This window comes from Campylobacter sp. CFSAN093229 (assembly GCF_011068225.1).
Lineage (GTDB): Bacteria > Campylobacterota > Campylobacteria > Campylobacterales > Campylobacteraceae > Campylobacter_D > Campylobacter_D jejuni.
Window position 1 is genome coordinate 288,358 of sequence record NZ_JAAMXB010000005.1, and the last position, 46,287, is coordinate 334,644.

48 protein-coding genes, 1 tRNA gene and 1 pseudogene (1 of these 50 only partly in view) are annotated in these 46,287 nt (G+C 29.7%); 34 read left to right on the top strand and 16 right to left on the bottom strand.

The features are described from left to right. The 13 genes in view from flgR to FBE93_RS03550 are tightly spaced (at most 51 nt apart) and all read left to right on the top strand, a layout consistent with a single transcriptional unit that may run on beyond the window. Nucleotides 1–419: the end of a fla regulon two-component system response regulator gene (flgR, locus tag FBE93_RS03490; RefSeq protein WP_002932854.1), read on the top strand. Its footprint begins 883 nt before the window's first position; the window shows 419 of its 1,302 coding nt (coding positions 884–1,302); the start codon falls outside the window, past its left edge; it ends in the stop codon at nt 417–419. Then, nucleotides 419–1,450: an aspartate-semialdehyde dehydrogenase gene (locus tag FBE93_RS03495; protein ID WP_002932856.1), complete on the top strand. Its 1,032-nt coding sequence runs from the start codon at nt 419–421 to the stop codon at nt 1,448–1,450. The genes flgR and FBE93_RS03495 overlap by 1 nt, the downstream gene beginning before the upstream one ends. 8 nt (nt 1,451–1,458) lie before the next feature. Beyond that, nucleotides 1,459–1,965 (top strand): YqhA family protein, encoded by a 507-nt coding sequence (locus FBE93_RS03500; protein ID WP_002852919.1) that lies wholly within the window; start codon nt 1,459–1,461, stop codon nt 1,963–1,965. Between the two features lie 51 nt (nt 1,966–2,016). Continuing rightward, on the top strand, nt 2,017–2,208 hold the full coding sequence (locus tag FBE93_RS03505) for a mini-MOMP protein (protein ID WP_002853004.1): 192 nt from the start codon (nt 2,017–2,019) through the stop codon (nt 2,206–2,208). An 8-nt stretch (nt 2,209–2,216) separates the two neighbouring features. Next, nucleotides 2,217–2,651: a cytochrome c gene (locus FBE93_RS03510; RefSeq protein ID WP_165434181.1), complete on the top strand. Its 435-nt coding sequence runs from the start codon at nt 2,217–2,219 to the stop codon at nt 2,649–2,651. Nucleotides 2,652–2,681: 30 nt separating this feature from the next. Then, entirely contained in the window at nt 2,682–3,797 is a 1,116-nt protein-coding gene (locus FBE93_RS03515) for an ABC transporter substrate-binding protein (RefSeq protein WP_002932861.1), read from the top strand. Nucleotides 3,798–3,818: 21 nt separating this feature from the next. After that, nucleotides 3,819–4,928, top strand: a complete 1,110-nt coding sequence (locus tag FBE93_RS03520; RefSeq protein WP_002932863.1) for an ABC transporter substrate-binding protein — start codon at nt 3,819–3,821, stop codon at nt 4,926–4,928. An 18-nt stretch (nt 4,929–4,946) separates the two neighbouring features. Beyond that, complete coding sequence (locus tag FBE93_RS03525; protein ID WP_002852952.1) at nt 4,947–5,843, top strand: branched-chain amino acid ABC transporter permease; 897 nt, start codon at nt 4,947–4,949, stop codon at nt 5,841–5,843. Beyond that, nucleotides 5,843–6,895: a branched-chain amino acid ABC transporter permease gene (locus FBE93_RS03530; RefSeq protein WP_002893210.1), complete on the top strand. Its 1,053-nt coding sequence runs from the start codon at nt 5,843–5,845 to the stop codon at nt 6,893–6,895. The genes FBE93_RS03525 and FBE93_RS03530 overlap by 1 nt, the downstream gene beginning before the upstream one ends. After that, entirely contained in the window at nt 6,892–7,662 is a 771-nt protein-coding gene (locus FBE93_RS03535) for an ABC transporter ATP-binding protein (protein ID WP_002893211.1), read from the top strand. The genes FBE93_RS03530 and FBE93_RS03535 overlap by 4 nt, the downstream gene beginning before the upstream one ends. Further along, entirely contained in the window at nt 7,649–8,344 is a 696-nt protein-coding gene (locus FBE93_RS03540) for an ABC transporter ATP-binding protein (protein ID WP_002932864.1), read from the top strand. Before FBE93_RS03535 ends, FBE93_RS03540 begins: the two co-directional genes overlap by 14 nt. Nucleotides 8,345–8,361: 17 nt before the next feature. Further along, nucleotides 8,362–11,607: a cytochrome c biogenesis protein CcsA gene (gene ccsA, locus FBE93_RS03545; RefSeq protein WP_165434182.1), complete on the top strand. Its 3,246-nt coding sequence runs from the start codon at nt 8,362–8,364 to the stop codon at nt 11,605–11,607. A gap of 15 nt (nt 11,608–11,622) precedes the next feature. Beyond that, a complete protein-coding gene (locus FBE93_RS03550; RefSeq protein WP_072225878.1) occupies nt 11,623–12,072 on the top strand; it encodes a hypothetical protein in 450 nt (149 codons plus the stop codon). A gap of 2 nt (nt 12,073–12,074) precedes the next feature. On the opposite strand, the gene FBE93_RS03555 is transcribed toward FBE93_RS03550, so the two are convergent. The 3 genes from FBE93_RS03555 to tgt all read right to left on the bottom strand — a co-directional run bounded on the left by FBE93_RS03555 (nt 12,075) and on the right by tgt (nt 14,094). Beyond that, nucleotides 12,075–12,151, bottom strand: a tRNA-Arg gene (locus FBE93_RS03555). A gap of 52 nt (nt 12,152–12,203) precedes the next feature. Then, a complete protein-coding gene (locus FBE93_RS03560; protein WP_002880601.1) occupies nt 12,204–12,971 on the bottom strand; it encodes a magnesium transporter CorA family protein in 768 nt (255 codons plus the stop codon). A gap of 1 nt (nt 12,972) precedes the next feature. After that, the gene (gene tgt, locus FBE93_RS03565) at nt 12,973–14,094 is read right to left on the bottom strand and encodes a tRNA guanosine(34) transglycosylase Tgt (RefSeq protein ID WP_002932873.1); all 1,122 of its coding nucleotides are present in this window, start codon (nt 14,092–14,094) and stop codon (nt 12,973–12,975) included. A gap of 29 nt (nt 14,095–14,123) precedes the next feature. Between tgt and FBE93_RS03570 the strand changes: the two genes are divergently transcribed. The 5 genes from FBE93_RS03570 to FBE93_RS03590 are packed head-to-tail and all read left to right on the top strand — an operon-like array spanning nt 14,124 to nt 21,060. After that, entirely contained in the window at nt 14,124–15,524 is a 1,401-nt protein-coding gene (locus tag FBE93_RS03570; RefSeq protein WP_002856550.1) for a COG3400 family protein, read from the top strand. A 45-nt stretch (nt 15,525–15,569) separates the two neighbouring features. Beyond that, nucleotides 15,570–16,625, top strand: coding sequence for a 3-dehydroquinate synthase (gene aroB, locus FBE93_RS03575; RefSeq protein WP_165434183.1), 1,056 nt, complete (start codon nt 15,570–15,572; stop codon nt 16,623–16,625). After that, complete coding sequence (locus FBE93_RS03580; RefSeq protein ID WP_002865744.1) at nt 16,622–18,193, top strand: mechanosensitive ion channel domain-containing protein; 1,572 nt, start codon at nt 16,622–16,624, stop codon at nt 18,191–18,193. The genes aroB and FBE93_RS03580 overlap by 4 nt, the downstream gene beginning before the upstream one ends. Next, entirely contained in the window at nt 18,190–19,440 is a 1,251-nt protein-coding gene (gene mtaB, locus FBE93_RS03585) for a tRNA (N(6)-L-threonylcarbamoyladenosine(37)-C(2))-methylthiotransferase MtaB (protein ID WP_002932875.1), read from the top strand. Before FBE93_RS03580 ends, mtaB begins: the two co-directional genes overlap by 4 nt. Before the next feature lie 3 nt (nt 19,441–19,443). After that, the gene (locus FBE93_RS03590; RefSeq protein WP_002932876.1) at nt 19,444–21,060 is read left to right on the top strand and encodes an ATP-dependent metallopeptidase FtsH/Yme1/Tma family protein; all 1,617 of its coding nucleotides are present in this window, start codon (nt 19,444–19,446) and stop codon (nt 21,058–21,060) included. Between the two features lie 7 nt (nt 21,061–21,067). On the opposite strand, the gene FBE93_RS03595 is transcribed toward FBE93_RS03590, so the two are convergent. Further along, nucleotides 21,068–21,484: a PepSY-like domain-containing protein gene (locus FBE93_RS03595; protein WP_002932882.1), complete on the bottom strand. Its 417-nt coding sequence runs from the start codon at nt 21,482–21,484 to the stop codon at nt 21,068–21,070. 97 nt (nt 21,485–21,581) lie between these two features. On the opposite strand from FBE93_RS03595, the gene FBE93_RS03600 reads away from it, so the two are divergent. Further along, nucleotides 21,582–22,100, top strand: a complete 519-nt coding sequence (locus FBE93_RS03600) for a rhomboid family intramembrane serine protease (RefSeq protein ID WP_002853517.1) — start codon at nt 21,582–21,584, stop codon at nt 22,098–22,100. Then, nucleotides 22,097–22,609: a histidine phosphatase family protein gene (locus tag FBE93_RS03605; RefSeq protein WP_002853673.1), complete on the top strand. Its 513-nt coding sequence runs from the start codon at nt 22,097–22,099 to the stop codon at nt 22,607–22,609. Before FBE93_RS03600 ends, FBE93_RS03605 begins: the two co-directional genes overlap by 4 nt. Nucleotides 22,610–22,623: 14 nt before the next feature. Here FBE93_RS03605 and rpoD read toward each other — a convergent pair whose 3' ends face one another. Both rpoD and FBE93_RS03615 read right to left on the bottom strand, forming a co-directional pair. After that, nucleotides 22,624–24,492, bottom strand: coding sequence for an RNA polymerase sigma factor RpoD (gene rpoD / locus FBE93_RS03610; RefSeq protein ID WP_002932883.1), 1,869 nt, complete (start codon nt 24,490–24,492; stop codon nt 22,624–22,626). Nucleotides 24,493–24,571: 79 nt separating this feature from the next. Further along, nucleotides 24,572–25,453, bottom strand: coding sequence for a LysR family transcriptional regulator (locus FBE93_RS03615; protein WP_002932884.1), 882 nt, complete (start codon nt 25,451–25,453; stop codon nt 24,572–24,574). A 113-nt stretch (nt 25,454–25,566) separates the two neighbouring features. Here FBE93_RS03615 and FBE93_RS03620 point away from each other — a divergent pair, with 113 nt between their 5' ends. Both FBE93_RS03620 and FBE93_RS03625 read left to right on the top strand, forming a co-directional pair. Continuing rightward, nucleotides 25,567–26,664, top strand: a complete 1,098-nt coding sequence (locus FBE93_RS03620) for a YeiH family protein (RefSeq protein WP_165434184.1) — start codon at nt 25,567–25,569, stop codon at nt 26,662–26,664. Between the two features lie 89 nt (nt 26,665–26,753). Further along, nucleotides 26,754–27,326 carry a hypothetical protein gene (locus FBE93_RS03625; protein WP_002853850.1) on the top strand — a complete coding sequence of 191 codons (573 nt, stop codon included), beginning with the start codon at nt 26,754–26,756 and terminating at the stop codon, nt 27,324–27,326. Nucleotides 27,327–27,341: 15 nt separating this feature from the next. Here FBE93_RS03625 and rsmG read toward each other — a convergent pair whose 3' ends face one another. Both rsmG and ribA read right to left on the bottom strand, forming a co-directional pair. After that, on the bottom strand, nt 27,342–27,908 hold the full coding sequence (gene rsmG, locus FBE93_RS03630) for a 16S rRNA (guanine(527)-N(7))-methyltransferase RsmG (protein WP_002855974.1): 567 nt from the start codon (nt 27,906–27,908) through the stop codon (nt 27,342–27,344). Further along, complete coding sequence (gene ribA, locus FBE93_RS03635) at nt 27,909–28,469, bottom strand: GTP cyclohydrolase II (protein ID WP_002855920.1); 561 nt, start codon at nt 28,467–28,469, stop codon at nt 27,909–27,911. It abuts the gene before it with no gap. A 57-nt stretch (nt 28,470–28,526) separates the two neighbouring features. Between ribA and hemB the strand changes: the two genes are divergently transcribed. From hemB to FBE93_RS03665, 6 genes are read left to right on the top strand one after another with little or no spacing between them, the layout of a single operon-like run. Then, on the top strand, nt 28,527–29,510 hold the full coding sequence (hemB, locus tag FBE93_RS03640) for a porphobilinogen synthase (RefSeq protein WP_002934347.1): 984 nt from the start codon (nt 28,527–28,529) through the stop codon (nt 29,508–29,510). Beyond that, nucleotides 29,507–30,427, top strand: coding sequence for an ornithine carbamoyltransferase (argF, locus tag FBE93_RS03645; protein WP_002934346.1), 921 nt, complete (start codon nt 29,507–29,509; stop codon nt 30,425–30,427). The genes hemB and argF overlap by 4 nt, the downstream gene beginning before the upstream one ends. Further along, the gene (locus FBE93_RS03650) at nt 30,424–30,915 is read left to right on the top strand and encodes a DUF2603 domain-containing protein (RefSeq protein ID WP_002853412.1); all 492 of its coding nucleotides are present in this window, start codon (nt 30,424–30,426) and stop codon (nt 30,913–30,915) included. Before argF ends, FBE93_RS03650 begins: the two co-directional genes overlap by 4 nt. After that, nucleotides 30,902–32,257: an oxygen-independent coproporphyrinogen III oxidase gene (gene hemN / locus FBE93_RS03655; RefSeq protein ID WP_002934345.1), complete on the top strand. Its 1,356-nt coding sequence runs from the start codon at nt 30,902–30,904 to the stop codon at nt 32,255–32,257. The genes FBE93_RS03650 and hemN overlap by 14 nt, the downstream gene beginning before the upstream one ends. A 1-nt stretch (nt 32,258) precedes the next feature. Beyond that, nucleotides 32,259–33,524, top strand: a complete 1,266-nt coding sequence (locus FBE93_RS03660; protein WP_086032363.1) for a (Fe-S)-binding protein — start codon at nt 32,259–32,261, stop codon at nt 33,522–33,524. After that, on the top strand, nt 33,521–34,282 hold the full coding sequence (locus tag FBE93_RS03665) for a DUF5416 family protein (protein ID WP_072225872.1): 762 nt from the start codon (nt 33,521–33,523) through the stop codon (nt 34,280–34,282). Before FBE93_RS03660 ends, FBE93_RS03665 begins: the two co-directional genes overlap by 4 nt. A 2-nt stretch (nt 34,283–34,284) precedes the next feature. On the opposite strand, the gene FBE93_RS03670 is transcribed toward FBE93_RS03665, so the two are convergent. Continuing rightward, the gene (locus FBE93_RS03670) at nt 34,285–34,491 is read right to left on the bottom strand and encodes a membrane protein (RefSeq protein WP_002853356.1); all 207 of its coding nucleotides are present in this window, start codon (nt 34,489–34,491) and stop codon (nt 34,285–34,287) included. A 233-nt stretch (nt 34,492–34,724) separates the two neighbouring features. Between FBE93_RS03670 and FBE93_RS03680 the strand changes: the two genes are divergently transcribed. Continuing rightward, entirely contained in the window at nt 34,725–35,945 is a 1,221-nt protein-coding gene (locus tag FBE93_RS03680; RefSeq protein ID WP_165434185.1) for an MFS transporter, read from the top strand. 1 nt (nt 35,946) lies between these two features. Beyond that, a complete protein-coding gene (locus FBE93_RS03685; protein WP_144674068.1) occupies nt 35,947–37,098 on the top strand; it encodes a M20 aminoacylase family protein in 1,152 nt (383 codons plus the stop codon). A 3-nt stretch (nt 37,099–37,101) separates the two neighbouring features. Here FBE93_RS03685 and FBE93_RS03690 read toward each other — a convergent pair whose 3' ends face one another. Both FBE93_RS03690 and jlpA read right to left on the bottom strand, forming a co-directional pair. Beyond that, complete coding sequence (locus FBE93_RS03690; RefSeq protein WP_165434186.1) at nt 37,102–37,842, bottom strand: YaaA family protein; 741 nt, start codon at nt 37,840–37,842, stop codon at nt 37,102–37,104. Between the two features lie 90 nt (nt 37,843–37,932). Further along, nucleotides 37,933–39,051, bottom strand: a complete 1,119-nt coding sequence (gene jlpA / locus FBE93_RS03695) for a lipoprotein adhesin JlpA (RefSeq protein ID WP_002934339.1) — start codon at nt 39,049–39,051, stop codon at nt 37,933–37,935. Between the two features lie 219 nt (nt 39,052–39,270). Here jlpA and FBE93_RS03700 point away from each other — a divergent pair, with 219 nt between their 5' ends. Together FBE93_RS03700 and FBE93_RS03705 are read left to right on the top strand one after the other, a co-directional pair. Beyond that, a complete protein-coding gene (locus FBE93_RS03700; RefSeq protein WP_002853956.1) occupies nt 39,271–40,110 on the top strand; it encodes a cysteine ABC transporter substrate-binding protein in 840 nt (279 codons plus the stop codon). A 41-nt stretch (nt 40,111–40,151) separates the two neighbouring features. After that, nucleotides 40,152–41,399, top strand: coding sequence for an MFS transporter (locus FBE93_RS03705; RefSeq protein WP_002855823.1), 1,248 nt, complete (start codon nt 40,152–40,154; stop codon nt 41,397–41,399). Here FBE93_RS03705 and FBE93_RS03710 read toward each other — a convergent pair. Next, entirely contained in the window at nt 41,382–42,650 is a 1,269-nt protein-coding gene (locus FBE93_RS03710; RefSeq protein ID WP_165434187.1) for a M20/M25/M40 family metallo-hydrolase, read from the bottom strand. The genes FBE93_RS03705 and FBE93_RS03710 overlap by 18 nt on opposite strands. 67 nt (nt 42,651–42,717) lie before the next feature. Here FBE93_RS03710 and FBE93_RS03715 point away from each other — a divergent pair, with 67 nt between their 5' ends. Beyond that, nucleotides 42,718–43,245: a thermonuclease family protein gene (locus FBE93_RS03715; RefSeq protein ID WP_002934335.1), complete on the top strand. Its 528-nt coding sequence runs from the start codon at nt 42,718–42,720 to the stop codon at nt 43,243–43,245. Nucleotides 43,246–43,253: 8 nt separating this feature from the next. Next, nucleotides 43,254–43,427 carry a hypothetical protein gene (locus FBE93_RS03720; protein WP_002934333.1) on the top strand — a complete coding sequence of 58 codons (174 nt, stop codon included), beginning with the start codon at nt 43,254–43,256 and terminating at the stop codon, nt 43,425–43,427. On the opposite strand, the gene FBE93_RS03725 is transcribed toward FBE93_RS03720, so the two are convergent. The 4 genes and pseudogenes from FBE93_RS03725 to FBE93_RS08570 all read right to left on the bottom strand — a co-directional run bounded on the left by FBE93_RS03725 (nt 43,428) and on the right by FBE93_RS08570 (nt 46,245). Then, entirely contained in the window at nt 43,428–44,006 is a 579-nt protein-coding gene (locus FBE93_RS03725; protein ID WP_002854139.1) for a hypothetical protein, read from the bottom strand. A 72-nt stretch (nt 44,007–44,078) separates the two neighbouring features. Continuing rightward, nucleotides 44,079–44,969, bottom strand: coding sequence for a tRNA 5-methoxyuridine(34)/uridine 5-oxyacetic acid(34) synthase CmoB (gene cmoB / locus FBE93_RS03730; protein WP_072225874.1), 891 nt, complete (start codon nt 44,967–44,969; stop codon nt 44,079–44,081). Between the two features lie 73 nt (nt 44,970–45,042). Beyond that, on the bottom strand, nt 45,043–45,648 hold the full coding sequence (locus FBE93_RS03735; protein WP_010790742.1) for a bacteriohemerythrin: 606 nt from the start codon (nt 45,646–45,648) through the stop codon (nt 45,043–45,045). A gap of 9 nt (nt 45,649–45,657) precedes the next feature. Beyond that, nucleotides 45,658–46,245 (bottom strand): annotated as a pseudogene (locus FBE93_RS08570) (hemerythrin family protein). Nucleotides 46,246–46,287 lie beyond the last annotated feature (42 nt).

Consider the following 46,287-nt stretch of genomic DNA (forward strand, 5'->3'; position numbering starts at 1 on the left):
ATCGTTTAAACACTGTTCCTATTAATATTCCGCCTTTAAGAGAGCGTAAAGAAGAAATTTTAGGTATAGCTCAAAAGGTTTTAGAAGATACTTGTAAAGAATATGATTTTAAGGAAAAACAGCTCAGCCAAGAAGCTAAAAATGCTTTACTTGAATATGATTTTCCTGGTAATATTAGAGAATTAATATCCGTTGTACAAAGAGCTTGTATTTTAAGTGAAAATGATGAAATTTCAAGTGAAGATTTGTTCTTAGAAGCTAGAAGTATAAAAAAAGATGTAAAGAATTTAGAGAAAGAATTGATTTGTGAAGTTCTTTTAAGTGTAGATTATGACAAGGATCAAGCTTCTCAAATTTTAGGTATGGATATAAAAATTTTAAATGAAAAAATTAAAAAATATCAAATAAAGGATAAGTAATGTCAAAAAAACAAAAAATAGCTATTGTGGGTGCTACTGGTGCGGTTGGGGAAGAGCTTTTAAATGTTTTAGATGAACTTGATTTCCCAGTGGAAAGTATTTTACCTTTAGCAAGTGTAAAAAGTGTAGGTAGTGAAGTAGAATTTAAAGGCAAAGCTTATAAAGTCAAAGAACTTACTGAAAATGTATTTAAAGAAAATCCTATTGATATTGCTTTTTTTAGCGCAGGTGGAAGTGTGAGTGAAAAATATGCTAAATTTGCAGTAGAATCGAGTGCTGTTGTTATTGATAATACAAGTCATTTTAGAATGGAAAAAGATGTTCCTTTGGTGGTTCCTGAATGCAATCCTGAGGATATTAAAGATTGGAAAAAAACAGGGATTATTGCTAATCCAAATTGTTCTACCATACAAATGGTGCAAGTTTTAAAACCTTTAAATGATGCATTTAATTTAAAGCGTGTTGATGTAAGTACCTATCAGGCTGCAAGTGGAGCAGGAAAAGAAGGAATGCAAGAATTGGTTGAAGCCATGCAAAGTTTTTTTGCTTTTAAACTTGATGAGTTTAAATCTCAAACTTTTCCTTATACTTTGGCACTTAATCTTATTCCACAAATTGATGTTTTTATGGATAATGATTACACCAAAGAAGAACTTAAAATGGTTAATGAAACTCAAAAAATTTTACATAAAAATTTAGAAGTTTCAGCAACTTGTGTAAGAGTGCCTGTTTTAAGAAGTCATAGCGAAGCCATTACTATGCATTTTGAAAAAGAAATAGATGTAAAAAAAGCTAAAGAAATTTTAGAAAAAGCACCAAGTGTTGTTGTCATAGATGATCCTAAAAATAAAAAATACCCTATGCCTTTAATGACTAGCGATACTAATGAAACTTATGTAGGAAGAATTCGTGCTGATGTGTATGATAAAAAAATACTCCATCTTTGGTGTGTGGCAGATCAAATTCGTGTAGGTGCTGCAACAAACGCTGTGCGTATTGCGCAAAAATGGTTAGAATTAAAAAATAAATAAGGAAAAAAATGTTAGAGAAAATATTTGAATCTTTACTTGTTAGAAGTCGTATTGTTACAATTTTACCCGTAATTTTTGGTTTAATTGGAGCTTTTGTATTGTTTTTTATTGCAAGTTATGATGTTTTAAAAGTTATATTTTATACTTATAATTATTTTTTTGATGCAGGTTCTAATGTGGATTTGCATGAGGATGTGGTGGCTTTAATTATAGGAGCTGTTGATCTTTATCTTATGGCTTTAGTTTTGTTTATTTTTTCTTTTGGAGTTTATGAGCTTTTTATCAGCGAAATAGAAGAATTTAAACAAACAAAACAAAGCAAGGTTTTAGAGGTGCATAGCTTAGATCAATTAAAAGACAAGCTTGCAAAAGTTATCATTATGGTCTTAGTGGTAAATTTCTTTCAAAGGGTTTTGCAGATGAAATTTGCTACTCCTGTGGATATGGCTTTTCTTGCTGGATCGATTTTAGCTCTTTGTGTAGGACTTTATTTTTTACATAAAGGTGGTCATTAACAAGGATTATCTTTTTTTGATATAATCGTTTTTTGTGTTTAAAGAATAAAAATGAAAAAAATATTTTTAATTGGTATGATTTTAAATCATTTTGTTTTTGCAGCTCCTTTAGATGAAGTCTTTAAAGATATAGAAGTTTCAGGGACTGTTCGTTATCGCTATGATATTAAAAAAGAAAAAAAATACAACAAAAAAACACATAGATATCAAAATAAAACACAAACGGAAATTACAATAAAATAAGGAAAATCATGATTATACGATGGTTGTTTATTAGTTCAATATTTGTTGTTGCGCTTTTTGGTATTAATTTGAAATCATTTTTTACTTATACCTTTGATGCAAATAAGCAATATGATATGGAAAAAGCGAAGGCTTTGTATTTTCAAAATAAATGCAATACTTGCCATGGAGATAATGCTGAAAAGAGTGTTATAGGATCTAGAATTTTAAAAGATATGTCTCCTGAGGATATTAAAGGAGCTTTGATAGGTTATACTCTTGATAGTAGTAGTTCTACAATAGCTTCTCAAATGGCTTTTTATACTAGAAATTTAAGCCACGAGGATATAGATAATATTATTGCTTATATTAAAGGTGGAAATTTTGCGCTTGATTTGCAAGTAAAAGATCTTCTTGAAGAAGAACCTGCGCAAAAAACAAAACATAATATATTTCTAAAATAAAATGTAAAAACTATAATTAAAAGGAATGCTATGAAAAAACTAACTTTAACTTTAAGTGTTTTAACTATGGTAAATTGCTTATATGCTAAGGATATTAATATAGGAGTAGTTTTACCTTTAACTGGAACTGTGGCAGCTTATGGGCAAGATGTTTTTAACGGAATTGAACTGGCTAATAAGCTACAGCCAAAACTTTCAAATGGAGATGTTATTAAACTTATCACAATAGATACAAAAGGAGATAAGCTTGAAACTTCAAACGGAGTTAATCGTTTAATAGCAACAGATAAAGTCCTTGGGATTATTGGTGAAGCTACAACTCCAAATACCATTCAAGCTATTTCTATAGCAGAAGAGAAAAAAATTCCCCTAATAGCTCCAGTGGCATCTGGAGATAAATTGCTAGATAAAAAGAAATATGCAAGTAGAGTTTGTTTTAAAGATAGTTTTCAAGGAGATAAATTTGCCACTTATGTATCTAAGGATTTAGGACTTAAAAATGCTGTTATCATCATAGATCAAAGCAATGTTTATTCTTTAGGTTTGGCAAGAGCTTTTGAAAATTCTTTTAAGAATAATGGTGGGAAAATTATAAAAAAACTTGTTATTAATTCAGGAGATAAAGATTTTAGAGCTGTGGTTTCGCAACTTAAGAGTTTAAATCCTGATTTTGTTTATATGCCTATTTATCATCCTGAAGCTGCTTTAATTGCGAGACAAGCAAGACAAATTGGTTTTGATAAACTTTTAGCAGCAGGAGATGGTGTTAATAATCAAACTTTTATAGATCTTGGCGGAAGTGCTGTCAATGGAGTAATTTTCACTGATAGTTTTGATTATAACAATCCATCTACACAATTAGGAAAAGATTTTGTTGCAGCTTATGAGAAAGTTAAAGGAACAAAAGAACTTCCAGCATTTTCGGCTATGGGGGCTGATGCGTATTTTGTAATGTTGAATGCTATGAATGCTTGCGTTGATAATCTTAGCAGCGAATGTATTAATAGTAAAATTCATCAAACTAAAGATTTTCAAGCTGTTGGTGGTGTGATTAGCATAGATGAAAGCGGTAATGCTATTCGTTCTGTTGTGATTAAAAAAATTCAAAATCAAAAACAAAATTATAAAACAATTATAAATCCATAATTACTAAAATAAAGGTAGAGAATGAAAAAAAGTTTAATTTTAGCAAGTATTCTAAGTTTAAGTTTAAGTGCTGCGGAAGTCAAAATAGGAGTTGTTTTACCACTTAGCGGAGCTACTGCAGCATATGGACAAAGTGCACTAGAAGGGATTAAACTTGCAAATTCAATGCAATCAACTTTAAGTAATGGAGATAAGGTTTCTCTTGCTATTATTGATACTAAAGGTGATAAATTAGAATCTTCGAGTGGAGCAAATCGCTTAGTTTCTCAAGATAAAGTTATAGGTCTTATAGGGGAAATGGTTACTGCTAATACATTGCAAGTTATGCGCGTAGCAGAAGATAATAAAATTCCATTGATCGCTCCTGCTGCAACTGGTGATAGATTGCTTGATAAAAAAATATATTCTTCTCGAGTATGTTTTATGGATAGTTTTCAAGGTTCATCTTTAGCAAAATATGTTTTTTCAAAACTTAATTACAAAAGTGCTGTTATTGTAGTAGATCAAAGCACTGACTATTCCTTAGGTTTAGCAAAAGCTTTTGAAAAACAGTATAAGTCTAATGGTGGTCAAATTCTTAGAATTTTAAGAGTTAATTCAGGTGATAAAGATTTTAGAGCTATTGTAGCTCAAGTTAAAAGTTTAAATCCAGAATTTATTTTTTTACCGCTTTATTATAGTGAAGCTTCTTTATTTGCAAGACAATCAAAACTCGCAGGTTTAAATATTCCTATGGGTTCTGCAGATGGAGTTGCTGATCAAACTTTTATTAGTTTAGCTGGAGATGCAAGCGAGGGTTATATTTTCACAGATAGTTTTGATGCTAATAATCCAACTACAAAATTAAGCAAAGAATTTATCAGTGTTTATGAAAAAGCTAAAGGAACAAAAGAAGTTCCAAATTTTTCAGCTATGGGTGCTGATGCGTATTTTGTAATGCTAAATGCTATGAATGCTTGTGTTGAAAAACTTACTAGTAAGTGTGTCAATGAAAAAATTCACCAAACTAAAAATTATCAAGGTGTTTCTGGTGTTATCAGTATTGATCAAACAGGAAATGCAACTCGTTCTGTAGTGGTTAAAGAAATTAAAAATCAAAAGCAAAATTATAAAGATATTATCAATCCTTAAAGGAAAAATAGAAAGATTATGGATTCTACTTTATTTTTACAACAACTTGTTAATGGACTTAGTTTGGGCAGTATGTATGCCCTTATTGCTGTTGGCTATACTATGGTTTATGGCGTGTTAAGACTTATTAATTTTGCTCACGGCGATATTATGATGGTTGGTGCTTATGCAGCTCTTTTTTGCATGACTAATCTAAATGTTCCTTTTCTAGGAGCTTTATCTTTGGCAATGATTTTTGCTGCCTGTGTTGGAATAGCTACAGATAGAATCGCCTATAAACCTTTAAGACAGGCTCCTAGAATTTCATTGTTGATTACAGCAATTGGTATTAGTTTTTTCTTGCAAAATCTTTTTAATATGCTTTTTACTTCAACACCTAGAACTTTTACACCGCCAAGTTATTTTGAGGAAAGTGTTAATTTTGGTGGAGTGATAACAACTTATGGTTCTTTAATGGTTCCTGCTCTTACATTTGTTATTTTAATAGCAGTGTTATGGATTTTGTATAAAAGTAAATATGGTATAGCTATTCGTGCTTTGGCATTTGATATACAAACAGTAAATTTAATGGGTATAGATGCAAATCGTATTATTGCTATAGTTTTTGCCCTAGGTTCAGCTTTGGCAGCAGTTGGGGGTGTTTTTTGGGCTGCAAATTATTACTCTGTTGAACCTACTATGGGAACTTTAATAGGTTTAAAAGCTTTTGCTGCTGCAGTTTTAGGAGGTATAGGTTCTGTAGTAGGTGCAGTTTTGGGTGGACTTATTATAGGATTTACTGAAGTTGTTGTTGTGGCTTTTTTTCCAGATTTATCAGGCTTTAAAGATGCATTTGCTTTTATTTTTTTGGTGTTTATATTGTTATTTAGGCCTACGGGAATTTTAGGTATAAATTTTGAAAAGAGTAGGTTTTAATGATGGTTAAAATTAAGGTTTCACATTTAATCTTTTTAATTGCTTCAATTATTTTTATTTTCATTTCTCCTTATATTTTTGGGGACTATGGATTAAACATTGTTAATCAAATTGCTATTTTTATTATTTTGGCTGTGAGTTACAACCTTATTAATGGTGTAACTGGACAATTTTCACTAGAACCCAATGGATTTGTTGCGATTGGAGCTTATGCGGCTGCTTTAGTTCTTTTGAGTGCTGATGCGAAAAATGATCAGTTTTTTTTAGATGGTCCTAGTTCTTTTATTTTAGCCATCCATTCAAATTCCTTTATTCTAGCTTTAATTGTAGCTGGAATTTGTTCATCTTTACTTGCCCTGATTTTGGCTTTTGCTGTATTTCGCGTGAGAGGGGATTATTTGGCTATTGTAACTTTAGGCTTCGGAATAATTATTAAAATAGCTGCTATTAATTTTCCTTCTATTACTAATGGCTCAAGAGGACTGGTAGATATTCCACAATTTTCCACGATCTATTGGACAGGTGGTATTGCTATTGTAGCGGTTATTTTAATTTTAAATATAGTTTATTCTAAATATGGTCGTGCAATGAAGGCTATAAGAGATGATGAAGATGCTGCAAGCGCTATGGGAATAAATACTTTTTGGATAAAAACTTTAGCTTTTAGCACTTCAGCATTTTTAGAAGGTGTAGGTGGCGGACTTTTAGCTTGTCTATTGACTACCGTATCTCCAACTCAATTTGATTTTTTACTTACTTTTCAGCTTTTGATTATTATTGTTTTAGGTGGACTTGGTTCTACTACAGGTGCTATTATAGGTGCGATATTGGTTATTGGTGGAAGCGAGTGGCTTAGATTTTTAGATGAGTTAAATATAAAAATAGATTCTTTAAATCTTGATATCCAATCAACGCCAGGGCTTAGAATGGTTGTTTTTTCTATTGTTCTGATTTTAGTAATGCTTTTTGCAAGAAAAGGCATAATGGGTTATTATGAGTTGAGTGATGTGATTAGAGGGATTAAAAAGCGTTTTAAAAGGAGTGAAAAATGATTTTGGAATTAAAACAAATTTCAAAAAGTTTTGGTAGTGTTAAGGCTATTAATGAAACTTCTTTTAAAATCAATGAGGGTGAAATTTTTGCTTTAATTGGACCTAATGGGGCTGGTAAAACAACTCTTTTTAATATTATAACAGGTAACTATAAACCTAGTTCAGGTTCGGTTGAATTTCTAGGAGAAAGAATTGACCACTTAAAACCTCATAAGATTGTGCATTTAGGAATAGCTAGAACATTTCAAAATATTAGGCTTTTTTCAAGCATGAATGTGCTTGAAAATGTTCTTATTGGTTTTAATAAACAAATGAAATATAATATTTTTGAAGCCTTTTTGCATTTAGGGCGTTTTGGAAAAATAGAACAAGTATTTAAAGAGAAGGCTTATGCAATATTAGAAGAACTTGGTATTGCAGAATTTGCCAATGAAAAGGCTACTAGCTTAAGTTATGGACAACAAAGAAAAGTTGAGATTGCAAGAGCAATGGCTACTCAGCCAAGATTATTATTGCTTGATGAGCCAGCCGCTGGGATGAATAGCTCTGAGAGCGATGAACTTGCTGAGCTCATTTTTAAATTACGAAAAGATTATAAAATTAGCGTTTTGCTTATAGAGCATGATATGAAATTTGTAAATAAATTGTGCGATCGCGTATTGGTACTTGATTATGGAAAAACAATTTTTGAAGGTAAACTTTGCGATGCTGTAAATCATAAAGAAGTAATTGCTGCGTATTTAGGGGATTTTGATGCTAATAGTTAAAGATTTGCATGTTTATTATGGATTAATTGAAGCTGTTAAAGGGATTGATTTTAAAGTGGAAACAGGCCATATTGTTTCTCTTATAGGTTCAAATGGAGCAGGTAAAACTTCAACTTTAAATGCGCTTTTAAACTCAGTTAAAAGAACTGGTGAGGTTAATTTCTTAGGTTATGATACTAAAAGGCATTTAACTCATACTTTAGTTCAAAAAGGTATAGCTTTAGTTCCTGAAGGAAGGCGTGTTTTTATTAATTTAAGCGTAGAGGAAAATTTAAAAATAGGTACTTTTAATAATGCTGAAAATTATGAGCATTTAAGAGAGCAAATGTATAAACTTTTTCCAAGACTTGCAAGTAAAAAGCATGCTTTAGCTGGAACATTGAGTGGAGGGGAAGCGCAAATGCTTGCGATTTCAAGGGCTTTAATGAGCGAACCAAAACTTTTGATGTTGGATGAGCCTTCTTTGGGACTTGCTCCAAAGATTGTGGGTGAAGTTTTTGATATTATTGTGCGTTTAAAAGAAGAGGGTATAACTATTCTTTTGGTAGAGCAAAATGCTTATTCTGCATTAAAAATAAGTGATTATGCTTATGTTTTGGAAAATGGTCGCATTGTAATGGAAAACGAGGCTAAAAATTTAATAGGTGATGATGAGATTAGAAAGAAATATTTAGGGCTTTAAAATTTAAAGGAAAAAGAATGAAAAATATAATAAAAAGCATAGGGGATTTAAGAGTTTCGGTTGTATTGTTTTTGCTTTTTGCGCTTTTTTGTGCTTTGGCAACTTTTATTGAAAGTGCTTATGGAACTCCTACGGCTTGGGCAATGGTTTATGATACTTTTTGGTTTGAATATATACAACTTTTACTTGGTATTAATTTACTATGCGGGATGTTTCGTTATAAAATGTTTGGGCTTAAAAAATTGCCTTTAATGATTTTTCATATTTCTTTTTTATTTATTTTAGTGGGTTCTGCAATGACAAGATATGCTGGTTTTGAAGGTATTTTACCTATTAGAGAGCATACTCAAAATTCACTTATAGAAAGTTCTAAGACTTCTTTGCGCATTTCTGCTATAAAAGATGGAGAACGCTATAGTGCGGTTAATGATCGTTATATAGGAAATTTGCCTTTTGCTAATTCTTTTAAACTAAAACTTAATTTAGGTGATGATCAAGCTGTATTAAAATATAAAGATTTAATCTTAAATGCTCATTATACTTATAAAGAAAATAATAATTCTGATCCTTTATTGGTTTTAATGCTTTCTCAAAAAGGATCTCAAGGTGTTGATGTTAAATTTGAAAAAGGTGAAGTTAAGAATATAGAAGGGGTTAACTTTGCTTTTATGAATGATAATGTTAAAGCACCTTTTGTAAAAATTGACGAAAATTTAACTTTAAGTTCAAGTGAAAACTTACATTTTCTAAGTATGCTAGATGGACAAAATTTAGACCTTAAAATTGGAGAAAAGGCAAATGCTAAGGAAAGAAGGCTTTATGAAATCAATGATATTAGTTTTGTAGTTAAAGCTGCTTCTTTGCATGCGCAAGAAGCTTTAGAAGGTTCCAATAGACCTCAAGATGAAAGTTTTTGGTTATGGTTTAAATCTGCTTGGTTAGAAGTGGGTAGAACTATGTTGATTTCTACTTTTGGCGAGCCTCAAAATTGGAAAAATTCTTTATTATTGCATTTTAAAGATTTTACCTTAAGTAATGAGAATAAAAACTTAGAATTAACTGGCTCTAATGCTTTAAAATTAGAATTAAGCTATAAAAATGAAAGTAAAGAATTTTATATTTTTGAATATAATAAACCTATTATGATAGAACTTGCGGGTCAAAAATTCTTTATTTCTTGGGCGCTTTCTTATGAACAATTGCCTTTTGATATTTATTTGAGAGATTTTGTATTAGATCGTTATCCAGGTTCTATGTCTCCAGCTTCTTATGCAAGTGAAATTACCGTAAAAAATAATAATGAAAATTTTGATTATAGAATTTTTATGAATAATGTTTTAGATTATGATGGCTATAGATTTTATCAAAGTTCTTATGATCAAGATGAAAAAGGGACTGTTTTATCTGTAAATAAAGATCCAGGTAAAATACCAACTTATATAGGTTATTTTTTGCTTTGTCTTGGAATGTTTATGAATTTTTTAAATCCACATTCTAGATTTAGAACTTTGGCAAGATTAATTAATAAAGACACTTTAAAACATGCAAGTGTGATTATTTTTATTTTATTGCTATCTTTTGGTTCTGAAAAGACTTTTGCTCAAGATTTAAATTCGACCTTACCTGTGGTAAATACTAATCATGCTAAAGCTCTTGCTACTTTAATAGTTCAAAAATCAGCAGATGGAAGAATGGTGCCTTTTGATACGCTATCAAGAGAAATTTTAGAAAAAATTCATCAAAGTGATAGCTATAAGGGTCAAAATTCTAACGCTGTTATGCTTTCCATGCTCGTTGATGTAGATAAATGGCAAATGGAACCTTTTATTTTAATGCCACAAAATCAAGCAGTTCGTGATGCTATTGCAAATATTTTAGAAATTCCTAGCGCTAAATATATTTCTTATAAAGATTTCTTTGATGAGAATAACCGATATAAACTTCAAAAATATGTTGAAAATGCAAATCGTAAAAACCCAAATGCAAGAGGAGTTTTTGATAAGGAAATTATAAAACTAGATGAAAGAGCTAATGTTGTAAATTTAGTTTTTAGTGGTGAATTATTTAAATTTATTCCTGTTCAAAATAATCCAAATAATGTTTGGCTTGCACCTTTTTCTGCTGTAACTACTCTTAAGGGGGATGAAGGGCATATTGTTTTGGCTTTAATACAGAATTATTTTAGTGCCGTGGAAAATGCTTTTAAAGATGGTAATTGGACTAGAGCTGATGAAGGTTTGAAATTTATCAAAGAATATCAAGAAAAAATAGGATATAAAGTCATGCCTAGTAAAACCAAGGTTGAAATGGAAATTTTTTCTAATAAGGCTGAAATTTTCGTTAAACTCGCTCCTGTATATTTAATTGCGGGTTTTTTACTTTTGATTCTTGTTTTTTCTAAAATGGTTGTACCGAATTTAAAAATCTCTTTTATATTTAAAGTGGTATATGTTTTAAATGTTTTAGCTTTTGTAATTCATACAGTAGGTCTTGGACTTCGTGCTTATTTATCAGGTCATGCTCCGTGGAGTAATGGCTATGAAAGTATGGTGTATATAGCTTGGGCATTGTCTTTGTCTGGTATATTTTTCTCTAGAAAAAGTCCTATAGCCTTGTCATTAACTTCTATTTTATCCGGTGTTGTATTAATGGTTGCACATTTAAGCGAAATGAATCCGCAAATTACAAATCTTGTTCCTGTGCTCAATTCTTATTGGCTTAGTATTCATGTATCTGTTATTACTGCTAGTTATGGATTTTTAGGACTTTGTGCCTTACTTGGTATCTTTACACTGTTCTTAATGTGTTTTCTTAAGAAAGATGGAAAATATAATCTTAATATTTTGAGAAATATTACAGAGGCTACAAGAATTAATGAAATGGCAATGATTTTTGGACTTTGTTTGCTTACTGTAGGAAATTTTTTAGGTGCAATTTGGGCAAATGAAAGTTGGGGGAGATATTGGAGTTGGGATTCTAAGGAAACTTGGGCTTTAGTTAGCATTTTGGTTTATGCAGCAATTTTGCATCTTAGAATGATTCCAAAATATTGTAATCAATTTGTGTTTGCTTTATGGAGTATGTTTGCTTATTGGGTTATTATTATGACTTATTTTGGAGTAAATTACTTTTTAACAGGACTTCATTCTTACGCTGCAGGCGAAGCGGCTCAAATTCCTAATTATGTTTATTGGGGATTTGCGTTGATGGTGGTTTTAGCTCTTTTTGCAAGAAGGAAGCGAAATTTTGTAGGCAAACTGTAAATGAGCCATATTTTTTTGGTTATTTTTTGTGCTGCTTTAGCGCTTTTATTGTTTTTAGGCATGATTGCTTATCTTATTACAAGTGATGGCAAAAAAACAATTAAAAAGCAAAAAACTAGCCAAAAGCAGCATGTAGCTGAAAAGACTAAAAAATTTGATACAGACTTAGATAAAATGATAATTGCTGCTTCCGATGTTAAGCTAACAGATGTTGAATTAAAAGAACTTGCCAAACTTTATGTGCAGACACATAAACTTGGTTCAAAAACTTCTAAAGAATTAGATGAAGCAACAAAAAAGAAACTAGAATTTGTTTCTGCTTTGGCTGCAAATATTAATGCAAGTGCACAAACAGTAAGTTACTTAAATAAAGAACTTAAGAAAATTTCTGGATCTTACAAAAAAGAAATTGATGCTTACGAGCATATGGGATTAGCTAAAAGAAAAATTAAAGAAGATAAATAATATGGTGCGCTCAAGAGGATTCGAACCTCTGGCCTTTTGAACCGCAATCAAATGCTCTATCCAGCTGAGCTATGAGCGCAAAAATAAGTTAAAATTATATATAAATATTCTTAAAATAAGCAAAATTTTGCTTATTTTGTTTGTTTTTTAGCTTTTTTACCTTCATCTAAATCAAATTCTTTGGTCTTTTTTGAATGATAAAATATAAAACCCACGATCAAAATACAGCAAATCAAAGAAAAAATATAAAGTGTACCATAAGGACTATCTTTGAAAAAAAGATTATTAGTATTCATTCCAAAAAATCCTACGATCAAATTTAAAGGTAAGAAAATAGAAGAAAGTATACTTAAAAGATAAATACTTTTATTCATTTTTTCATTTTTAATTGCACTTGTTAATGCATAAAGAGTATCAACTCTTGCTAGATGTTCTTTGGTGTTTTTACTTAAGATGCCGATGGATAAATTTAAAATTTTTAAATGTTTTTTGTATTGTGCTTGTTCACTAAGCAAAAGATTGAAAGCTTCGCTTAGAAGATTAATTTGCTTTAGATTTTTGTTGATTTTTTGTCTTAACACAAAGGATTTTTTGTAAAAATTTTTAACAAAACCACCTTTTAAGATAATACCTTCTTTGTGTTCTAAAAGATTTTGAAAATGAGTATTTTGTACTTTAAAATCTTCTAAAATGGATTTAATAAAATTTGAAAATTCTTCTATGCTAGAAAGCTTAAATTCTTCATTTTGAAGTTTATAAATTTTTTCATCATTAAAAAGCCAAGTTTCCAAATTTAATCCCACATAAACAAAAATTTTTTGTCCATAAATTTCACTATAGAAAGTTTCTAAATTCTTTGCTTGTAGGATTTTTTTTAGATTTTCGTGTAGTTCTAGCATTTTATTTGCCTCTTAAGTGATAAAAATTTCTTTTAAATTGCGTAAAAGAATTATTCAAAATTGCTTCACGCATCTTTCTTGCAAGTTCAAGATAATAATGTAGATTGTGCAAACTTGCCAAACGAAAAAAAGTAAGTTCTTTAGCTTTGAAAAGATGGTTTAAATAACCCCTTGAAAAATTACGACAAGTATAACATGAGCAAGCAGGATCTATGGCTTCATGATCGTTGATAAATTCTGCTTTTTTGATATTAAATTTTCCAAAACTTGTGAAAAATGTTCCATTTCTTGCATTTCTAGTTGGCATCACACAGTCAAACATATCTACTCCTCGCTCAACATTTTCTACCAAATCTTCAGGCGTTCCTACGCCCATTAAATATCTTGGACGATTTTCATCTAGATAAGGGTTTAAATTTTGCACTGTTTCGTACATCAAGGCGTTTTCTTCGCCCACGCTAAGCCCACCTATAGCTAAACCATCAAATGGCATTTCATTTAAACTTAAAGCGCAACGCTTTCTTTCTTCATAATCTGTACCACCTTGGATAATACCAAAAATATTTTGCCCTATACCTATACCTTTATTTTGCATATTTTTATGATAAGTAATAGCTTCTTTTGCCCAAAGTATAGTGCGATCAACAGAAATTTTAACCCTTTCTTTGGTTGCGGGTAGGGCTACTAAATCATCTAAAATCATCATAATATCAGAGTTAAAATCATATTGAGTATCTAAAACACTTTTTGGAGTAAAAAGATGACGACTCCCATCGATGTGACTTTTAAATTCTATACCTTCATTAAAATGTTTGGAATTTTTACTTAAAGAAAAAGCTTGAAAACCACCACTATCGGTTAAAAAACTTCTATCAAATTTCGTAAATCCATGTAAACCTCCAAAATCTTTTACCACTTTGGAAGTTGGACGCAAGTACATGTGATAGGTATTTGCTAAAATAATTTTTGCATCAAGCTCGTTTTTCATATCATTAGCATCAAGACTTTTAACCGCTCCTACTGTGCCAACAGGCATAAAAACAGGGGTTAAAAAAGTGCTGTGTGCGGTAGTGATTTCACAAACCCTTGCCATTCCATCTTTATGCTTTAATTTAAATTCCATTTGTTATAATTTCCTTTTTGGAGTTTAAAATGAATAATATTTTAATTATAATAGACGGTATTTTAGCAAAGCATTTCTTAGAAAGGCTTTGTTTTGAAAAAGGCTTAGGTTACTTTTTTACAGTAGTGTGTCAAAATAGTGAAAAAAATAACTTAAATATTTCTAGTGAGTATATTGACTTGCATTATTTTGATCCTACAAGCACAGCGCGTCTTGAAAATATTATGAGTAAAGATTTTAAACAGGCTTTTATTTATATGCAAGATGAATTTGAAACTAAAAAAAGTTATGAGGCTTTGCGCTCTTTAAATCCAAATTTAGAAATAGAAATAATGGATTTTTGGGGGTTAAGTGTTAATGATACTCATGCAAATTTAGCTGATGCTAGAATGACTTTAAGCCGTAGATTTATGGATTTTTTACCAGATATTGCTTTAACAGCTCAGTATATAGGACTTGGGGTTGGAGAGATTATGGAAGTAAAAATTCCAGCAGGATCTATTTTTGCTTATAGGCACATAAGTTCAATACAACAAAAAAGGTGGCGCATAGTCCTTATTTATAGAAATTCTAAGATTTATTTTGTAAAACCATCTTTTGTTTTAGAGCCAAATGATAGCATTTTGATCGTTGGAGATCCTGTTGTTTTACAAAGTATTTTTCATAATATAAGAGGCAAAGCAGGGCAATTTCCTATGCCTTTTGGAAGTAATGTTTTTGCTTTAATTGATATGAAAAATATGAATCAAAATATGCAAGAAAGAGTGCTTGATACTACTTTAAAATTAACTCAAAAAAGCAATGCAAAAAGATTTTTTATACATGTTATCAATCCTAAATTAGGGGTAATGTATGAAAAATTAAAAAAACTTTCCGAGGATAAAGAAGGTGTGTTTTTTGATTATTTCAACACGGATTTTAAACAAATTTCCACATGGTTGCAAAATAATGATATAGGATTAGTTGTAACCGATATAAAAAATTTTGAGAAAGAAAAACAAGCTTTTTTTGATTTAAAAATTCCTATTATGAAAGTGGGTGAAGCTTCTTTTGATGAGCTTAAAGAAGCGATTATTTTAAGTGCCGATGAGAGTGAACTTGAAAACAATGCAAATGTCATTACTGATTTAAGTAAACAGCTTGATTTTGGAGTTATTTTATATTATTATAATCCAAATTCTCAAAATACTACAGATATGGAGGAGTATTTTAGAAGTTTATCTAAGCTTTATGATAAAAATATACAAATTATTAATAAAAATGATGAAAACCCTCTTTTAAATTTGCAATATCGCGAAGATTTGTTACAATTTGTGAGTTTTCAAAAAGAATTACTAAATAGAGATTTTGGCAGAAATTTAAGTACAAATTTAAATAGGCATTATTATAAAATGAGACAAAATTACCAACTTTTCATACCAGTAGAATAAATAATTAATTAAATGTGATAGAATAAACGCAAAAAGAGTAGTTCAATGCAAGTAGAAGTTAAGTTAAAAGAAAATGCTTATAAGGTTTATATTGATGAACTTGAAGAATTAGAATTTGATAGTAAGGTTTTTATACTTTCAAATCCTAAGATTTCAGGTCTTCATTTGAAAACATTACTTTCTAAAATTAAGGCAAAAGAAATTTTTATTGCCACTGTAAAAGATGGTGAAGAATATAAAAATTTAAGCACCATGGAAGAAATTTTAAACCAAATGTTTAATTCTAAATTGGATAGAAAAAGCGTGCTTATAAGTTTTGGTGGTGGCGTGATTAGTGATATGGGCGGATTTGCTGCTAGTATTTATCAAAGAGGCATTGATTTTATAAATATTCCTACTACACTTTTAGCTTGCGTTGATGCAGCAGTAGGTGGAAAAACAGGTGTTAATAATAATTTTGGTAAAAATCTTATTGGCACTTTTTATCAACCTAAAGCTGTATATTGCGAGAGTTCTTTTTTAAAGACTTTGAGCTCTAGAGAACTTGCTGCAGGCATGGCTGAATTTATTAAAATGGCAGCAATGTTTGATGATAGTATACTTGATTTTATAGAAAAAATTGATGAAAAAAGTTTCTTCAATGCTACTTGTGAGAATGAAATTTTTACTCAAATTATAGTAAGAAGCATAGAACTTAAATCAAGGGTTGTTGAACAAGATGAAAAAGAATCAGGGCTTAGAATGCTTTTAAATTATGGTCATACTTTTGCTCATGTTATAGAAAATTTTACAGATTATAAGCTTTATTTACACGGAGAAGCGGTAGCTATAGGTATGGTTATGGCAAATCAATTGGCTTTAAATTTAGGGCTTTTGGATAAAATGCAAAGTCAAAAAATAAAAGCTATTTTACTTAAATTCGGTTTGCCAATATCATATAAAATCAACAATGTAGATGAATTTTATGAAGCTTTTTTCATGGATAAAAAAAGCTCTAATAAAAAAATCAATTTTGTTCTTGCTAGTCCTTTGGGCAAGGGTTTGATAAAAGGTGATATTTCTAAAGAAGATATAATTGCAACTTTAAGAGAATTCCAATGAAAAAAATTATTATTTTAACCTTTTTTGTTGTTTTTGCTTTTGGTGATGTAAATCGGACTATTATTAATAATATAAATGAGAAAATTAATACTTTAAATACTGTAATCAGTGCTAGTATTTGGAATATACGTTATGAAAATTTTATAAAATATCAAGATATAAATGATGAATTAATCATTTTAAATCTTAATTTAAAAAAGACTTCCGATATTCACCAACAAGAAGAACTTAAACGCAAGATAGCAAATTTAGAAGAGCAATTGAGCTTGCTTAAAGAATATAAAGATTTAAATTTTGCACAAAGTCTTAGTGCCCCTGATAATATAGAAACTTTATCTAAGCTTACTAATCCTTTGGCTATTATAGGAGCTTTTTCTCATATTAAGAAATTAAAAGGAGAAAAGGAAGAGTATATATTTAAATTTAATGATTTTAAAAATTTAGTAGATAAAATCAGGGAAAAAAACTCAGAACTTAAGGAATTAGTTGAGCTTAAACCAAGTGTTGAGAATATAGAAGCTTTAAAAGCTTCGGATAAAAAGTTGGAAGAATTTGAGCAAGCTTTAAATTTTGCTAGTGTTTCTTATTCTGTTTATGAGAAAAAAATTGATGAAGAGCTTTCTCGAGTAAGTGCTGAGATTAAAGTTCAAAGCTTAAGGGCTGTAAATATACTTGTTGCTATTGTTATTGTTATAGCTATAGCTTTTATGTTGAAATTTATTGCTAAAAAATACATTAAAGATAGTGAAAGATATTATACTGCTACGAAGATTATTAATTTTATTAATATAAATATTATTTTTCTTATTTTGCTCTTTGCTTATATAGAAAATATTACTTATCTTGTAACTATACTTGGTTTTGCCTCTGCGGGCTTAGCTATTGCTATGAAAGATATGTTTATGTCTATGCTTGGATGGTGTGTGATTATTTTTGGCGGAAGTTTTAGAGTAGGGGATCGTGTAAAGGTTTTTCAAAATGATACTACCTATATAGGAGATATTATAGACATTTCTTTTTTACGCATTACTCTTTATGAAGAGCTTACACTTGAAACTTATAATAAAAATCGTCGTAGTGGGCGTATTATATTTATTCCTAATAACTATGTTTTTACAAATTTGCTTGCTAATTATACTCACCATGGTATGAAAACCGTGCTTGATGGCATTGATATAAGTGTTACTTTTGATAGCAATCTTGATAAGGCGCAAGAAATTGTGGAAAATATTGTTACACGCCATGCTAAAGGTTATACTGAGCTTGCTAGAAAAAATATAGCTCGTTTACAACATGAATATAGTATTAAAAATCCTAAAGTGGAGCCAAGGTTTTTTATGTTTTTTGAGCATTGGGGAATGCGAATTTCTGCATGGTATATGACTAATGCTTATGCGGCTTTGGTATTAAGAAGTACGATTAGCAAAGAGATTATAAAAGAATTTAATAAGCATAAAGATATAAAAATCGCTTATCCATCGCAAAATTTATATTTAGGAAATTTAAATCAAAATCATTTTGAACAACATCATGAAAATACGCATTTTTATGCAAGGAATAAAGATTGAAAGAAAAAGTTTTTTTTAAAACCTTTGGGTGTCGCACAAATATTTATGATACAGAGCTTTTAAAAAGTTATGTAAAAGATTATGAGATTATAAATGATGAGAATAAAGCACAAATTATCGTTGTAAATTCTTGCACGGTTACAAATGGAGCTGATAGCGGGATAAAGTCTTATGTAAATACTATGCAAAAAAAAGGCATTAAAGTTATACTTACAGGTTGTGGTGCTGTAAGCAAAGGTAAGGAGCTTTTAGATAAAAAACAGGTTTTTGGAGTGCTTGGAGCGTCAAATAAAGATAAAATCAATGAATTTTTAGGAGCAAAGACAAGTTTTTATGAACTTGGAAATTTAAATTTTATTGATAAAGATATAGTTTGTGAGTATGAAAATCATACCAAAGCTTTTGTGAAAATTCAAGAAGGTTGTGATTTTGCTTGTTCTTATTGTATTATCCCTAGCGTGCGGGGTAAATCAAGAAGTGTAGATGAAAAAGCTCTTTTAAAACAAGTTGAAATTTTGGGGGCTAATGGCTATAGTGAAATTGTTTTAACAGGGACTAATATAGGTTCATATGGGCTTAAAAATGGCACAAGTTTAGGCAAGCTTTTGCAAAAAATGGGACAAATTTCAGGTATAAAACGCATAAGGTTAGGTAGTTTAGAACCCGCACAAATTGATGAAAGTTTTTTAGAAATTTTAGATGAGACTTGGCTTGAAAGGCATTTACATATTGCTTTGCAACATACAAGTGAAAAAATGCTTCGCATAATGCGAAGAAGATCGCATACGGATAATGATTTAAAGCTTTTTAATACTATAGCAAGCAAAGGATATGCTTTAGGGACGGATTTTATAGTAGCTCATCCAGGCGAGAGTGAAGAAGTGTGGCAAGAAGCTTTGAAAAAATTTAAAGAATTTCCACTCACTCATATTCATGCTTTTATTTTTAGTCCTAGAAACAACACGCATTCTGCTACCATGAAAGATGTGATAAATGGAACTTTAGCTAAAGAAAGATTAAACACTTTAAAATCCATAGTAGAAAAAAATAATTATGAATTTAGAAAAAAAAATCAAGTTTCACTTGAAGTTTTGGTAGAAAATCAAAAAGATGGTTTTTTTGAGGGTTATGATCAGTTTTTTAATAAGATCAAAATTAAAAGTGATAAAGATATAGCTAAAGAATGGATTGTTATATCTCAATATGAAGTACAAGAAAAGTCTAACTTTGCAAATTTAAAAGGCTAGATAATGAAAAATAAAAAGATAATTTTAGCATCTTTTATGGTTTTATGTATGCTTTTGGGAATTTTATATTTTAAAAATGAACCTAAATATATAGATGAAAATCTTTATCAAAGTCTGTTAAGTCAAAATTTAATCCAAAAAGCTGTGATTGATAAAGACGAAATTTGGCTTAAGGCGGAAGGTGAAAATTACGTAATTATAAAAGATGGCATAGATATAAAAACACTTTTAGCAAAAGTTCCCGTAGAAGTTAAAAAAGATAACACGCTTTGGGTGTTTTTTATTTTACTTGTTTTTATTATCGCACTTTTTATAAGTCTTGGCTATTTTGCTCGTAAAAAAGAGTTAGCTAAATATCCAATATCAAATAAGAATCAAAATCACACTCAGGCACAAAATTCAAATATAAATTTAGAAAGTTCTCATATAAAACCTGTGATTTCAAATATTACTTTTAATGATGTAGCAGGTGTTGATGAAGTTAAAATGGAGCTAAGCGAACTTGTGGATTTTTTACAAAATCCTAAAAAATATAAAGAATTTGGTGTAAAAATGCCAAAAGGTGTTTTAATGGTAGGCCCACCTGGTGTAGGAAAAACATTGATAGCAAAAGCAGTTGCAGGAGAAGCAGAGGTGCCATTTTTTTATCAAAGCGGTTCAAGTTTTGTTGAAATTTATGTAGGTATGGGTGCAAAAAGAGTTAGAGAGCTTTTTTCAAAAGCTAAAATGATGGCTCCTAGTATAGTTTTTATCGATGAAATAGATGCTGTAGGTAAGGCAAGAGGAGAAATGTCAAATGTTGAAAGAGATAGCACTTTAAATCAACTTTTAACTCAAATGGATGGTTTTGAGGACAATAGTGGGGTTATAGTTATAGCTGCGACAAATAAAATCGAACTTATGGATCCTGCTTTATTGCGTTCGGGGCGTTTTGATAGGAGAATTTTTTTATCTTTGCCTGATTTTAAGGATAGACTTAAAATTTTAGAAATTTATATGAAAGATAAAAACAATAATGTCAATTTAAATAAAATCGCCAAAGCAAGCGTAGGTTTTAGTGGAGCAGGGCTTGAAACTTTGGTCAATGAAGCGGCAATTAATGCTTTAAGAAGAAATAGTGCTTTAGTTGAGGAAAGTGATTTTTATGCTGTATTAAATAAAGTTCTTTTAGGCAAGAAAAAGATTTTAAGTTTTAATGATGAAGAGAAGAAAATTCAAGCCACTTATCAGGCTGCAAAAGCTTTGAGTGCGTATTATTTTGACATAGGATTTGAAAAAATCACTCTTATTGAAGATCGTTTTAAAGAATATGAGCATAATATAAGATCAAAATCAGAGCTTATCAATCGTATAAAAGTTTATTTGGCTGGTTCTAGAGCTATGAGATTGATTTATAATGAAAGTTATACTAACTCGCAAGATGATTTTTTAAAGATTAAAGAATTGCTTGATTATATGTTGAGTTTTGATATGTTAGAAGAGTCAAATTTAAATGAACAAAAAAAAGAAATGGATGAATTTTTAAATTCTATGAAGGATAAAATTTTAAAATTATCAGAGCTTTTGCTTGAAAAAGAAAAGATAGAATATGATGATGTTAAAAATATAATGCAGGTTTGATTATATTTTAATCATCAATTTCTTTGTGCAAGATAGTTCCATTAAAATCTATAAGAATTTTTACATCGTTATCAAGTTTAATCTTGTAATGGTTGATTTTTCTTTCGATTTCTCTAGCTTTTATATTTGGAAATTCGTTTTTAATGATATTGACTAAATTTTGAGGTAAAAAATCTAGATCAAAAGGAAAGGCTTTATTTTCAATTTCCTTCCAAGCTCCATCTATGTCAAATTCAAGTTCTGTCCCATCGCTAAGATAGACTTCATAGGAATTTTTGTCTTTTTGTACGATCCCTATGGGTGCTTTGAAATTATGTTGTAAAAATTCTTTAGAAACACTTGGCAAATTATCAGCAGAAATTATTATATCAGCATTTAAAGATAAACTTAAAATAGTAATAATACTTAAAAATTTAATTTTCAATATTTTTCCTAATTATTTTTTAGTAAAATTGTAAAGAATTTATGTGAATTTTATGTGAATTTTAAGACAATATTATAAAAAATAAAGGTTTTATACTTTGCTTACAATTTTTTTAATTTTTTTAAATATTTTATGTTATTTTTTGATTTCTTATGATTATTATAATATCCTTGGTTTGAATATTTTATTTTTTAATGGAGCTTATTGGCAACTTTTAAGTTCAATGTTTTTACATGGAAATTTAACTCATCTTATATTAAATATGATAGTTTTGTTTCAATTTGGGCGTATATTAGAAACTTATTTAGGTGCTTTGCGTTTTATTTTTATTTATTTTATTGGCGGATTGTTGTGTTCACTTTTAAGTGTTTTTTATGTGTATTTTGATTTTAAATATTTCGGAGAAAATATAAATGTCATAGGCGCTAGTGGTGCAATTTGTGTTTTAATGGGCTTTTATGCTGTTCTTGATAAAAATAGCACAAAAGGACTTATAGTGGCAATTTTACTTATGAGTTTTGCGCCATTGCTTATGGGGGTAAATGTTGCTTGGTATGGTCATATTTTCGGGTTTATGTGTGGTTATATTTTAGCTAAAATAAAAGAGGTAAAATGAAAAAAATTTATATTATAAGACATGCAAAAGCAAGTAAGAGTGGGGATATTGATGATTTTGAAAGAAAACTTACTAAGAGTGGAAAGGAAGATTTAAAAAAACTTTTTAAAAATCTTGCCTTGCATGAAATTCATCCTGATTTGGTGCTATCAAGTCCTGCTGTTAGAACCGCTAAAACAGCGAAAAAAATAGCCAAATTTTATAATTTTGATAAAAATAAAATTTGTTTTGATGAAAGATTGTATCTTTGTAATGTTGAAAATTTGCTAAAAATTCTACAAGATATTGATGATGAGTTTAACGAAGTATTTTTAGTGGGTCATAATCCTGGTTTAATGGAGCTTGGAGAGTTATTAAGCTCGCTATGTTTAGCTTCTTTTCCAACTTCTTCTATCTTGTGTTTAGAATTTGATATTAAGGAATTTAAAAATTTAAAAAAACATAGCGGAAAATTAGTTTTTTTTGAACATGTGCGCAAGTTAAAAGAAGAAAAAGATTTGGGTTTTTAGTAAGAGATTGACTCTTACTTCCAACCTTCAATATAATTTTTTAGTTTTCTTCCTACTTTAGGGTGTTTGAGTTTTTTTATAGCTGAACTTTCTATTTGTCTCACTCTTTCTCGAGTGACATTAAGCTCTTTTCCAATTTCCTCTAAAGTTCTATCACTTTCATCATCCATTAAACCAAAACGCATACGAATTACCGCTTTTTCTCTATCGTTTAATTGATCTAAAACTTCATCAATTTGTTCTTTTAAATCATCCTTTAAGATATGATCCATTGGAGAAAGTGAATTTCTATCTTCAACAAAATCTCCAAATTTACCATCATCTTCATTTCCTATTGGAGCTTCAAGAGAAATTGGTTCTTTTGTGATTTTAATAACTTGTTTAACCTTATCTACGCTTAAACCTACTTCTTTAGCTATAACACTGACATCAGGTTCTTTTCCATCTTTTTGTAGATGTTCGCGGATAATTTTGTTAATTTGATTGATGGTTTCTATCATGTGGATTGGAATTCTTATGGTTCTTGCTTGGTCAGCTATAGCCCTTGAAATAGCTTGCCTGATCCACCAAGTTGCATAAGTGGAAAATTTATAACCCCTTTTGTATTCAAACTTATCCACAGCTTTCATTAAACCTATATTTCCTTCTTGAATAAGATCTAAGAAAGGTAGACCACGATTTGTGTAGCGTTTAGCTATGCTTACAACAAGACGCAAGTTCGATTTTGCCATTCTTCCTTTTGCTTCATCAGAGATTTTTTTACCGCGTTTAATTTGCTCTAAAATTTCTTTTAAACGTGATTTTTCAAGATCAAAGCTTTTTTTACTAGCTTCTTTAGTTTGAAATAGTTTTTTAATTTCCATATAAGTGCTTACCATGGTTGTTTCTAAAGCTCGCTCTGTGATTTCTTCTTTGCTCAATTTTGTAATATCTTTTAAAATATCTGCATGGCGTTTTTTAAGTTCATCAGAAAACATAGGTAAGCGGTATTCTAAACGCTTAAGTTCTTTGTCAAATTCTTCATCGCTTTTTAGTGCAGTTTCCATTGATTTTACGATTTCACTAATAAGTTTTGAAGTAGGGCCTAGATCCATTAATTTTTCTTTTAAAATATTTTTTTTGAACGCAATGCTTAATTTATCTAAAAGCTCGTCTCCACTTTCTTTGTCTTTGGATGTTTTTAGCCAATCTTTTTTAGCTTTTTCTAGAGCTTTAAATTTTTCTATAACTTTTAAAGTTCTTTCATCTTCTTTTTTGCTGTTTTTTTTAGCATTTTCTTCATCTGATTCTAATTCTGTTTCGTTTTCTTCATCTTCATCTATATCAAGTTCATCAAGTTTATCATCACTTTTTTCTTCATCGTCAAAGCTTTTAAATAGTTCTTTTACCCTTCTTTCTCTGTTTATTAAAGGTTCTTTATAATCTAAAATAAAATCTATCAAATAAGGTACAGAACAAAAAGCATCAATGATAATATCTTCGCCAAGTTCTATTTTTTTGGAAATTTCAATTTCTTCATCTTTATTTAATAAAGCAATTTGTCCCATTTCTCTTAAATACATACGAACAGGAGAGTCTGATCTGCTCCATTCTAATAAATCGTTTTCATTGGCTAAATCAAATTCGTTCTCAAGGCTTGTATCTTGGAGTTTTTGTTTTTCTTCTTGAAGTCTTTTTGCATCTTCTATGTTTTTCATTTGTGCAATTTCGGCTGCTGAAAAAAGTTGCACTTTGTGTTTTTTCATTAATGCTTGTACTTTTTTAGCGGTTGATGCACTTGGTTGTTTTGTAAGATATTTTACCAATTTTTCATATGTGATATAATCTTTTGCATTTTCTTGAAATAATTCTTCTAATTCAGCTTCTTGAGTTTTGGCGTTCATTGATTATCCTTGAAATTTATATAAGCTTTGGATTTTATCTAAAAATTGCTTAACTTTCTATATAAATCGGTTATTATGCTTATGATTTGAATATTTTTTCAAATTTTTCTAAAGCTCTGTTAAAATTATAATTTTTTCTTTTTAAGGTGTAAAATTTACGCTTTAGGTTGATATTTTTTAATTTAATTTCATAAAGTGTTGAATTTTTTAATTCTTTTTCTATGCTTTTTTTGGAAAAAATAGAGATTGCTTTTTTTTGTAAAACAAGTTCTTTAATCGCGGCCATTCTATCAAGCTCAAGAAAAATATTAAGTTTTTTTGAGCTTGCACCAATTTCGTTTAAAAATTTATCCCTTAAGCCTGAGCCTACTTCTCTTAAAATCCACTTTTGTTCTAAAAGTTCATCGATATAAAATTCTTTTTCATTGAGTTTTTTATCACTTGTAGCTACTATAAGTTCATCATCTTGCCAAAAATTTATTTCTAAATTTTCATACTCCACTAAAGCCGGATCAAGTTCTGCTTCAATGATTGCAAATTCTATATTTCCGTTTTTTAGCAAATTTAAACATTCTTTTGAATTCTGCGTTTGAGAGTGAATTTCTATGTTTTTAAATTCTGCTTTAAAATCAAATAAAATAGGAGCTAAAAAATGTTCAGAAATGCTTTGAGTTGAGGCTATTTTTATTTCCCCTAAGAGCATACTTTCGTCGTTTAATTTTTCTAAGCTTTGGTAGTAGGCTTGTATAATTTTTAACCAATTTTTTCCTAGTTCTAAAGCTTTTGGTGTAGGTAAGAGTTTTTTTCCAAGTCTTTCAAATAAAATACCATCAAATTTATTTTCTAAATTTTTAATTACTATTGAAACATTAGGTTGAGTTATGGAAAAATTGTTGGCTGTATGAGTTGGACTTTGAGTGTTTAAAAGATCTAAAAATATTTCCATATCTTTGATTTTCATGAGTGATTCCTTTATTTAATAAAAAAAATTTATTATAAAAATTAAAATAATATATTTTTATAATTTTAATAAAAAAAATATAATAACACAAAATTTACAAAAAAGGAAAATAAATGAAAGCAAGTTTTTTAGCACATAGCGTGGCTATAGTGCGATCAAATTTTAAGGGTTTGCTTTTTACTGCTTGTATAGTGATTTTTGCTATGTATCTTTCTAGTGTTCAAAGTATCAAAGATACTACCCATTTAGCAGCGACTGCCTTTGCTATCATCATAGGAGTATTGCTTTCTCCTTGGTTTTTTAAATACCAACATCATTTTCAAGCTGGAGTGCATTTTAGTGCGAAAAAGCTTTTAAGACTTGGCATTGTTTTATATGGTTTTAATATCACTTTAACTGAGCTTTTAAGCGTAGGATTGAAAGGATTTTTGCTTTCTGCTATAGTGATATTTTTTGTTTTTATGATTGCTTTATTTATAGGAATGAAAATTTTTAAACTCGATAAAGAAACTTCTATGCTTGTTGGAGCCGGAAGTGCGATTTGCGGTGCGGCAGCGGTTTTAGCACTAGAGTCAAGTTTGAAAAGTGATCCTTTTAAGGGAATTTTAGCTGTAGGTACGGTGGTGATTTTTGGACTTGTGTTTATGTTCTTATATCCCATAGCTTTTTCTTTAAATCTTTTTCCTTTTTTTGATCAAAATGCTATGGGTGTTTTTATGGGAGCTACTTTGCATGAGGTGGCAAATGTTGCAGGTGCTGCTGAAATGGCAAAGGATATGGCAGGATTTGAGCAAGGTGCTTCTAATGTTGCAGTGATTATAAAAATGATGAGAGTGATTTTACTTGTGCCTTTTTTGCTTATAGTGACTTATTTTTTCGCTAAAAATCAGCATTCAAGCAGTGGAAAAACTGCAAAAAGTATCACTATACCTTATTTTGCATTCGCATTTTTAGGTATGATAGTTTTAAATACATATCTAGCAAGTAAAGAAAGTATTTTAGGTATTGCTACGAGTGATATTATCTCTTTAGGTAAAACACTTTGTACTTTATGTATCGTTTTTGCTATGGCAGCTTTAGGCTTGCAAATTGACTTTAAAAAATTTTTAAAAAGTGGCTCTAGGGTATTTGGCTTGGCTTTTGTTTTAGGGCTTGTTTTGATTTTTGGAGGATATTTTTTAACCTTAGTTTTTAAAGGTATACTTTGGTAATAAAAATTATTTTTTAGAAAATTTTATTTTATTAATCAACTAAGAATATAATTTAATTCATTAATTAAATTTATTAAAAAGGAATAAAGATGAAAAAAATTCTTGTAAGTGTTTTAAGTTCTTGCTTGTTAGCTTCGGCTTTAAGTGCTGTATCTTTTAAAGAAGATAGTTTAAAGGTTTCTTTTGAAGGATATAAAACTAAAGATATGATAGGAACAAAAGGTGAATTTAAAAATGTAGAATATAAATTTTCTAAAAATACAAAGGATTTGGCAAGTTATCTTAAAGGTGCTAAAGCTACCATAAAGCCAAGCAATGCTTTTATGGGTGAAGGCAATGATATTATAACCAATAATATCACAAAAGTATTTTTCCCTGCTTTATTGGGAGATACGGATATTAAAGTTGTTTTTCAAGATGTGATTGCGGGTGAAAATAAAGGCGTTATTTCAGCAAAAATTACTATGGATAAAAAAAGTACTATTGTACCTTTAACTTATACCATCAAAGATAATAAATTTGAAGCTAAAGGACAACTTGATTTGCATACTTTTAAAAATGGTTCTAAAGCATTAAAAGCATTAAGCGATGTTGCTGCAGGACATGGTGGAATTTCTTGGCCTTTAGTGGATATCAGTTTTAATGCTGATTTAGCAGAATAAAAAGTAGCCTTAGGGCTACTTTAAAATACAATATCTTCTTAAATTATTTTCAAAAATTTCATAATCTTTTATATTTTCAAGTTCTTGATAAATTTCGCTACCTTTCCATAAAATAAAAACTGTATTTTCATCTTTTAGATTTTTGCAAATTTCAAGCAAAGGCTTGACATCCATTAAGGCTCTTGAAGTGATGATATCAGCTTTAAAGGTATTCTTGTATTCTTGAACTTTTTCTTTGTAAATATGCAAATTTGGAAGTTCACATTCTATTTTTAATGTCCGCAAAAAGGCAGCTTTTTTGGGATTGGGTTCGAAAAGATGAAAATTGCTTTGCAGTAAAAAAGCTAAAAATACAGCTGGAAATCCTGCGCCACTTCCTATATCGGCAATATTTTTTGCTTTAGAAAAATCATAAAAATCTAAAATTTTAATACTATCAAAGATATTTTCATCTATATTTTTTAAATGAGTAAGATTGTGAATGCGGTTAAATTTAGATAATAATTCTTTATAAATTTTTACCTTTTCTTCAAAGTTTTTTAAATCGTAGTTTTGCAAAAAATCATAATCTTTAAAAATCATTTATTTAAGATGTCCCATTTGAGTTTGTTTTATGTTTAAATACTCTACATTAAAACGATTAGGTTCTATTAAAATCGGTATGCGTGTGATGATTTTTTCTTTGATGGAATCTAGCTTTTCAGGGTTATTTGTGAGTAAATTAACCTTAGAAATTTCATAGTGTTTGAGTATAAATTCTACAATTTCATAAGTTCTCTCATCGGCTTTAAAGCCAAGCTGATGATTTGCTTTAATCGTATCAAAACCTTTATCTTGTAAAGCATAAGCATTAACCTTGTTAAAAAGCCCTATACCCCTTCCTTCTTGCCTAAGATAAATCACCATTCCGCCATTCTTTTCTATATATTTTAGCGAAAATTCAAGCTGTTCCCCACAATCACATTTTAAACTCCCTAAAGCATCTCCTGTTAAGCACTCTGAATGAATTCTTAGATTGAGTGTGTCTTTTGGAGTATTTTTAAATATACATAAATGTTCTTTATCATTTTCTTTGAAACTTTGTATTTGGAAATTTCCCCATTTGCTAGGTAAATTCGCAATTTCTGAAATTTTTATTTTCATTTACTACTCTCTATAATCAAATTTATGTTAAGATTTTAGCAAAAAAAGGACAAAAAAATGTTTAAAAGATTTAGAAGATTAAGGCTTAATGAAAACTTAAGAGCCATGGTAAGAGAAAATTCTTTAAGTGTAAATGATTTGATTTATCCGCTTTTTGTGGTTAATGGAACGGGGATAAAAAAAGAAATTTCTTCTATGCCTGATGTGTTTCAAATGAGTTTAGATGAAATTTTAAAAGAGTGTCAAAATGTAGTCAATTTAGGCATTAAAGCCATTATACTTTTTGGCGTTTTGGAAAATGAGAAAAAAGATAGCTGTGGAAGCGATGCTTTAGATGATGAAGGGCTTGTTGCAAGAAGTATAAGAGAGATTAAGAAAAATTTTCCAGATCTTTTTATAATCAGCGATCTTTGTTTTTGTGAATACACAGATCACGGGCATTGTGGGATTATCGATCCAAAAACAAAAAGTGTAGATAATGATGCCACTTTAGAAATTTCAGCCAAACAAGCCTTAGTTCACGCAAGAGCAGGGGTAGATATGATAGCACCTAGTGGAATGATGGATGGTATTATCACTACTTTGCGTGAAGCTTTGGATAAAGAAGGTTTTGAAAATTTGCCTATAATGGCGTATTCTACTAAATTTGCTTCAAGTTATTATGGGCCATTTCGAGATGTGGCAGAATCAGCTCCAAGTTATGGAGATAGAAAAAGCTATCAAATGGATTTTGCTAATGGTAGAGAAGCTTTAGAAGAAAGCTTAGAAGATGAAGCACAAGGAGCCGATATTTTGATGGTAAAACCCGCTCTTGCTTATCTTGATGTGGTTAAAGAAATATCCTTTCATTCTAACTTGCCTTTGTGTGTTTATAATGTAAGCGGAGAGTATGCTATGTTAAAGGCAGCTAAAAATGCAGGAGTGATTGATTATGAAAAAGTTTTGTATGAAACTATGATAGCTTTTAAAAGAGCAGGAGCAAAGCTTATCATCACTTATCATGCCAAAGAATTAGCTAAAATGTTAAAAGGAGAAAAATGAAACATTTTTTAACTTTAAGAGATTTTTCTAAGGAGGAAATTTTAAGCCTTGTAAATCATGCTAGCGAGCTTAAAAAAGAGCCTAAAAAACTTTTACAAGATAAAACTTTAGCGATGATTTTTGAGAAAAATTCTACAAGAACAAGAATGGCCTTTGAATTAGCCATAACAGAGCTTGGCGGAAAGGCTTTATTTTTAAGCAGCAATGATTTACAACTTAGTCGTGGCGAGCCTGTAAAGGATACAGCTAGGGTGATAGGGGCGATGGTTGATTTTGTGATGATGAGAGTCAATAAACATGAAACTTTACTCGAATTTGCAAGATATTCTAAAGCCCCTGTGATCAATGCTTTAAGCGAACTTTATCACCCTACTCAGGTTTTAGGAGATTTGCTTACTATTAAAGAATGGAATAAAATGCAAAATGGTATAGCAAAAGTTGCTTTTATCGGAGATAGTAACAATATGTGCAATTCTTGGCTTATTACGGCTGCGATTTTGGGCTTTGAATTTAGTATAGCTATACCAAAAAACTATAAAATTATCCCTGAAATTTGGGAATTTGTTATGAAACAGGCTTTGATTTCAGGAGCTAAAATTTCCTTAAGTCATGATAAATTTGAAGCCTTAAAGGATAAAGATGTAGTCATTACCGATACTTGGGTTTCTATGGGTGAAGAGAATGAAAAAGAACGCAAGATTAAAGAATTTGAAGGATTTATGATTGATGAAAAGGCTATGAGTGTTGCCAATAAAGACGCGATATTGCTTCATTGTTTGCCTGCTTATAGGGGTTATGAAGTGAGTGAAGAAATTTTTGAAAAACATGCAGATGTAATTTTTGAAGAAGCAAGAAATCGCCTTTATGTGGTAAAAGCCTTGCTTTGCTTTTTGGATAATCAGAGAGGAAGAGAATGAAAGAGCTAGAAAAGTATAGCACTTGCTTAAAACGCATTGATGAATTTAGTCAAAATCTAGGAATAAAGAAAAAAGATAGAACGATTTTTAAAATGAAGCAAAGCGAGAATGAAAACGAAAAATGTTTAGTTCTTGAAAATGGAAGTTTTGATTCTCCTGAGCCTTGGTTTGTGATCGATGAAAACGATGAAATTCACACTTTGCTTTCTTTACAAAGTCTTAAGAATATACTTGAAAGTTTAAAACAAAGTCAAAAAGAGAATTTTGAATTGCGTTTAGAAAAGGCGATTTATCAACAAATTCCTGTAGATTTTAACGATGTTTGGACGGTTGCTATGGATGAGATCAAGCAAAAGGCACAAAATGGCACCATGGAAGTTAGTATTGATCTTGAAAAATTAATTTCTAAAATCAAACAAGAACATCCAAATTTATTTGTAGATATGCAAGCGATGATAGAAAGGGTAAATCAAAATGAGAGATTATAAAGCTTTTGTAAAATACTCTAAAGCAGGACCACGCTACACTTCTTATCCTACAGCAGTAGAGTTTAATGCAAATTTCAAATACGAAGAATATATAGAAATTTTAAAAAAGCAAGATAGATCTTTATCGCTTTATTTTCATTTACCTTTTTGTAGGAGTGCCTGTTATTTTTGTGGTTGCAATGTTATTTATACAGCCAAAGAAGAGAGTAAAGAAAGGTATTTAACTTATATTTTTAAAGAGCTTGATATTTTAAGTACCATTTTGGATACCAAGCGTGAAGTGGTGCAAATGCACTTTGGGGGCGGAACTCCAACTTTTTTTAGTGCTAAACAACTTCAAAATTTGATTTTAAAAATCAGATCTATTTTTAGAAATTTTTCTAAAGATGCAGAGATTAGCTGTGAGATCGATCCGCGTTTTTTAAATGACGAACAAGCCACAGTTTTAACGCAAAATGGCTTTAATCGTATCAGCTTTGGAGTGCAGGATTTTGATGAAAAAGTTCAAAAAGAAATTCATCGCATCCAGCCTTTTGAATTAACACAAAATGCTTTAAATCTTGTAAGAAGCAAAGGGATAAAGTCTGTAAATATGGACTTAATTTATGGTTTGCCTTATCAAAATTTGCAAAGCTTTACACAAACTTTAGAAAAAGTTATGCTTTTAAACCCTGATCGTTTGGCGATTTTTAATTACGCTCATGTGCCTTGGCTTAAGAAAAATATGAGAAAATTTGATGAAAATACCCTGCCAAGTCCTGATGTTAAGCTTGAAATTTTAGAATTTTGTGAGAAATTTTTAAGCAAAAATGACTATAAAATGATAGGAATGGATCATTTTGCAAAAGAAAATGATGAGCTTTTTAAAGCTTTAGAAAATGGAACTTTGCATAGAAATTTCCAAGGTTATACTACTAAAGGCGGTGCTGATTTAGTCGGTGTCGGGCTTACAAGTATAGGTGAAGGACAAAGACATTATGCACAAAATTTTAAAGATATGTCAAGTTATGAAGCTGCATTAGATAGAGGAGTTTTGCCTTTTGAAAGAGGCGTAGCTTTAAGCGATGATGATGAACTTAGAAAAGCAGTGATTATGGAGTTAATGGCAAATTTTAAGCTTGATATCAAGTCAATAGAAAAAGAATTTTGCATTGATTTTCAGGAGTATTTTAAAGAGGATTTAAAAGCTTTAGAAGAATACAAAGATTTTATTAATTTTGATGAAAATTTTATCAAAGTCAATGAAACAGGCGTTTTGCTTATAAGAAATATTGCCATGTGTTTTGATGCTTATATGAAAAACATTAGTGAAGATAAAAAAGTATTCTCAAAAACGGTGTAAGATGAAATTTAGTCAAATAAGTGATGCTTGTGTTAAATGTGGCAAATGTATACCTGTTTGTACTATACATGAAGAAAATCGCGATGAAATTACTAGTCCAAGAGGATTTTTAGATCTTTTAGCTGCTTATAAAGAGGGAAGTCTAGAACTTGATAAAGAAGCTAAGAAAGTTTTTGAATCTTGTTTTTTATGCACCAATTGTGTTGAAGTATGTCCAAGTAAATTAAGAGTAGATAATGCCATAGAAGAAGTTCGTTATGATATAGCTAAAAAATTTGGTATAGCTTGGTATAAAAAACTTATTTTTTTCTTTTTAAGAAGACGCAAAATTTTAGATTTGGTAGCTAAGCTTGGCTATGTGTTTCAAAGTTGTGCGTTTAAAATTCAAAATGAGAATGAAAATACAGGTATGAAGGCAAGATTTTCCATGCCTTTTGTTAAAAAGGGAAGATTGCTTACAAGTTTTAATAAAAAAAGTTTCTTAAATTCTAATCCAAAATTTATCAATAATGATGGAGAAAAAACAATAGGTTTTTTTGTAGGTTGTTTGGCGAATTATTTTTACATAGATACGGCTAATGCAGTGCTTAAAATCGCTAAGGAATTAAAAATCAATGTGGATTTGATGAAAGAACAAGTGTGTTGTGGAGCGCCGCAATTTTTTACGGGTGATTTTAAAAGTGTTGAAGTTTTGGCTAAAAAAAATATTGAGTATTTTGAAAAAAAATTAGAAAAATTAGATGCTATTATAGTTCCTGAGGCCACTTGTTCGGCTATGTTAAAGATAGATTATGAACATTTTTTTATAATGCAAAATGATTTAGACTGGGCAAAACGCGCAAAATGTGTGTCATCTAAGATATATATGGCTAGCGAGTATTTTTATAAATTTACTTCTTTGGAAGAAATTTTAAAAACAAAAAATAAATTTAATTATAGCATTACTTATCACGATCCTTGCCATGCAAGAAAAATGCAAGGGGTTTTTAAAGAGCCAAGAGAACTTTTAAAAACAAATTATCATTTTGTAGAAATGAGTAATTCTAATGCTTGTTGCGGTTTTGGTGGAGTGAGTATGCAAACGGATTATTATGATAGAGCTTTAAGTGTAGGGCTTAAAAAAGCACAAATGATCGATGAAAGTAAGGCTAGTGTGGTAAGCGCCGAGTGTTCAGCTTGCAGAATGCAAATTTCAAATGCATTAGAACAAAATTCAAGCAAGGTTGTTTTTGCTAGTCCTTTAGAACTTATAGCAAAAGCTTTGTGATGATGAAGATAGTATTTAAAGGCAAAAGTTCTGAATACGAAATTCAAAGATCGTGCTTTTGTGTTGATGCTTTTGTGATTAAAGATAAGATTGAAGAACGAGATGGTGTTGATTTTATCACTTCAAATGTAGATCTTTTGGAATTTAGTGATGACAGTTTTACTTTTGAAGAAATTGTAAAACATTTTAATATTTGTAATAGTGAAGATATGATTATCGTTGAAGATTTTGACATGAAATCAAACAAAGATAATCAAAACCAAGAAGATGATATAGAACACAACATCTTAAAATCCGAAAAAATAATACATGAAAACACAAAACAAACAAGTATACAATTTAAAAATTTAAAATTTTTTTCAAGAATTTTTAAAAATGAAAATTTTCTTTCTGATTTTAAAGAAAGTAAGCAAGAAGTTGTTACTATCAAAAAACACGAAAAACTTGAAATTTTTAAAAATTTATCTCAAGAAGATCAAGAAATTAGCTTTGTTAAAATTGAAATTTTAAATTATGATAGTAATGAAGATAGTTTAAGCTTTAATCTTGATATATTTCCAAGCGGTATGAGTTATAAGTACGGAATTTTAAAAGGCTCTATGCATATTATTTTACAAGGTAAAACTTCTAGTACGATGCTTTTTCCGTTTTTAAAAAGTATGATTTATAAAAATAAAAGTGAAAATTCAAGTGAAAAAATTTTTACTTTAATGATAAATCAGAAAAAACGCTATAAGCTTATCGCAAATCTTTCTTAGTTTTATTTTATTATATTTTCTATATTAGAGCGATTTTTTTCAATTAAAGAGCGATTTTTTTGAGTTGTTTCTTTAAGATCGGCTATATCTTCTTTCATGTTTTGTATGTTTTGGTTGAGTAATTTTATCTTTTTTTCATAGCGAGTAACGATGATAAAGACTACAAATAAAAATATAATAATCAAAAAAATAAATGCTAAAAATTCCATATTTTTCCTTTTTAAAACTAGATTTTGAAATATATCATTTAAATACTTCAAAAAACTTTTACGGGTTTTTTATTTTGTATTTTAGTTTTTTTATCTTTAAACTTATATATAAATTTTCAAAAAGCAACAAAAAAATATATAAAAAAATAATTAAATTAAAAAAATAATTAAAAATAATAAATATCTTATTTTTTTATGTTATATTTTAATAAATATCTAAAAAGGATTTTAATATGGAAAAATCACTTTTATTTCATTTTAGACGCATTGGAGTTGAGTTTATCATTTTTAGTGTTTATGCTGTTTTTAGTATCTCTTGGGCAGCAACAGGGTCTTTAATGCCTTTGATTTCAAATGATCTTGCCCTAAATACTCAGCAAGCTACTTTAATCACTAGCATGATAGTAGTTGCGAAAATTTTTGGTGCTTCATTTACTGCTTTTTTGGTTTATAAATTTGGATTAAAAAAGGGATATTTTTTAGGCTGTATTTTAATGAGTTCGGGTATATTTTTAAGTTTTGTAGATAGTTATAGTGGTATTTTGATTATAAGATTTTTAACAGGGCTTGGTTCAGCTTGTGCTTTAGTTTGCTTAGTGCCTATTGCACAGCAATGGTTTGAAAAAAAAGCTTTACATTTTGTAATTAGTTTTAACATAACTTCAAATTTAGCAGGCATTACCCTAGGACTTGTTTTAGCTGAAAGCATCTCAAATTATTTTGGAAATTGGAGAGATTCTTTATCATTTTATGCTTGGATTAATTTGATTTTATTGATTTTGTGGCTTTTTATAGGTAAAGATGAGAATAAAAAAGAAGAAAAAAAGAATAATGCAAAAGATCTTATTTGTGCTTTAAAATCTCGTGTTACTTGGGGTATGATTATTTTTTACATAGGACCTATTTTATTTTTAAATTCTCTTTTTACTTTTTTACCAACTTTTTATGCACAATATGCAGGTTTTAGTAAAGAATTAGCTGATTTTGCTAAAAAAGAAATTCCAGCCTTGGCTAATTTTGCTATTATTTTTGGTCCTTATCTTGGATTATTTTTTAAAAGAAAAAATATTTCTTTTAAAATAATGCTATTGTCTGGAGGAGCGTGTATTTTTATATGCGGATTTTGTATGTTGTTTTTACAAAATTTAGTATTGATACAGATTTTTGCTGTGTTATCGGGCATTTTTTATTCTATGTGGTTTCCATTTTTCTTTAATCTACCTTCAGAATTAAAAAATTCCAACCCAAATCAAACTGCTTATATTATGAGTGCTTTTTGGAGTATTACATTTGTTATACTATCATTTAACCTATGGGTAGTATCTTGGAGTGTTGATAAAACCCATAGTTTTACTTTGGGTTTTGTTTATATTTTTGCTTTGATTTTTATTTCAGCGATCTTAGCACAATTTGTTTTACCTAGAAGAGAAAATTTTATACAAGGAGAAAAATAGAATGAATTTAATTCCAGAAATACTAGACTTACAAGGCGAATTTGAAAAAATTCGTCATCAAATTCATGAAAATCCTGAGCTTGGTTTTGATGAATTATGTACTGCAAAATTAGTGGTACAAAAATTAAAAGAATTTGGTTATGAGGTTTATGAAGAAATAGGAAAAACAGGTGTTGTGGGGGTTTTAAAAAAGGGAAATAGCGATAAAAAAATAGGACTTCGTGCAGATATGGATGCTTTGCCTTTACAAGAATGCACAAATTTGCCTTATAAAAGCAAAAAAGAAAATGTAATGCATGCTTGTGGTCATGATGGACATACTACTTCTTTATTGCTTGCTGCAAAGTATTTAGCAAGTCAGAATTTTAATGGCACGCTAAATCTTTATTTTCAACCTGCTGAAGAGGGTTTGGGTGGTGCTAAGGCAATGATAGAAGATGGATTGTTTGAAAAATTTGATAGTGATTATGTTTTTGGATGGCACAATATGCCTTTTGGTAGCGATAAGAAATTTTATCTTAAAAAAGGTGCGATGATGGCTTCTTCGGATAGTTATAGCATTGAAGTTATTGGAAGAGGTGGTCATGGAAGTGCTCCAGAAAAGGCAAAAGATCCTATTTATGCTGCTTCTTTGCTTGTTGTGGCTTTACAAAGCATAGTATCTCGCAATGTTGATCCCCAAAATTCAGCAGTTGTAAGCATAGGAGCTTTTAATGCAGGACATGCTTTTAATATCATTCCAGATATTGCAACGATTAAAATGAGTGTTAGAGCATTAGATAATGAAACTAGAAAGCTAACTGAAGAAAAAATTTATAAAATTTGTAAAGGTCTTGCACAGGCTAATGATATAGAGATTAAAATCAATAAAAATGTTGTTGCACCAGTGACTATGAATAACGATGAAGCTGTGGATTTTGCTAGTGAGGTTGCAAAAGAATTATTTGGCGAAAAAAATTGTGAATTTAATCATCGTCCTTTAATGGCAAGTGAGGATTTTGGATTTTTTTGCGAAATGAAAAAATGTGCCTATGCTTTTTTAGAAAATGAAAACGACATTTATTTACATAATTCTAGTTATGTTTTTAATGATAAGCTTTTAGCTAGGGCTGCAAGTTATTATGCGAAGCTAGCTTTAAAATACTTAAAATAAAAACTAATCTAGAATTTCAAGCACAATTTCTTCCTTTAAACCTTTGATTTGAATTTCTTTGAGTTTTAGGTTTGAAGGAAGGTTTGCTAAAAGCTCTTTATTGTTTTTTACTTGGTTTTTTGCACTTATGGAGAGTAAAATTCCCCTATAAACTTTAGCAAAATGACTGATGACTTTACCATTTTTTACAAATTTATAGGTATAAAATTTCTTTTTTGGGGTATAGAATTTATCATAAAATCCTGCTCTAAGGTCAAGTATTTCTTCATTTTCCAAGTATTCATCTAAGGCTTTACTAAAATGTTCTTTATAAAATTTCTCTATGGCAAAATTTCCTATTTTAGCCCCTTGCTTGAATTTATAAAAGGGCAGGGTATCATTAGCTCTTACAACGCCAAAAAGATTAGAAAATATAAGAGTATTTTCTAAAATATAAGCTTGACTTTTTTTATCTAAAGCTTTAAAATTAAGATATTCATAACTTACCCCAGTATAAAGCAATATAGCTTCTTGAGTGGGAGCTTGTTTTAAGTCGTGTTTAAATTTATCAATTTCATTTTCATTTTTAATGCCAAAAAGTTCTTGTAAATTCTGTAAACTTGCGTTTTTGATAAATTCTTCATAATGCTTTAAAGCTTCCATTCTATAAGGAAATAATTCTTTAAATATAAATGAGTTTTCATTGATAGGATTTTTTACGCAATTTTCATTTTTGCTTTCACTAGGGGAGAATAAAATTTTCATTTTAGCCTTTTTTGTTAATGTTATGAAACATTAAGAGCAAAGAATTTAATCTTGCTTTTAATGTTTTTGAAGTTTTTATCATTTTAAAATTTAAAACGACGCTCCGCCCATTAACATAGAAAACATGATAAATGGAAGTATAATTTTTAACGCTTCTGTGGCGTCTTGATTGTTGATGCTTAGTTTTTCGATGCTGTCGATTCCCTGTGTGCTATAGTCACTAACAGGGATGTTTTTAAATTTTAAATCAAGATTGAGTTTATAATCATCATTTTGAGTGATATTGTTTAAAATAGCTAAAGCTTTATCAAAGATTAATGCTTGTTCTTCATTTTGACTTTGAGCTTTTAAGGTTTGTAAATTTTCCTTAGCAGTTGCTATATAGCTACTAAATACGCCTTCGGTTTTAAGAGTTGAATCAATTTTAAAATTATTTAAGATGATGTATTTTTGGATTGTATTGCTAAAATCTGAAGCTTGTTCGTAGTTTGCTATATTAAGAAGTTCATTGATAGCTTGTTCATCCATAGCTAAAGTTTGAGTGTTAAATTTTATACCCTTAGAATCAAGGTAATTAAGCAAATCTTCTTTTAGATTTATATTTAGATTTGTATTGAAATTTAATTTTGCGTTATAAAATTTTATATCAAGATTATCTAGATAATTGTTTTCTTGTTTGTTGATAGAGTTGTCAAATGATAAAGTATAAGAATCCGAGCTTAATTTATTGATAAAAGAGCTGATTTTTGGATCTTGTTGAAATAAGCTTGCATTGATGTCACCAGCAACTTTTTCTCCAAGTTTAAAATCTTCAAAAACCAAATTTGATTGTATGCTTTTTTGGTTTTTAAAAAGATCGTTGTAATATTCTTTAATGCTAATTGATGTATTTGCTTTGCCTTTGTAAATTTCATTTGAGCGAATTTTGATATTTTTTGCTTGAAATAGTTCTTGATACTCATCGTTATTATCTTTTGCAAGAGTTTTGAAATTTGGACTTAAACACGCTATAAAATCACCATCTGCATTGCATTTAAAATCAGAAAATTCAATCTTTATTCCAGAATCCTGAGAAAGGCTTGCAATTTCTTGTTTAACTGTTTGATTTAGTTGATTTTCATATTTTTTAACTGTTTTTTCATCTATGGAATTTCCGCAAGCTGAAAACAAAACAGCTATTCCAATAGAGAGAAAAATACCTTTTTTCATAGTTTTCTCCTTAAAAATTTAAAAAAAGATTATATCTTTTTTTTACTTAAAATTTAAACAATGCTAAAAGAGAGTGTGAGATTAATTACATTTTTACACATAGGAAAATCTTTTTAGTTTGTTTCAAATGCATTATTTATAATTTTAAGTATAATTAACCTTGCAATTATTATATATTTTTGCAATAGCTTTAAGCTTATTTTTAAAGAAAGGAAATGTATGAAAAAAATACTTCTAAGTGTTTTAACGGCCTTTGTTGCAGTAGTATTGGCTGCTTGTGGAGGAAATTCTGACTCTAAAACTTTAAATTCTCTTGATAAGATCAAGCAAAATGGAGTTGTTAGGATTGGGGTATTTGGCGATAAACCACCTTTTGGTTATGTGGATGAAAAAGGAAACAATCAAGGCTATGATATAGCTTTAGCTAAACGCATAGCAAAAGAACTTTTTGGCGATGAAAATAAGGTGCAATTTGTTCTTGTTGAAGCTGCAAATAGGGTTGAGTTTTTAAAATCAAATAAAGTAGATATTATTTTGGCTAATTTTACTCAAACTCCACAAAGAGCCGAGCAGGTTGATTTTTGCTTGCCTTATATGAAAGTGGCTTTAGGTGTAGCTGTACCAAAGGATAGTAATATAACTAGCGTAGAAGATTTAAAAGATAAAACTTTACTTTTAAACAAAGGCACAACAGCGGATGCTTACTTTACGCAAAATTATCCTAATATTAAAACTTTAAAATATGATCAAAATACCGAAACTTTTGCCGCTTTGATGGATAAAAGAGGCGATGCTTTAAGTCATGATAATACCTTGCTTTTTGCTTGGGTGAAAGATCATCCTGATTTTAAAATGGGTATTAAAGAGCTAGGTAATAAAGATGTTATTGCACCAGCAGTTAAAAAAGGCGATAAAGAACTTAAAGAATTTATCGATAATTTGATCATTAAACTAGGCCAAGAGCAGTTTTTTCACAAGGCTTATGATGAAACTTTAAAAGCTCATTTTGGAGATGATGTTAAGGCTGATGATGTAGTGATTGAAGGTGGAAAAATTTAACAAAGGGCTTTTTTGCCCTTTATATTGATTTAGGATAAAATATGCAAAAAAAATACAAAAATATTATTTATGCTTCTTTGGGTGGAATTTTAGAATTTTATGATTTTGTGCTTTTTGCCTTTTTTTTGGATATTTTTGCTAAGGTATTCTTTCCGCAAAATGATGCTTTTTGGATGCAGATAAATGCTTATATAGCCTTTGGTGCTGCTTATTTAGCGCGTCCTTTTGGTTCTATTGTGATGGCACATTTTGCTGATAGATATGGAAGAAAGAATATTTTTTATATTTCTATGCTTTTGATGGTTTTGCCTAGTTTTGCTTTAGCTTTTTTACCAAGTTATGAAAGTATAGGTATATTTGCTACTTTGATTTTATTTACTATTCGTATTTTGCAAGGTTTAGCCGTTGGAACTGAGGTGAGCGGAGCTTGGATTTATGTGAGCGAATTTGTCAAAGGGCGTCAAATTCCTTTAGCTCTTGGTTTTATTTCAGCGACTTTAACCATAGGTTTATTGCTAGGAAATATTGCCACTTTAGGCATAAGATCTTATTTTACCCCAGAAGAAGTTCAAAGCTATGCTTGGAGAATTCCTTTTATCATAGGAGGATTTTTTGGAATTTTAGCTTTGTTTTTAAGAAATAAACTCAGCGAAACTCCAGAATTTATAAAAGTTCAAAATGAAAAGAAAATTTTAAATTTTCCATTGTTTGAAGCTTTAAAAACTCATAAAATGAGTATGCTTGTTTGTTTTTTAATGACCATGGTTTTAACAAGCGGTGTGGCAACTTTGATGATTTTACCTAAGTATTTTGAAAGTCTTTTAGCTATGAGTAAAACTTCTGCTTTATGGGTGCAAAATTTTGCTATCTTAGCGGTGATTTTTGGAGCTTTATTTCAAGGTTTTTTAGCAAGCAAATGGGGAAGCTATAAAATTTGCTCTATTTTTAGTATAGCTTTTATTATCTTTGGTATGTTTTTTAGTTTTTATGATGAGAATTTTTTATTTTATTTTTTACTGGCTTGTTTTGCACAAGGTATTATTACTTTCGCGCCTGTTTTTATGACGCAAATTTTTAAAAGTGAACTTAAATTTAGTGGGCTTAGTTTTGCTTATAATATTTCTTATGCGATTTTAGGCTTTTTAACCCCTTTTATAGTTAATGCTTTTTATAAAGAGTATTTAGGTATTTATCTTGCTATAGTGGGATTTTGCTCCTTGCTTTGTGTGTTTTTGTTAAAACGCGTTTTTGCAAGAAGCAAGATTAAAGAATTAAGCATTGTCTTTTAAAACTTCAAAAACAACCTTAGATATTTTTTCAACTGAAGCGATTTCACAATGCTCATCAGTTGAATGAGGATTATGGATATTTGGGCCTATAGAAGCACATAAAAGCTCTTGTTTTTTCTCTATAATACCACACTCAAGTCCTGCATGGATAGCTGAAACTTTGGCATTAGGCGATACTTTTTTAAGTGCTTTAAAAACCATGTCGCTAAGTGCGTTTGGTTTGCCTTCCCAAGGTGGATAGAAATTAAAACTTCTTACTTTAAAATCAAAAGCCTTGAAAAATTCTAAAGTTTCAAATTCTACTTGCTTAAGTCCATCAAGCACATTAGATCTTGCAAAAAGTGCGAATTTGATTTGTTTATCTTGCATTCTTAAAGTAGCTAGGTTAATGCTTGTTTGAACTATACCTAGATTTTCATCATAAGCTCTAACTCCATGAGTAAAAGAATTTATAAGGTTTAAAAGTTTTTTACTTTGATCGCAAATTTCAAATTCACCTTCTTCTTTAAATTCGCATTTTATCCAGTTATTACTCTTTACTTCATTTTTAAAATGCACTAAAGCTTTGGCGTGTTTAGGTATAGAATTGATTCTTTCTCCGCCTTCAAAAGAAATGATTTCTCCTTCATTTTCTTGTATGAATTTAGCCATTTCTTTGATGGAACTTTTTTCATTGCGTATGATATTTATGCCTGAGTGTCCACCTTTAAAATTTTGTGCACAAAGTTCATAAATTTTACCCTTTTTTCTAAGGGTATTAAAAGACAAACTAGCTTCTATATCTACTCCACCTGCACAGCCTATCATGATCTCATCATCGCTTTCATGATCTAAATTTAAAAGCATTTTAGATTCTAAAGTGTGCTCGAGTGAATTCACTCCCATGAGTCCTACTTCTTCATCGTTTGTAAAAAGACACTCTAAATTTTCAAATTCAGCCATAGCACTCATCATGATGGCTACACCTATACCATTATCTGCGCCAAGACTTGAATTTTTGGCTCTTAAAAAGCCATTTTCTTCATAAACTTCTAAGTTTGGTGCATCGCCCATACAGACCATATCATAATGGCTTTGTAAGCAAATTTTTGGTTTGCCTTTTATAGCATGAATATTTCCTGCTTTATCTACACTCACTTTAAAGCCTTTATCTTTAGCATAAGAGCTTAAAAATTCTTTCATTTGTTCTGTTTCATAACTGCAATGAGGAATTTTGCATAATTGTTTAAAATTTTCTATAACATTTTGCATTTTATCTCCTTTGTTTTGATAAAATTATGGCATATTTTTTAAAATTTAAAGGCAAAATGATTAAAAAATGAGAATAAATTATAAAAAAATATTTAATCTGAGAAAATTACTAAGTGATCCAAAAAAACTTTTTTCTGTATTAATCTTCACTCTTGTAGTTGTTTTTATCCAAAACTATATTGCCCAAAATTCTAGTTTTGAAGGAAAAGTAGTTAGAATTATTGATGGAGATACTATAGAAGTTAATCATGAAAACAAACTCGCTAGAATAAGATTTTTTGGTATAGATGCACCAGAACTTAAACAAAGTTTTGGAAAGCAATCAAAAGAAGCTTTAAGTAGAATTTTAAGCGGCAAACAAGTTGAAATTATTTATAAAAATAAAGATACTTATGGTAGAATTGTTGCTATTGTAAAGCTTAATGACGTTGATGTTAATCGATTTTTAGTAAGCAAAGGCTATGCTTGGGCTGATACTTACTATAGTAACGCTTATATCAAAGAACAAGAAAATGCTAAGAAAAATCATTTAGGTCTTTGGAAAGAGGGTAATCCTATAGAGCCTTATAAATGGAGAAAACACAATAAATTCTAAGGAAAAACATGAAAAAATATACTTTAGTGATACTATTAGCTTTAGGAATTTCTGGATGTTTTGTAAATGAAAGAGGGATTTCAAATCGTTTTTATGATGATTGTAAAGAGTATTATGATGGAAGCGGAACTTATCATAAGGATTGCCCAAAAAATTGGGTGGATATTAAAATGACTCCTTGATTATTTTCCACCCACAGAGGCCATTAATGCAGCTGCTACGGCTTCTGGATTGTTGATTTTGGTACCTTGTTCTTGATTTTCGGTAGGTTTAACAGTATTAAGTGGCGGACGCTTGAGTTTAAATATATGCTCATCGGTGCTAACAACTTGTATCGTTCCTTCGAACATTTTAATTTCTTTAACATGCCCAACCACTTTTACATCTCTTTTTTTGGAGGTTTCGTCAAAAAGTGCATGAGCTTCAAGTTCTAAAACATCGCCTAATTTAAGCGGAGCATAAAAAAAACATTTTGATCCAATAATCACTGAAAATTCTTTATTGATAGAGGCTTGTGCTACATAGTTTGCTGCAGCGAAAATAAAGGCATCAAAAATCAATCCTTGATCATCTGCTACCATTTCGCTTGTGGTTATTAAAATTGATTTGGCATAGTTTTTATCAATTTCTATAATGGTTCCAGCAAGCGAGGTGTTTAATTCAGGACAAGTGAGTAATTCTGCTCTAACGCGAGATATATCTTCTGCAGATGCGTATTCTTCAAGTTGTGCATATTCTTCAAAATTATCTTTTTTTGCCATATCTAACCTTTAAATTCTACTTATCTACTTCAAAATATCTAAATTTCAATATCGGCAAAAAATAAAAAGAATTTATATTTTAATGCGTATATAAACTCTTTTGGGTGCTTCATAGCCTTCAATGGTAAGATTTTTATCCTTTGGATCTAAGAAATTTTCCAGCGAAAAAGAGTCTATCCATTCTGTTTTTCTTTGTTCGTTTTCATCGGTTTTTTTTGTAGCCAAAACTTCAAATTCTTTAAATCCTGCTCTTTCGCACCAGTTTTTTAATGCACTAATGCTTGGTATAAAATAAATATTTGGAATTTTAGAATAAGTTTTATTAGGCACAAGAGCGATTTCTCTCTCATCTTCTATATGCATGGTATCTAAAAAAACAACTCCATTTTTATTAAGTCCTGCTTTTAAATCTTTTAGCATTTTTACAGGATCACTTCTGTGATAAATCACGCCAAGACAGAAAATCACATCAAATTTCAAGCTATAGCTTGGAAGATCTTCTACGCCTAAAAGTTCGTATTTTATAGGAGTTTTAGCTAAAGCATTGATGAGTTCAAATTGCAAACGGTATTTGATAGAAGGATCAAAACCTATGAGTTTTGCAGGATTAAATTCAAGCATTTTAAACATATAATAACCATTATTACAGCCTATATCAGCAACGCATTTTTGAGAAATTTCGTTCATGAAAGGCTTTAGAATGTTGAATTTAATAAAACTTTGCCATTCTGTATCGATGAAAAGATCGTCTATTTTAAAAGGACCTTTTCTCCATGGTTTAAGTTCTTTTGTTATAGCTAAGATTTCATCTTTGGCTTGAGAATTTGTAGATAAATTCACGCTATCATCTAAAGAAAAATTACAAGCAAGATTGAGAGCTTTAAGTTCTTGTATTTTAGCATATAAAGGGTGATTTAGAAATTGTTTTTCGAGTAAATTTTCTTGCATTTTTATCCTTGACATTTGCTTTTAATGCTAAATTATAACATTAAAAGCTTTTAGAATTAGCAAGTATAAGCTAAGATTATTTTTAAAATCAAAACCCTTCCGAATAAACCTTGTAAAATTCTAAAGCTTCTCTACATTTTTTACATTTGAATTTCTTACCTTGTAATTTGATTTTTTCATGAATTCCAAAAGGCACATCATGGATAGCACCTGAGCACTTGCAAATATAAAGATAAACAGCATTTTCAAGTTCTTCATCGCCTTCTTCTTCAAAGCTTACCTCTTTATCATCTTCAGAAGCTAAAGAAGATCTTCTATATTGTTCAACTTTCATATCTTCATAAAGTATATGTTCTAAAAGCCATTTTTTAACAGCTAAATAAAGTTTTTCTTTTAAATCATTAGTGGATTTAATATTTTTAATCAGTTCTATCATGGATTGGATAATATGTTTATGAATTTTTTTATGTGTTTCAATATCTGGATATTTAATCAGTTCCATGTATCGCTCTTCTTCATAAAAATGATCTTTCATATAATTAAAAAATTCAGCAAGTAAATTTTTAATCTCATCTTTATAAACGGGTTTATCAATCAAATATTCTACCTTACCCGCAAGTTCAAAAAGCTTTTTGTGCTGTTCATCTATTTTGGCATTATGAACACTAAAGGTTTTATCCCATTTTGGTAGCATTTTATTCCTTTATATTGGATTTTTAAAATAAAATAAGGTTTGTTGGCAATTTTTGCACTTTAAATTTTTATTATGATATAAAATATCCAAGTGTTCATTATATGATAAAGCATGAGTGGTTTTACAAGGACAAGAATATATAAATTCTAATTTTTCTTGAGAATCTTCTGTTAATTCTTCTTGTTTTGTTTCTTCTTCTTTAGTGTTTTTATTGTGAGCTTTAATCCATTTGCCTATCATAACATCATGATGTAATATATGTTCTAAAAGCCACTCTGACATTATAGTATAAAATCATTAGTGGTTTTTTATGTTTTGTATAAGATAAGACATATCGCGAATGATATTTTTATACATGATTTTGTGTTCATTTAAATAAGGATAATGAATTTCTTGCATGTATTGTTCTTCATTGTTAAAATGTTCTTTCATGTAGTTAAAAAGTTCTGTTAAAATTTCTTTGAGTTCTTCTCGTTTTACAAATTTATAAACAGCACTTTCAACCTTGCCTGCAAGTTCAAAAAGTTTTTGGTGTTGAATGTCAATCATTGTATCATGAATACTGTATTTTTCATTCCAAGTGATTAGTTTGTCCAAAATTTCTCCTATCCACCCCTTACACCCTTAGCAAGAAAAACT

Bases quoted from the DNA above. Each gene is read 5' to 3' on its own strand.
- aroB (WP_165434183.1), top strand. From the start codon at position 15,570: ATGCAAGTAGAAGTTAAGTTAAAAGAAAATGCTTATAAGGTTTATATT.
- FBE93_RS03705 (WP_002855823.1), top strand. From the start codon at position 40,152: ATGCAAAAAAAATACAAAAATATTATTTATGCTTCTTTGGGTGGAATT.
- FBE93_RS03560 (WP_002880601.1), bottom strand. From the start codon at position 12,971: ATGCTAGAACTACACGAAAATCTAAAAAAAATCCTACAAGCAAAGAAT.
- argF (WP_002934346.1), top strand. From the start codon at position 29,507: ATGAAACATTTTTTAACTTTAAGAGATTTTTCTAAGGAGGAAATTTTA.
- FBE93_RS03590 (WP_002932876.1), top strand. From the start codon at position 19,444: ATGAAAAATAAAAAGATAATTTTAGCATCTTTTATGGTTTTATGTATG.
- FBE93_RS03580 (WP_002865744.1), top strand. From the start codon at position 16,622: ATGAAAAAAATTATTATTTTAACCTTTTTTGTTGTTTTTGCTTTTGGT.
- hemB (WP_002934347.1), top strand. From the start codon at position 28,527: ATGTTTAAAAGATTTAGAAGATTAAGGCTTAATGAAAACTTAAGAGCC.
- rsmG (WP_002855974.1), bottom strand. From the start codon at position 27,908: ATGATTTTTAAAGATTATGATTTTTTGCAAAACTACGATTTAAAAAAC.
- FBE93_RS03735 (WP_010790742.1), bottom strand. From the start codon at position 45,648: ATGCTACCAAAATGGGATAAAACCTTTAGTGTTCATAATGCCAAAATA.
- FBE93_RS03540 (WP_002932864.1), top strand. From the start codon at position 7,649: ATGCTAATAGTTAAAGATTTGCATGTTTATTATGGATTAATTGAAGCT.
- hemN (WP_002934345.1), top strand. From the start codon at position 30,902: ATGAGAGATTATAAAGCTTTTGTAAAATACTCTAAAGCAGGACCACGC.
- FBE93_RS03515 (WP_002932861.1), top strand. From the start codon at position 2,682: ATGAAAAAACTAACTTTAACTTTAAGTGTTTTAACTATGGTAAATTGC.
- FBE93_RS03520 (WP_002932863.1), top strand. From the start codon at position 3,819: ATGAAAAAAAGTTTAATTTTAGCAAGTATTCTAAGTTTAAGTTTAAGT.
- FBE93_RS03720 (WP_002934333.1), top strand. From the start codon at position 43,254: ATGAAAAAATATACTTTAGTGATACTATTAGCTTTAGGAATTTCTGGA.
- FBE93_RS03660 (WP_086032363.1), top strand. From the start codon at position 32,259: ATGAAATTTAGTCAAATAAGTGATGCTTGTGTTAAATGTGGCAAATGT.
- ccsA (WP_165434182.1), top strand. From the start codon at position 8,362: ATGAAAAATATAATAAAAAGCATAGGGGATTTAAGAGTTTCGGTTGTA.
- FBE93_RS03500 (WP_002852919.1), top strand. From the start codon at position 1,459: ATGTTAGAGAAAATATTTGAATCTTTACTTGTTAGAAGTCGTATTGTT.
- FBE93_RS03570 (WP_002856550.1), top strand. From the start codon at position 14,124: ATGAATAATATTTTAATTATAATAGACGGTATTTTAGCAAAGCATTTC.
- FBE93_RS03680 (WP_165434185.1), top strand. From the start codon at position 34,725: ATGGAAAAATCACTTTTATTTCATTTTAGACGCATTGGAGTTGAGTTT.
- FBE93_RS03685 (WP_144674068.1), top strand. From the start codon at position 35,947: ATGAATTTAATTCCAGAAATACTAGACTTACAAGGCGAATTTGAAAAA.
- FBE93_RS03715 (WP_002934335.1), top strand. From the start codon at position 42,718: ATGAGAATAAATTATAAAAAAATATTTAATCTGAGAAAATTACTAAGT.
- FBE93_RS03525 (WP_002852952.1), top strand. From the start codon at position 4,947: ATGGATTCTACTTTATTTTTACAACAACTTGTTAATGGACTTAGTTTG.
- FBE93_RS03650 (WP_002853412.1), top strand. From the start codon at position 30,424: ATGAAAGAGCTAGAAAAGTATAGCACTTGCTTAAAACGCATTGATGAA.
- jlpA (WP_002934339.1), bottom strand. From the start codon at position 39,051: ATGAAAAAAGGTATTTTTCTCTCTATTGGAATAGCTGTTTTGTTTTCA.
- FBE93_RS03670 (WP_002853356.1), bottom strand. From the start codon at position 34,491: ATGGAATTTTTAGCATTTATTTTTTTGATTATTATATTTTTATTTGTA.
- ribA (WP_002855920.1), bottom strand. From the start codon at position 28,469: ATGAAAATAAAAATTTCAGAAATTGCGAATTTACCTAGCAAATGGGGA.
- FBE93_RS03530 (WP_002893210.1), top strand. From the start codon at position 5,843: ATGATGGTTAAAATTAAGGTTTCACATTTAATCTTTTTAATTGCTTCA.
- rpoD (WP_002932883.1), bottom strand. From the start codon at position 24,492: ATGAACGCCAAAACTCAAGAAGCTGAATTAGAAGAATTATTTCAAGAA.
- FBE93_RS03710 (WP_165434187.1), bottom strand. From the start codon at position 42,650: ATGCAAAATGTTATAGAAAATTTTAAACAATTATGCAAAATTCCTCAT.
- FBE93_RS03605 (WP_002853673.1), top strand. From the start codon at position 22,097: ATGAAAAAAATTTATATTATAAGACATGCAAAAGCAAGTAAGAGTGGG.
- FBE93_RS03510 (WP_165434181.1), top strand. From the start codon at position 2,217: ATGATTATACGATGGTTGTTTATTAGTTCAATATTTGTTGTTGCGCTT.
- FBE93_RS03505 (WP_002853004.1), top strand. From the start codon at position 2,017: ATGAAAAAAATATTTTTAATTGGTATGATTTTAAATCATTTTGTTTTT.
- FBE93_RS03690 (WP_165434186.1), bottom strand. From the start codon at position 37,842: ATGAAAATTTTATTCTCCCCTAGTGAAAGCAAAAATGAAAATTGCGTA.
- FBE93_RS03495 (WP_002932856.1), top strand. From the start codon at position 419: ATGTCAAAAAAACAAAAAATAGCTATTGTGGGTGCTACTGGTGCGGTT.
- FBE93_RS03615 (WP_002932884.1), bottom strand. From the start codon at position 25,453: ATGAAAATCAAAGATATGGAAATATTTTTAGATCTTTTAAACACTCAA.
- FBE93_RS03620 (WP_165434184.1), top strand. From the start codon at position 25,567: ATGAAAGCAAGTTTTTTAGCACATAGCGTGGCTATAGTGCGATCAAAT.
- FBE93_RS03700 (WP_002853956.1), top strand. From the start codon at position 39,271: ATGAAAAAAATACTTCTAAGTGTTTTAACGGCCTTTGTTGCAGTAGTA.
- cmoB (WP_072225874.1), bottom strand. From the start codon at position 44,969: ATGTCAAGGATAAAAATGCAAGAAAATTTACTCGAAAAACAATTTCTA.
- FBE93_RS03625 (WP_002853850.1), top strand. From the start codon at position 26,754: ATGAAAAAAATTCTTGTAAGTGTTTTAAGTTCTTGCTTGTTAGCTTCG.
- FBE93_RS03725 (WP_002854139.1), bottom strand. From the start codon at position 44,006: ATGGCAAAAAAAGATAATTTTGAAGAATATGCACAACTTGAAGAATAC.
- FBE93_RS03535 (WP_002893211.1), top strand. From the start codon at position 6,892: ATGATTTTGGAATTAAAACAAATTTCAAAAAGTTTTGGTAGTGTTAAG.
- tgt (WP_002932873.1), bottom strand. From the start codon at position 14,094: ATGGAATTTAAATTAAAGCATAAAGATGGAATGGCAAGGGTTTGTGAA.